Source organism: Staphylococcus rostri, from assembly GCF_002902145.1.
GTDB lineage: Bacteria > Bacillota > Bacilli > Staphylococcales > Staphylococcaceae > Staphylococcus > Staphylococcus rostri.
Genome location: NZ_PPRF01000017.1, coordinates 1 through 57,671, shown reverse-complemented (window position 1 = coordinate 57,671; position 57,671 = coordinate 1). Strand labels below are relative to the sequence as shown.

General features: G+C 39.6%; 49 protein-coding genes (1 of these 49 running past the window's edge). 20 read left to right on the top strand and 29 right to left on the bottom strand.

The features are described 5' to 3' along the window. From CD122_RS02875 to CD122_RS02865, 3 genes are all read right to left on the bottom strand, one after another. A protein-coding gene (locus tag CD122_RS02875; RefSeq protein ID WP_103357496.1) for a YcnI family copper-binding membrane protein crosses the window boundary here: on the bottom strand, nucleotides 1–497 show its 5' portion. It extends 115 nt beyond the left edge of the window; 497 of the gene's 612 nt are visible here — the first part of the coding sequence; the start codon lies at nucleotides 495–497; its stop codon lies off the left edge, out of view. Nucleotides 498–517: 20 nt separating this feature from the next. Beyond that, nucleotides 518–1,765, bottom strand: a complete 1,248-nt coding sequence (locus CD122_RS02870; protein ID WP_103357495.1) for a copper resistance CopC/CopD family protein — start codon at nucleotides 1,763–1,765, stop codon at nucleotides 518–520. 407 nt (nucleotides 1,766–2,172) lie between these two features. Then, entirely contained in the window at nucleotides 2,173–3,828 is a 1,656-nt protein-coding gene (locus tag CD122_RS02865) for a Na/Pi cotransporter family protein (RefSeq protein WP_103357607.1), read from the bottom strand. Between the two features lie 294 nt (nucleotides 3,829–4,122). Between CD122_RS02865 and CD122_RS02860 the strand changes: the two genes are divergently transcribed. After that, the gene (locus CD122_RS02860) at nucleotides 4,123–5,061 is read left to right on the top strand and encodes a magnesium transporter CorA family protein (protein WP_103357494.1); all 939 of its coding nucleotides are present in this window, start codon (nucleotides 4,123–4,125) and stop codon (nucleotides 5,059–5,061) included. 62 nt (nucleotides 5,062–5,123) lie between these two features. Here the strand turns inward: CD122_RS02860 and CD122_RS02855 are convergent, their stop codons facing one another. Then, nucleotides 5,124–6,572 carry a sucrose-specific PTS transporter subunit IIBC gene (locus CD122_RS02855; protein ID WP_103357493.1) on the bottom strand — a complete coding sequence of 483 codons (1,449 nt, stop codon included), beginning with the start codon at nucleotides 6,570–6,572 and terminating at the stop codon, nucleotides 5,124–5,126. A 708-nt stretch (nucleotides 6,573–7,280) separates the two neighbouring features. Between CD122_RS02855 and CD122_RS02850 the strand changes: the two genes are divergently transcribed. Beyond that, nucleotides 7,281–9,404, top strand: coding sequence for a helix-turn-helix transcriptional regulator (locus CD122_RS02850; RefSeq protein WP_103357492.1), 2,124 nt, complete (start codon nucleotides 7,281–7,283; stop codon nucleotides 9,402–9,404). A gap of 34 nt (nucleotides 9,405–9,438) precedes the next feature. Here CD122_RS02850 and CD122_RS02845 read toward each other — a convergent pair whose 3' ends face one another. Continuing rightward, nucleotides 9,439–10,641, bottom strand: a complete 1,203-nt coding sequence (locus CD122_RS02845) for a CynX/NimT family MFS transporter (RefSeq protein ID WP_103357491.1) — start codon at nucleotides 10,639–10,641, stop codon at nucleotides 9,439–9,441. Between the two features lie 285 nt (nucleotides 10,642–10,926). Here CD122_RS02845 and CD122_RS02840 point away from each other — a divergent pair, with 285 nt between their 5' ends. Next, a complete protein-coding gene (locus CD122_RS02840) occupies nucleotides 10,927–11,280 on the top strand; it encodes a DUF4889 domain-containing protein (RefSeq protein ID WP_103357490.1) in 354 nt (117 codons plus the stop codon). Between the two features lie 187 nt (nucleotides 11,281–11,467). Here CD122_RS02840 and CD122_RS02835 read toward each other — a convergent pair whose 3' ends face one another. The 3 genes from CD122_RS02835 to CD122_RS02825 all read right to left on the bottom strand — a co-directional run bounded on the left by CD122_RS02835 (nucleotide 11,468) and on the right by CD122_RS02825 (nucleotide 14,080). Continuing rightward, nucleotides 11,468–12,370: an EamA family transporter gene (locus CD122_RS02835; RefSeq protein WP_103357489.1), complete on the bottom strand. Its 903-nt coding sequence runs from the start codon at nucleotides 12,368–12,370 to the stop codon at nucleotides 11,468–11,470. Between the two features lie 137 nt (nucleotides 12,371–12,507). Continuing rightward, nucleotides 12,508–13,578 (bottom strand): M42 family metallopeptidase, encoded by a 1,071-nt coding sequence (locus tag CD122_RS02830; protein ID WP_103357606.1) that lies wholly within the window; start codon nucleotides 13,576–13,578, stop codon nucleotides 12,508–12,510. Nucleotides 13,579–13,723: 145 nt separating this feature from the next. Continuing rightward, nucleotides 13,724–14,080 carry a DUF3139 domain-containing protein gene (locus tag CD122_RS02825; RefSeq protein WP_103357488.1) on the bottom strand — a complete coding sequence of 119 codons (357 nt, stop codon included), beginning with the start codon at nucleotides 14,078–14,080 and terminating at the stop codon, nucleotides 13,724–13,726. A 184-nt stretch (nucleotides 14,081–14,264) separates the two neighbouring features. On the opposite strand from CD122_RS02825, the gene CD122_RS02820 reads away from it, so the two are divergent. Further along, a complete protein-coding gene (locus CD122_RS02820) occupies nucleotides 14,265–15,860 on the top strand; it encodes a M20/M25/M40 family metallo-hydrolase (RefSeq protein ID WP_103357487.1) in 1,596 nt (531 codons plus the stop codon). 60 nt (nucleotides 15,861–15,920) lie between these two features. On the opposite strand, the gene CD122_RS02815 is transcribed toward CD122_RS02820, so the two are convergent. Beyond that, nucleotides 15,921–17,093, bottom strand: a complete 1,173-nt coding sequence (locus CD122_RS02815) for a nitrate/nitrite transporter (RefSeq protein WP_103357486.1) — start codon at nucleotides 17,091–17,093, stop codon at nucleotides 15,921–15,923. Between the two features lie 519 nt (nucleotides 17,094–17,612). Between CD122_RS02815 and CD122_RS02810 the strand changes: the two genes are divergently transcribed. Further along, entirely contained in the window at nucleotides 17,613–18,188 is a 576-nt protein-coding gene (locus CD122_RS02810; protein WP_103357485.1) for an LPXTG cell wall anchor domain-containing protein, read from the top strand. A gap of 161 nt (nucleotides 18,189–18,349) precedes the next feature. Here the strand turns inward: CD122_RS02810 and nreC are convergent, their stop codons facing one another. The 15 genes from nreC to CD122_RS02730 all read right to left on the bottom strand — a co-directional run bounded on the left by nreC (nucleotide 18,350) and on the right by CD122_RS02730 (nucleotide 36,994). After that, nucleotides 18,350–19,000: a nitrate respiration regulation response regulator NreC gene (gene nreC / locus CD122_RS02805; protein WP_103357484.1), complete on the bottom strand. Its 651-nt coding sequence runs from the start codon at nucleotides 18,998–19,000 to the stop codon at nucleotides 18,350–18,352. 13 nt (nucleotides 19,001–19,013) lie between these two features. After that, nucleotides 19,014–20,057 (bottom strand): sensor histidine kinase, encoded by a 1,044-nt coding sequence (locus CD122_RS02800; protein WP_103357483.1) that lies wholly within the window; start codon nucleotides 20,055–20,057, stop codon nucleotides 19,014–19,016. After that, nucleotides 20,057–20,524: a nitrate respiration regulation accessory nitrate sensor NreA gene (gene nreA, locus CD122_RS02795; RefSeq protein ID WP_420852952.1), complete on the bottom strand. Its 468-nt coding sequence runs from the start codon at nucleotides 20,522–20,524 to the stop codon at nucleotides 20,057–20,059. The genes CD122_RS02800 and nreA overlap by 1 nt, the downstream gene beginning before the upstream one ends. A gap of 9 nt (nucleotides 20,525–20,533) precedes the next feature. Continuing rightward, nucleotides 20,534–21,211, bottom strand: coding sequence for a respiratory nitrate reductase subunit gamma (gene narI / locus CD122_RS02790; RefSeq protein ID WP_103357481.1), 678 nt, complete (start codon nucleotides 21,209–21,211; stop codon nucleotides 20,534–20,536). Then, nucleotides 21,204–21,779, bottom strand: coding sequence for a nitrate reductase molybdenum cofactor assembly chaperone (gene narJ / locus CD122_RS02785; RefSeq protein WP_103357480.1), 576 nt, complete (start codon nucleotides 21,777–21,779; stop codon nucleotides 21,204–21,206). The genes narI and narJ overlap by 8 nt, the downstream gene beginning before the upstream one ends. Next, entirely contained in the window at nucleotides 21,772–23,325 is a 1,554-nt protein-coding gene (narH, locus tag CD122_RS02780) for a nitrate reductase subunit beta (protein ID WP_103357479.1), read from the bottom strand. The genes narJ and narH overlap by 8 nt, the downstream gene beginning before the upstream one ends. Beyond that, nucleotides 23,315–26,986, bottom strand: coding sequence for a nitrate reductase subunit alpha (locus CD122_RS02775; RefSeq protein WP_103357478.1), 3,672 nt, complete (start codon nucleotides 26,984–26,986; stop codon nucleotides 23,315–23,317). The genes narH and CD122_RS02775 overlap by 11 nt, the downstream gene beginning before the upstream one ends. A gap of 1,198 nt (nucleotides 26,987–28,184) precedes the next feature. Continuing rightward, nucleotides 28,185–28,613, bottom strand: coding sequence for a hypothetical protein (locus CD122_RS02765; RefSeq protein WP_103357476.1), 429 nt, complete (start codon nucleotides 28,611–28,613; stop codon nucleotides 28,185–28,187). A 337-nt stretch (nucleotides 28,614–28,950) separates the two neighbouring features. Then, nucleotides 28,951–31,182: a 5'-nucleotidase C-terminal domain-containing protein gene (locus CD122_RS02760; RefSeq protein ID WP_276307401.1), complete on the bottom strand. Its 2,232-nt coding sequence runs from the start codon at nucleotides 31,180–31,182 to the stop codon at nucleotides 28,951–28,953. 263 nt (nucleotides 31,183–31,445) lie between these two features. Then, complete coding sequence (cobA, locus tag CD122_RS02755) at nucleotides 31,446–32,390, bottom strand: uroporphyrinogen-III C-methyltransferase (RefSeq protein ID WP_103357474.1); 945 nt, start codon at nucleotides 32,388–32,390, stop codon at nucleotides 31,446–31,448. After that, nucleotides 32,381–32,695: a nitrite reductase small subunit NirD gene (gene nirD, locus CD122_RS02750; protein ID WP_103357473.1), complete on the bottom strand. Its 315-nt coding sequence runs from the start codon at nucleotides 32,693–32,695 to the stop codon at nucleotides 32,381–32,383. Before nirD ends, cobA begins: the two co-directional genes overlap by 10 nt. After that, nucleotides 32,695–35,100 (bottom strand): nitrite reductase large subunit NirB, encoded by a 2,406-nt coding sequence (gene nirB, locus CD122_RS02745; RefSeq protein ID WP_103357472.1) that lies wholly within the window; start codon nucleotides 35,098–35,100, stop codon nucleotides 32,695–32,697. The genes nirD and nirB overlap by 1 nt, the downstream gene beginning before the upstream one ends. Beyond that, complete coding sequence (locus CD122_RS02740; RefSeq protein ID WP_103357471.1) at nucleotides 35,093–35,554, bottom strand: precorrin-2 dehydrogenase/sirohydrochlorin ferrochelatase family protein; 462 nt, start codon at nucleotides 35,552–35,554, stop codon at nucleotides 35,093–35,095. The genes nirB and CD122_RS02740 overlap by 8 nt, the downstream gene beginning before the upstream one ends. Beyond that, on the bottom strand, nucleotides 35,526–36,275 hold the full coding sequence (locus CD122_RS02735; protein WP_240624109.1) for a sirohydrochlorin chelatase: 750 nt from the start codon (nucleotides 36,273–36,275) through the stop codon (nucleotides 35,526–35,528). Before CD122_RS02735 ends, CD122_RS02740 begins: the two co-directional genes overlap by 29 nt. A 173-nt stretch (nucleotides 36,276–36,448) precedes the next feature. Continuing rightward, the gene (locus CD122_RS02730) at nucleotides 36,449–36,994 is read right to left on the bottom strand and encodes a GNAT family N-acetyltransferase (RefSeq protein ID WP_103357470.1); all 546 of its coding nucleotides are present in this window, start codon (nucleotides 36,992–36,994) and stop codon (nucleotides 36,449–36,451) included. Between the two features lie 161 nt (nucleotides 36,995–37,155). Here CD122_RS02730 and CD122_RS02725 point away from each other — a divergent pair, with 161 nt between their 5' ends. Then, nucleotides 37,156–37,971 (top strand): formate/nitrite transporter family protein, encoded by an 816-nt coding sequence (locus tag CD122_RS02725; protein WP_103357469.1) that lies wholly within the window; start codon nucleotides 37,156–37,158, stop codon nucleotides 37,969–37,971. A gap of 41 nt (nucleotides 37,972–38,012) precedes the next feature. Here the strand turns inward: CD122_RS02725 and CD122_RS02720 are convergent, their stop codons facing one another. Further along, nucleotides 38,013–38,198, bottom strand: coding sequence for a hypothetical protein (locus CD122_RS02720; RefSeq protein WP_103357468.1), 186 nt, complete (start codon nucleotides 38,196–38,198; stop codon nucleotides 38,013–38,015). Nucleotides 38,199–38,677: 479 nt separating this feature from the next. Between CD122_RS02720 and CD122_RS02715 the strand changes: the two genes are divergently transcribed. The 7 genes from CD122_RS02715 to CD122_RS02685 all read left to right on the top strand — a co-directional run bounded on the left by CD122_RS02715 (nucleotide 38,678) and on the right by CD122_RS02685 (nucleotide 45,692). Next, entirely contained in the window at nucleotides 38,678–40,204 is a 1,527-nt protein-coding gene (locus CD122_RS02715) for an SLC13 family permease (protein WP_103357467.1), read from the top strand. Between the two features lie 1,039 nt (nucleotides 40,205–41,243). Continuing rightward, nucleotides 41,244–42,275: a PTS sugar transporter subunit IIC gene (locus CD122_RS02710; protein WP_103357466.1), complete on the top strand. Its 1,032-nt coding sequence runs from the start codon at nucleotides 41,244–41,246 to the stop codon at nucleotides 42,273–42,275. A gap of 14 nt (nucleotides 42,276–42,289) precedes the next feature. After that, nucleotides 42,290–42,967 carry an L-serine ammonia-lyase, iron-sulfur-dependent subunit beta gene (sdaAB, locus tag CD122_RS02705; RefSeq protein WP_103357465.1) on the top strand — a complete coding sequence of 226 codons (678 nt, stop codon included), beginning with the start codon at nucleotides 42,290–42,292 and terminating at the stop codon, nucleotides 42,965–42,967. Nucleotides 42,968–42,984: 17 nt separating this feature from the next. Continuing rightward, a complete protein-coding gene (gene sdaAA / locus CD122_RS02700) occupies nucleotides 42,985–43,884 on the top strand; it encodes an L-serine ammonia-lyase, iron-sulfur-dependent, subunit alpha (RefSeq protein WP_103357464.1) in 900 nt (299 codons plus the stop codon). A gap of 298 nt (nucleotides 43,885–44,182) precedes the next feature. Continuing rightward, entirely contained in the window at nucleotides 44,183–44,440 is a 258-nt protein-coding gene (locus CD122_RS02695) for a hypothetical protein (RefSeq protein WP_103357463.1), read from the top strand. A gap of 300 nt (nucleotides 44,441–44,740) precedes the next feature. After that, nucleotides 44,741–45,460 (top strand): hypothetical protein, encoded by a 720-nt coding sequence (locus CD122_RS02690; RefSeq protein WP_142381175.1) that lies wholly within the window; start codon nucleotides 44,741–44,743, stop codon nucleotides 45,458–45,460. Continuing rightward, the gene (locus CD122_RS02685; RefSeq protein WP_103357461.1) at nucleotides 45,414–45,692 is read left to right on the top strand and encodes a cupin domain-containing protein; all 279 of its coding nucleotides are present in this window, start codon (nucleotides 45,414–45,416) and stop codon (nucleotides 45,690–45,692) included. Before CD122_RS02690 ends, CD122_RS02685 begins: the two co-directional genes overlap by 47 nt. A 71-nt stretch (nucleotides 45,693–45,763) precedes the next feature. Here CD122_RS02685 and CD122_RS02680 read toward each other — a convergent pair whose 3' ends face one another. After that, nucleotides 45,764–46,906, bottom strand: a complete 1,143-nt coding sequence (locus tag CD122_RS02680) for a hypothetical protein (RefSeq protein WP_142381174.1) — start codon at nucleotides 46,904–46,906, stop codon at nucleotides 45,764–45,766. Nucleotides 46,907–47,225: 319 nt separating this feature from the next. Here CD122_RS02680 and pflB point away from each other — a divergent pair, with 319 nt between their 5' ends. After that, the gene (gene pflB, locus CD122_RS02675; RefSeq protein WP_103357459.1) at nucleotides 47,226–49,475 is read left to right on the top strand and encodes a formate C-acetyltransferase; all 2,250 of its coding nucleotides are present in this window, start codon (nucleotides 47,226–47,228) and stop codon (nucleotides 49,473–49,475) included. 118 nt (nucleotides 49,476–49,593) lie between these two features. Continuing rightward, nucleotides 49,594–50,355: a pyruvate formate-lyase-activating protein gene (gene pflA / locus CD122_RS02670; RefSeq protein WP_103357458.1), complete on the top strand. Its 762-nt coding sequence runs from the start codon at nucleotides 49,594–49,596 to the stop codon at nucleotides 50,353–50,355. A gap of 169 nt (nucleotides 50,356–50,524) precedes the next feature. Here pflA and CD122_RS02665 read toward each other — a convergent pair whose 3' ends face one another. After that, entirely contained in the window at nucleotides 50,525–51,595 is a 1,071-nt protein-coding gene (locus CD122_RS02665) for a PTS sugar transporter subunit IIC (RefSeq protein WP_103357457.1), read from the bottom strand. A gap of 179 nt (nucleotides 51,596–51,774) precedes the next feature. Here CD122_RS02665 and CD122_RS02660 point away from each other — a divergent pair, with 179 nt between their 5' ends. The 5 genes from CD122_RS02660 to scdA all read left to right on the top strand — a co-directional run bounded on the left by CD122_RS02660 (nucleotide 51,775) and on the right by scdA (nucleotide 55,568). After that, the gene (locus tag CD122_RS02660; RefSeq protein WP_103357456.1) at nucleotides 51,775–52,524 is read left to right on the top strand and encodes an amino acid ABC transporter ATP-binding protein; all 750 of its coding nucleotides are present in this window, start codon (nucleotides 51,775–51,777) and stop codon (nucleotides 52,522–52,524) included. Beyond that, a complete protein-coding gene (locus CD122_RS02655; RefSeq protein WP_103357455.1) occupies nucleotides 52,521–53,363 on the top strand; it encodes a transporter substrate-binding domain-containing protein in 843 nt (280 codons plus the stop codon). The genes CD122_RS02660 and CD122_RS02655 overlap by 4 nt, the downstream gene beginning before the upstream one ends. Before the next feature lies 1 nt (nucleotide 53,364). Then, nucleotides 53,365–54,045, top strand: a complete 681-nt coding sequence (locus tag CD122_RS02650) for an amino acid ABC transporter permease (RefSeq protein WP_103357454.1) — start codon at nucleotides 53,365–53,367, stop codon at nucleotides 54,043–54,045. Between the two features lie 13 nt (nucleotides 54,046–54,058). After that, the gene (locus tag CD122_RS02645; RefSeq protein WP_103357453.1) at nucleotides 54,059–54,748 is read left to right on the top strand and encodes an amino acid ABC transporter permease; all 690 of its coding nucleotides are present in this window, start codon (nucleotides 54,059–54,061) and stop codon (nucleotides 54,746–54,748) included. 145 nt (nucleotides 54,749–54,893) lie between these two features. Further along, complete coding sequence (gene scdA, locus CD122_RS02640; protein WP_103357452.1) at nucleotides 54,894–55,568, top strand: iron-sulfur cluster repair di-iron protein ScdA; 675 nt, start codon at nucleotides 54,894–54,896, stop codon at nucleotides 55,566–55,568. A 57-nt stretch (nucleotides 55,569–55,625) separates the two neighbouring features. On the opposite strand, the gene CD122_RS02635 is transcribed toward scdA, so the two are convergent. Together CD122_RS02635 and CD122_RS02630 are read right to left on the bottom strand one after the other, a co-directional pair. Continuing rightward, nucleotides 55,626–56,183, bottom strand: a complete 558-nt coding sequence (locus CD122_RS02635) for a hypothetical protein (protein WP_103357451.1) — start codon at nucleotides 56,181–56,183, stop codon at nucleotides 55,626–55,628. A 5-nt stretch (nucleotides 56,184–56,188) separates the two neighbouring features. Next, nucleotides 56,189–57,334, bottom strand: coding sequence for a glycerate kinase family protein (locus CD122_RS02630; RefSeq protein ID WP_103357450.1), 1,146 nt, complete (start codon nucleotides 57,332–57,334; stop codon nucleotides 56,189–56,191). Nucleotides 57,335–57,671: the final 337 nt, after the last annotated feature.

Sequence of the window (57,671 nt, the reverse complement as noted above, 5' to 3'; positions counted from 1 at the left end):
CCCTCAGACTCATGATCATGTGCATGACCTGCCTTCACTTCTGTTACTGGTGCAGGCGTCTCACTATTCTCATCTTCATTCGTCCAACGCACTACTGTACCGTCTTTATATGTCTGTGTCGCTTTCCATTTGAACTTGCCAGTTTCCTCTGGATTTGCAGCAACTATCGGAAAGTCCATATGTTCATTCGGACCTATCCCCCTATCCGTTGCTGTCCATGTAATTTTCTTAATGTTGCCTTTACTATCCTTGTCAAAGGTATGCTTGAATCCTGGCACGGGCTGAACCGTTGATAACGCCACACCTTCTGGCACCTCTAACTCTAGTTTCACCGTTTGGTCATTGCGCTCTACCGGTACGCGTACACTGTATTCTTCATACGAACCTGGCTCGCTCACTTGTGGATTCAATGTCACATGCGCCTCTGCAACACTCGTCGCGCCAACAGATGTCGCAACAACAAATGCTAAACTTGCTAATATTTTATTTAATTTCATCATTCTACCGCCTTTTCTGTTTATAAAGGAATTTCTATTTGACTCATAATGACGCCAGCTAATATAAGAAACAGTCCAATCATCAGTTCAATCAATAATAATGGTTTGCTGATTTTGCGTTGGCGATGCATCGCCCAAAATGATTGAATACCACCTAAAATTAATAAAACCAATGTAAAGAGTAACTTTCCAAACCATAAACCGCTATATGTCGTCTGTTGCGTTAAAATGGCTTGAATCGACGTCGCGTCAATCGTCATCAAAATGCCTGTCAAAACAATCACGATGACTGCGCCTAAGTTAGACTTGAATAAGACGTCCCGCAGTATTAAAACATATGAATGACGTTCACGTGCACGTAAGTAACATATGAGGTATACAAAACTACCTATCCACAAAGCAATAGCAGCTAGATGTAGTGTGCGAATCGTTAACGCATACAACGGCATATCTTGCGCCCAAACGTGCCCTGACATCGCTAAACTGATAAACATAAAAAGTGGCATGATGTGATACCAGATGCGCTCCATATTTTTTAGTGAAAATAAAATGAGCGTCGTTATTAATGCTAAAGTTGATAACACAAATGGAAATGACGTCCAAGTCGATAAGTCTAATTGGAGGATACGTTCAATGACATTTTGAGGCAACGTCATTAAATAGAGCATACCTGTTAACCCTGCTAACATCACTAACATCCAGATAGCACTGCGATGTTTTGGAATGACGTCATAGGTCGGTGCATCCTGTCGTGCCATTAACTGGTTCACCATATAAAGCCCTATTAGTACCAATACGCTTCCTTGCATGAGAAAACGCATAACACCGAGCCACCAAAATGTATCCGCATAAAACGGCTTACTTGTATCAATCTTCGTAGCAGTCGGTTCCCCTATTGAAAATTGATACTGCCCTGATACTTCATGTCCGTCAGGCGACACGGCTTGCCACACAACGGCATATGTTCCCTCATGATGCTGTTTCGTCTGAAAGGTCACCGTATCAGCATACCCCTCTTCCTGTGCTTGTAGCTGTTCCACCTTTTGTCCACGGTCATTATACAGCGCTACATCAGCGTAACGTACATTAACCGGTTCACTAAACTTCAGCGTAATTTCATTAGGTGCTGTCTCTAACACTTCATCTTTTGCAGGCTGTTGACCCTCCAATGAAACATGTGCAGATGCTTCATTGATATGTCCACCTACAACAATTAAACATATAAGCAAAAACGCCCATATCGGGACAATGCGTTTTGCGATACCCATAACTAACCTCCGCATATGTAAAAATCATTCCACTCAAGTGAGAGAATTAACTAGAAATCAATAGCTGACTGGCGTGAAAATACGTCTTTTCGCACCTGTTCAACCTTGCCGAAGTGAGACTACAAAATCATTTTTAAAATATAAGATCCCCATCTCACTTCCTATACGATTCTACCAAAGTCCGCCATAATTACAATGAAAGCGGTTCGAAATCGACTAAAATAGTAGGTTGGGACATTAATACAAACATTCAAATTAAGCCTGAGATTTTATGTATATCGCAGTAGCTGACTGGGTGGGACAACGGAATCTTTTTAGAAAAATGAGATCCTGTCGCACTCCCAACCCAAAAACACCTTCTATAACGGACACAAGTCCGCCATAAAAGGTGTTAGTTGCTCAATACATTAAGTTGTTACTGGTTCTTCGTCATGTGTCACGTCGTCATTCAAACCAACCATCGACTCCGAAATATTACGTGAATTATAGCCAATACGTTCTAACACAGCAATCATATCTACATATAACAGACCGCCATCTGTTGAACATTCGCCACGATTTAAGCGTTTAATATGCCCTTTACGTAATTTATGTTCAATCGTGAACGCCTCTTGACTACGTTGCGCCACTTCATCTTTTTTCGTAGTATCGTACACATCTAACGTTTCCAACGATTTATCGAATGATTCTGTTACAAAGTTGAACAACTTCTCAATACCATGTTGTGCATCGTCTGTAATCACAATTTCTTTACGCGTTTGACGTTCAATCAAATCAATGTACTCCTTAACACGATTCGATACTTTCAAAATATTACGATTGACATCTAGCATTACCGCCAAGCGTTCGGCATCTTTCTTGTTCACATCTTTAGTTGAAATACGTACTAAATAGCTTCTAATGCTGTCATTAATCGTTTCAACCGCTTGATGTTTCTGATCAATTTTCTTTAAAAACTTTTTGTCGAACTGTTCAGCGTCACGCACATCTTCCAACATAGATTGGACGATTTGCCCAACGTTTTGTAATTCTTTTTGCGTTTCTTGTAATGCAACACTCGGTGCATGATATACAAGATCTTGGTTTAAATGTTGTGGTTTATAGTCTTCTGTAACGTCTTTACCTGGTACAATTTTCGTTACAAGCCATGCAAGTGCACCAACAAATGGTAATTGAATGATTGTATTCGTTACGTTAAACGCACCGTGTGCAAAGGCAATTGCCATCTCTGGTTTTAAGTGCCATGTTTCTTGTAACATACCTACTAAATGCACAACTACTGGTAAGAAGATAGCAAAAATAATCACACCAATAACATTGAAAATAACGTGTACAAATGCGGCACGTTTTGCAGCCAGTGAACCGGCTAAACTTGCTAATACAGCTGTAATTGTCGTCCCAATGTTGTCACCTAATAATACAGGAATTGCACCGTGTAATTCGATTAAACCTTGGCCGTAGAATTCTTGTAAAATCCCGATTGTCGCACTTGAACTTTGTACTACTGCTGTTAAGCCAACACCGGCTAAGATACCATAAATTGGATTAGACGACATATCTAACATTAATTGTCTAAAACTGTCCAATTCAGCGAGTGGTTTCACGGCACCACCCATAAATTCTAAACCGAAGAACAGCGAACCAAATCCAAATAAAATACGACCGATATTATTAATTTTAGACTTTTTGAAGAAGAAGATTAAAAATGCACCAATGGCTAAAATCGGCATCGCATATTCACCTAAATCAATACCGATGATGAACGCTGTCACTGTTGTCCCGATGTTTGCGCCCATAATAACACCGATTGCTTGTTTCAATGTCATGAATCCTGCTGTAACAAGGCCAATTGTAATAACCGTTGTTCCCGAACTACTTTGAATGAGAATCGTTACAATCATCCCGGCTAATACACCGAGAAATGGGTTTGATGTAAACTTGTTTAAAATGTCACGCAGACGTTCACCAGCTGATGCTTGTAATCCGTCCCCCATGACTTTCAATCCGTATAGGAAAATACCAAGTCCACCTAAGAACGAGAAGATGACTTGTGTAATCGACATTTCCATGACTTCACCTCTAACAATTATTTGTATGATTTATTCTGTATTTCACTCACTCCAAAGTATGACGGATAATTGTAAATTTAATGTTAAGATGATGTGAAGTTTACCTTAATTTCGTTTTTATTCATTTTTTATACGAATCTATTATCCCCCTCGGATGAAAATAGTACAGGAATCTCACTTATCTAAAAAGATTCCGTTATCCCAGCCCCTAAAAAATGACGTTGTTTCAGAAAAACGGGTATGATATAACTATAAAATATGAACTCTATGAACTAAAGGAGCCGTCACATGATTACTGCATATAAAAATAATGACGCACTTCATGTCGAAACAACTGATAACTGGGAAGATGCACAATGGTTAAACGTTGTGAAGCCGACACAAGAAGAGATACAAACTTTGATACAGACATATGGTTTTCCAAAAGACTTTTTAGAAGATGCACTTGATAGCGAAGAAAGTTCACGTATTGAATATGATGACGATAGTGGTTATTCGTTGATTATTAGTGACTTACCCATTACAAAATCTGGTAAATACAAACTCAAAAGCTTCACAACCTTACCACTTGGGATTATACTCGGCAAAAACATAATCGTAACGGTATGTGCCAAGCCTTTCCCTTACTTAGAACACTTAACGACTAAGCCTGTGAATCTCAATTATAAAAGTCAATTTGCGCTAAAGCTTATGTACGATATGGCTGCACAATACAATAGAAGTTTGCGTTTATTAAATAAAGAACGTCGCCAAGTTGAACATAACTTGCAACAACGCGTGACAAATACACACCTTTATTTATTAAGTGAAATTGAAAAAAGTTTAGTCTATTTCTTAGCATCACTTAAAACGAATTCATCTACCATTCGTCATTTATTCCGCTTGCCTGCTATTAAGCGTTTTGATGAAGATGAAGAGTTGCTGGAAGATTTACAGAACGAACATCAACAAGCTGTAGAGACGACAGAATTATATTTGCGTATCATTGAAAGTATGTCTAATTCATACGCTTCTTTACTATCAAACCAGCTGAACACGACAATGAAAACATTGACGATCTTCACTGTATTGCTGACTTTACCAACACTTGTCTTCAGCTTTTTCGGTATGAACGTACCACTGCCAATTGATACGAACAGTGCTTTGTCATGGGTCATTATTATTGTAATTTCCTTTGCGCTTGTTGTTGTGATGTTTACCGTCTTATGGCGTAGTAACAAGTTATGACCGCATAAACTTAAAAAAGTGAGCCGTGCTTCTCAACATGGAAGACGACTCACTTTTTATATTTATAATTCTTCAGCGTTGCGATATTTTTTACGTTTTGATAATACGAATGTCACAACGATACTTGTTACGAATGCGATACACATACCGATAATGTAATGTGTCAAAGAACCAGCTGCGATAGAGATAACACCAGGAATACCTGCTGCACCTAATGCTGTAGCTTTTACTTTGAAGAATGATACATACGCTGCACCAAGACCTGAACCGATCATTGCACCGATAAATGGGTAACGTAACTTCAAGTTAACCCCGAACATTGCTGGCTCAGTAATACCTAATACGGCAGATACACCCGCTGCAGACGCGACACCTTTAAGTTTTTTGTTTTGTTTAATTAACATAAATGCTGCAAGTGCTGCCCCACCTTGAGCCATGTTAGACATTGCTGCGATAGGGAAGATGAATGAACCACCTGTTGATGCTTGTTCCGCAATTAAAGATGTTTCAATAGCGATAAAGCTGTGGTGCATACCTGTAATAACGATTGGTGCATAGAAGAGTCCAAAGATGAGACCACCGATTGCGCCACCCGCTTCGTATAAGAATGTTAAACCATCTGTTAACCAGTAACCCATTGTACGTGTTAATGGTCCTACGAATAAGAATGTTAAGAATGATGTAATAAAGATTGCAAATAATGGTGTTAATAAGTTATCCAATACTGTTGGAATAATGCGACGTAAGCCACGTTCTAACATTGCCAAAATATATGATGACACTAAAATTGGTAATACTTGTCCTTGGTAACCTACTTGGGCAATTGACAGACCTAAAAACTCCCATTTAGGAATCGGATCGCCATTTGCAAGTGCTTCAGGATATGCATAGCCGTTCATAAGGTCTGGATGCACCATGATCGCACCCAATGCTGCACCTAAGAATGCATTACCGCCAAAGCGTTTCGCTGCACTAAAACCGATTAAAATTGGTAATAACGCAAATGGCGCACTGGCAAAAATGTTAATCATATTGGCAAACTGTGCGAAGTGTGGGTACATATCTACTAAAGATTGTCCCTTAGCAAAAATGTCTTTTGCCGTGAAAATGTTGTTAAGTCCCATTAATAAACCGCCAGCTACGATTGCTGGAATAATAGGTACAAAGATATCCGATAACATCTTCACAAAGCGTTGTAATGGATTACCTTTTTTCTTCACTTTCTTTTCAGTCTTCTCTTCTTGTGATTCTGATTGTGACACACCGCCAATTAGCTGGTCGATTTGTGCGTACACTTGGTTGACCGTACCTGAACCGATAATAATTTGATACTGATCTGCTGTTGAGAAAGTTCCCTTTACAACATCCAAGTCGTTTAAAGCTTTCTCATCTACAATACTTTCATCTTTTAAAGATAATCTTAAACGCGTGGCACAATGCCCCATCTCATCAATATTTTCTTTACCACCAATAGCATCCAAGATTACTTTTGATTCTTTTTCAAACGCCATACAATCCCTCCTCAAATATCATGCTGCTCTATATACCAACAGTTAATTAACGCCTTTGTTACGCAAATGGAACCGGTACCAAAAACTTCTTGCTTATATTTTACTCACTTTACATCGCATAATCAATCCTTATTTTTTAAATTTCTAAAAATTTTTTATATAACTTCATTTGAACGTCACTAAAAAAACATATTCTTGTTTGACTATACGAACATATGTGCTATATTATTAACACACTTATTCTATATGCCCTCCAATTTTCTAGGACCGAAACATTAATACAAGGTAAAATGGCATTAGCCGACCATTGCGACACTTCTACAAGTTTTTCACGCTTACTCAATCTTCCCGAGGCTGGACAAAGTAATCTTTTTAGAGCACTGAGATACCTATCCCACTAGCTCTCGATTGGCATTCACAAACTTTTTAATGTCACACACCTCACTTCATTCAACATATCTCTATATTTTAGTTTTATATGTCATATTTTTACCTTGTCGTTATTTCTCTCGCACTATTTTTTACTCTTTTACATCATTTCTTAACCTACTTGCAATTTTTTTAGTTCTTTTAATCTCACAAGCATGTCAAAATTTTTCAATTTAAGACAGAAATACACAATTGTCTTTAACGCATTGTTACGACTATTTCGTCAACTATATAATTAATCATATTTATTACGTATTTTGAGAATGGAAGAGGTTAGTTATGCGAGGAATTACAATTGAATTGTCGACACAGTGTCAGTCCGAAACGTATCGCGTTCTTGACGAGATACAATTACTAGTGTCATTAGATGGCATTCTTGATATACAACACAACGGCAGAAGTCGTCATTGCTACAACCATATCGCTATTATTAACAACCTAGATATCATCAAAATTACGCATGCACAATCATTGATTAAAGTATGTATTCCAATGCATTTTTTCTCAAAATATCACACGACTTATAATACTGGTTATTTTAACCAAGACCGCTTCATTTCGCATACAAAGGTCACATCATTATTAAAACGTATCATTAAAGACAACAAAGATAAGCAATGCCAGACACTTATGTTCGATATATTGAAGATACTATTTGAAGAGGCATATGTTCCGATAGAAGGGTTTTACTTACCTGAAGTATGTGTGAATAACAAGTTACTCAATAACATTCTGCAATATATTTATGATCATCTTGATACAAAGATTTCACTCAAAGTTTTAAGCGATTATTTCTATGTTTCACAATCGTATATTTCCATATTGTTTAGTAAATACTTAGACTTTAGCTTTAAAATATTCTTCATCACATTAAAGCTCGGTTATTCATTGCAATCACTCTTAACAACGAATGATACAATCCAGAGCGTTGCAATACAACATGGTTTTTCAAACTACAGTAATTACTCCAAAATATTTAAATCCTATATCGGTGTCAGTCCAGCAGATTATCGCACACAAGCAGAGAATACAGATGATATGTTATACGTATTGCCTTTTGACTCAGACCATTTCACCGATTATCTCGTGCCAGACAGTATGTCGATGTCATCGATGAACATTACGATTGATTTGAATGATTTGAAACAACCGAGCTATACGCATGAACGGCAGCTTTTTCTTGAAGTTTCAAATATGCACGTTTATGATGCTGTACAACAAATGACGACACGCATTAGCGACCTCTCAGACACGCCTAACTTAACACTATACTTTCAAGATTTAGGTACTAAAGATATGCGATTTGCGCAAACAGCTGAACTCGATCGTTTCTGCAAACTTATCAAAAAGGCACAGCTATCATATGCTTTTTGTTTTCATCATATTAAACAATTTGAAGCGTTTGATAAGTTGTTCTTGCAGCCTATTTTGCGCGCCATGACTATCAACCCTTATATACTGACACCTGAAGATTTACAGTTCTCTGTTGTCCTAATGTCGCAGCATCTATCTGTACATGAAATGAAATATATTCAACAGCGTATGGTTAAATATCTGCCACATAGCCAAGTGGCACTCTGTGTGGAAGACCCATTCACGAAAAAGCATCAAAAGGCTATTCTCAGTATGCACAACCAAGGGGTTCATTTCGACTTTTACTGTATGGCTTTTGAGTCACTTATAAAGTCGTCTGAAACGTATACAACAATGGCTGATATTGCACATGTCCTTAGTCACTTCAAAGCATCGATAAATGCGAGTGACACACCGATTGTTTTGACGCAGTTAGGTGAATCGACAATGGCGCAGTTAGGTTATACATCAACACCGGCATATCCAAGTATGTTCTTGACGTTATTATTACAACTGCCGAGTGATGTTTCGGGTATCGGTCTTGCACTGGCATCTACACCCAAACAGTCGATTGCTTATTATAATCAATACGGACATCAGTTGCCCTATGGCTACATCAACCAGTTGTACCATCATTTTGCAGGTCAGCTGAATAGCCAAACAGAAAACTATCTGCTACATGACACAGATGACGCCTACCTATTATTGTTGTCGGAGCCTTGTTATACTGCTAACAATATGGAGACCTATGTACCACAAACGTATAACTATCAAATTTTGAGTGCCTATACGCTCTCAACTCAACTTGTTGTCACTTACACGTATGATGATATGCGCTCAAATGTCACGAACGGCATTGCACGTGATATGGAATTGTATTACTTACCGTACAAAGATGTTGAACTGATTCATCAAACTTTCCAATTACAACCGCATATTACCGTTCACAACTTTTTCAACAAAATTTTACACATCACGTTGCCGCCTCATCAGATCAAGTTGATTAAAATATACAAGCATAAAGCAACAAAGAAAGTGCATATGTTATAAAAGTGTGGATTGCCCGCTCGCAATCCACACTTTTTTATTCGATATATTCATTTTTCGTCGCATACCAACCGAATAGTAAGACCATCGCATTCATCATTAACATAATGACGATAACGATAGACCACGTATGAGACATATCATAAACAATGCCGATTAGAAACGGCCCGATAGCTGCTACCCAATAACCGACAGATTGACCAAATCCAGAGAGTGCCATGCTGACACGTGTTGTTTTTGCACGGATAGAAAATAACGTCATGCAGACACTAAAACACGCACCGATACCCATGCCGGTAAAAATCATCGCCAAGATTAATAGCCAATAATTGTCTGTGAAGAGTAAACCAAATCCTACACCCATCAATGTGACAATAATATATACGAGTACACGTTGACTTTGCATTCTCGCTGCAATAATTGGAAATGTAAATGTCATCGGCAACTGTGCGAATTGATTCAGCATTAAGAAGTACCCTGCCGATTCAGGGGCAATCCCTTTACTGATTAATATGGATGGATACCATGCAACAATACTGTAAAACATCATCGACTGGAACGCCATCATCAGCGCAACCGCCCATGCCATTTTTGAACGATATATTTTCACTGGTTTCTGATTTGCGTTCGCCTCTGTATCGAGTGACTCCATACTGTCATCTGTTTTTTTGAGTTGTGGCAGCCAGATAACAATCGCACACACGGCAATCAATACCCAAAATACAAGCGATAAGCGATATGATAACGGTGATAATGTAGAAAGTGGATAGCTTAAACCACCACCGAGTCCTGCGGTAAAGTTCATCGTGGCACTGTAAATACCCGTGATTAAGCCAATTTGTAACGGAAAGCGCCACTTCGCATAGGCAGGTAATGTGACGTTGCCAAATGCGATTGCAATACCTAAGACAACCGTTCCAATAAAGAATGTTGTTACACCTCCACTCACACGTAACACGAGGCCAACAATCGTCAACAGCACTGCATAGAACAAGACGTGTGGCATCGCATAACGTTCTAATACTTTAGAAGCGAGTGGGGAAAAAATCCCAAAGATAATCAATGGAATCGTGGTGATTAAACCAGCGACACCATTATTAATATGTAAGTCCGCTTTAATATCATTGATAACGGGGCCGACAGCTGTCAAAGGTGCCCGTAGTGTTCCAGCAATTAAGACGATACCGATTACTAACAGCCATTGGTCTTGCACACGTCTTCCGTACAATTGGTTGGTCATTCGCAAATCCTCCAGTCATTATTTGTCTTTATCTTATCATAACTCATGATGACTTTTGTGCATGAATTGTACACAATGTATCTGGAAGTAGATGATTCTCTTCTTTGATTGTTCCGGTTCCATGCACTTCCGAAACATTCCTGCCACATACACTTTGCCCTTTAAGTACTATCTGCCAAAATGAGCCGTCACAATTTTGTCACGTAATATGTTCGGTTATTACTTTCTGTATCCGTTTTCTTCGTATACAATAAAGCTATCTTTACATAAAGGAGTCTATACCAGATGAAACAAAAACAAACACTTGGTATTGTTATGATTGTTGCAATGCTTGTTGTAACAGCCGGCATTATTATCGCCATTATGATGTCTAGCCAAAAAGAAACATACTATGGCTACATGATGGATGATACAACTGCAGAAAAGATCGTCAACGCTTCAACAAATGAAGTGGAAGAACATGTCACATTGACGCCAGACGATCAGTTCAAACCACATAAAGGCGATTTCGTGAAACTAACTGCGAAAAAAGATGGTGAGCACGAATTCGTGAAACAAGAAGTTGTGAGTCACGATGATATTCCGCATGGTCTTATGATGAAAATTCATGACATGCACATGGATCATTCACATCACTAAACATAATGAATTAACACTGTAAGGAGTGGGACAGCAATCTCATTTAAACAGATGCCATTGTCCTACCCCAGCAAGGCTGAGTAGGCATGAAAACACATTACAAAAGTGGATTTCCATGCCTGCTCAGATATTGCTATCTACATAAATCCTCAAACTCAAATTGAACGTTTTATTAATGCCCCTTTTTCTATTTCTTCACAACAGAAAGTACGATAACCATTAAGATAATTAGTACAATTCCTAGCAGCTGCCACACACCAAACGACACGTTCAACCATACGACTGATGTTAATAAGGCTGTGAGTGGCTCAATCGTTCCTAATAAGCCCGCTTCATGTGGAAACAAATAATGCAAACTATCAATATAAAACCAGAAAGCTAGCATCGTTCCGAAGATAATCGCAAACCAAAAGAGTAGATGTGTCTGCATCGACCAATCTGACAATGCGACTTGCCAAGGTGGATGCACAAAACTCAACGCGATACCACCAATCAACATCCCCCAACCTACAACATTCAATGAACCCCAACGCGCGAGTAAACGTACTGGATAAACGGTATAAAAGGCCAATGCAACTGCCGATAACAATCCCCAAATTATCGCACGTTTTGGCACTTGAAGATTTTCAAAGTGTCCGTTCGTTAATAATAAATAAGTACCAGATAATGCGAGCACGATAGCCAGTGCCTCTTTCACACCGAACTTCGTTACTTTTGTCAGCACTAAGTAAAAGATAATAAAAATAGGTCCTAAATATTGGAGTAATGTTGCAACTGCCGCATTCCCATAATTAATGGCTGACATAAACGTATATTGGACGGCCAGCATACCGAAAATACCATAAATAATCATTTGTGTTGCTGCACGTTTATCCCACCAAACAACAAACACCTTTACGCCTTGTGTCATAAAGGCAATCACGATTAACAACAAACCTGAAATGACGAGTCTGACAGCTACGAACCACGATACATCAAGATTCTCATGTTGAAATAGCCATTGCGAGACCGTGCCACCAATTCCCCAAAAAGTAGCTCCGATAATCACGAGCACATAACCTAACCAGCGTTTTTGATGTTGTTGTGTCATATGTCTCCCCCTATTCAACGCTATTTTTACCAATCTAACACGTTTCTTCTATACGACACAATCCCTATTTTCTTCTATATAAATAAAAAAACCTCGCTATGCACTTCGCGTAACACAACAAGGTTGATTTTCATGCTTTACCAAATAATCTCTTCTACGACATCATCCGTTAAGGCTTTAACGACTTCAGCTACAAGTTTGACTGCTTGTTGATAGTCTGATTGACTCATGACTGAAACGTTTGAGTGCATATAACGAAGTGGCACGGATAATGCGACAGATGGGACGCCGTCTAGTGATTTATGGATATTTCCGGCATCTGTGCCTCCGCCTGGTAATGAATCCCATTGCAGTTGAATGCCATGTGCTTTGGCAACTTTTTTAATATGACGAATTAAGCCAACGTGACCGATGTTACTTGCGTCCATGTTCAATACTAATGGTCCTTCGCCTAACTTCACGTCACCGTCAGTCATACCTGGTGTGTCATATGCAACACCCACATCCACCGCAATCGCTAAGTCTGGTTTAATTTTATGTGTAGCAACTTGTGCACCACGCAAACCAACTTCTTCTTGAACATTGGCACCTGCCACTAAGTTGACATCTAATGCTTCGTCTTTTAATGCAGCCATAACATCTACTGCAAGTGCACAGCCAAAACGATTATCGAATGCTTTCGCTGTCATATAGTCATCATTTAAAAGTGTTTCAAATTCAGAGTATGGCGTAATCATATTACCAATTTCAATGCCGGCTGCTTCTACTTCTGCTTTGTCACGTGCACCTACATCGATAAACATTTTCTTAATATCGACTGGCTTATTACGCTCATCCGCTTCTAGCACGTGTGGTGGTTTTGAACCGATGATACCACGAATTTTTTTGCCTTCATCTGTTGTAATCGTTACTTTTTGTGAAAGCATCACTTGGTTCCACCAGCCACCAATTGGCGTAAACTGAATAAAACCATTATCATCAATCTTCGTTACCATAAAGCCGATTTCATCTAAATGACCAGCAATCATAATCGTGCGTTGTCCTTTTTGAGAAGCCTTCTTGCCAAAGACACCGCCTAGATTGTCATAAATCATTTCATCACTATTTGGCTCGAGTAGCGCAACCATTGCCTTTTTGACATCATACTCATGCCCAGCAATGCCATCCAAATCTGTTAAGTGTTTTAATAATTTTTTTGTTTCTGTCATCATTCATACACCCCTTTATTCTCTCTATCTTCAATCATACCAAAAAGACATAATATTTTGTGTTTTCTATGCTCAAGCGCTAATAAAATAAAAATCCTGACAAAGTTGTGATGCACACAGTCTCTGCCAAGATTTGTTAAGTGGCTTATTTCATTTTATAGTTCTCATCAAAGAAGTTGTACTTCGCTTTCTTATCATGCTTTTTCGTTTTTGTATCAAAGCCTTGTAAGAAAAGTCCACGTTTCAAATGTATCGGTTGCGCAATGTATGTATTTTTCTCATCGCCTTCTAGTGTAAGCTCTTTAAAGAAAATACCTTTACGCGGATCATACTCTTCTTTTTCCTTAATAATCTTCTTATCTAAATGTTGTTCTGTTAAATATTGGTCGATTAACTTCAAGTTTTGACTCTTTTGATAGCCTTTATAACCAAAAAATCCCGCTCCAACGAGCACAAACAATACAACAGCTGCTAATATAAAGCCCATAATTTTTTTGAACATGATGCGCGCCTCCAACTTGATATATATGATACATCTTACCACAATTCAAGCGTTTTCAGTATCAACTCTTCTCCACGTCACATAATCGTCAGAACTCAGCGCCTTATCAAAAGATTTGAACACGCGATATGAAAACCATTACAATAAAATCAGTGACAAATTTATTTATGGAAGGAGCATTGCAATGCACACACTATGGCAAACACCTGAAAGCCGCGCTGCATTACTCAAACAGCTCGTGGCACATTCAAGTGTGACACACTCTCAAGGTGAAAAGACTTTTCCAACGATGATTCGTGACTTATTGATGCAACTCCCATATTTTCAACAACATCCAGAATACATATCACTTGTGCCAACAGATGACCAACGTCACGCTGTTGTCGCGTTATATCACGCACCTCAAGCAACAGAAACTATTACATTGATTAGTCATTTTGATACAGTTGGTATTGAAGATTATGGTCCGTTTCAACCATACGCATTTGACATGGACAAGCTGACTGCTCAGTTCCAACAAGATGCACGTTATTTAGATACGATGAGTCATGATGATTTACGCTCTGGAGACTACTTGTTCGGACGCGGATCCATGGATATGAAACCCGGCTTAATGCTCCATATGTCATTAATTGAACAAGCAATATTAGAAGAATGGCATGTCAATCTTGTATTAATGACCGTTCCTGACGAAGAAGTCACTTCAAAAGGGATGCACGCCGCCGTTGCGCATGTCGCACAACTTTGCGAGCAGTATGATCTATCCATCTTCTTGCATCTCAATAGTGAACCGACATTTCAACAAGCACATCACGATACAAACCATTATCACTACACGGGCTCGATTGGTAAGATTATGCCGAGTGTCCTTGTCTATGGACGTGAAACACATGTTGGTACACCTGCCAATGGGCTAAGTTCTAACTTTATTTTAAGTTATATTCTACAAGAGATAGAGTATCAGGCGCGATTTCAAGAGCAATTTGAAATAGAAGAAACACCTTTACCAGTTAGTTTGCGAGTTATGGATATTAAGCAACACTATGATGTGCAAACACCTTTCCGTTCGGTAGCACTGTTCAATATATTCTTATTCAAGCGTAATGCGAATGAACTATTTACTAAATTTAATGAGGCTGTAGCTGAAGGTATGCGTAAAGGGCTGTCTCACTATCAACAGCGCATCGCACCGACAAGTGTGACACCACTCGATATGCAGTTGATGCCTTACGATGACCTGTTACAATATGCGGTTGAACATTATGGTCATGATAAAGTGGATGCGGTAATTGATACACATATCCAGACCGAAACAGAACCACATCTACAGTCTATTGCGATTGTAGATGCGTTGATGAACTTGTGTCGCGAACTAGGACCTACCGTGGTTACTTTCTTCGCACCGCCGTATTATCCAGCAACGAATGCATCTTATCATCCATTAACGGAAGCGATTAGTAAGACGATTGACGCTACATCACAGACCCAGTTTCACCGTACATCGAAACGCATTCACTATTTTAATGGTATTAGTGATTTGAGCTATGTAGCACCTTCACCTAATGGATCGGGCTTTGAAGCATATGAAGACAACACACCCGTTTTCAATAAAACTTATGCGATTCCTTTCAAAGCAATTGAAGCAATCCAAGCACCAATGATAAACTGCGGTCCGATTGGTAAAGACGCACACAAAGTGACAGAACGTATCCATACGAAAAGTGCTTTTGAAGAGCTCCCTGTCATTTTGACAACCATTGTAAAACAACACTTTTTATAGGTATAACAAAAGACACCGTATTGACTACATGTTTCAATACGATGTCTTTTTTACGTTCTATTATTTTACACGTGCAACTGCTGCTTTTTCGCGTTTTGATAAGTTAAACATTGTGAATAATGCAACGACACCGAACACAGCAAGTAAGATAAATGCTAAGTTACTGCTACCTGTCATTGATGTTACTGCTGAGATAACAAGTGGTGGGAAGAATCCGCCAAGACCACCCATCATTGAAACGATACCGTTCGCAACACCTGCTTCTTTAGCAAAGTAGTGTGGCACAAGTTTGAAGATTAAACCATTTCCGATACCTGCACAGATACTTACTGTTAAACAGCCGACTGTGAATAATACCATACCGTCAGATAAACCGATGATTAAAGCACCCACAATCATTAATGAGAAGAATACTTTTAACATTGTCACAGCATCGAATTTGTCCCCAAGCATACCGCCTACTGGACGTAAGAATGTTGCTAATGCGATGAAGACACCTGTACGAATACCTGCATCTACTTTGTCTACGCCGAAGTGTTCTACTAAGAAGTTTGGTAAGAACAGACCGAATGCTACGAATGCACCGAATGTGATGAAGTACCAGAAACTTGTGTAGTACAACTTGTAGTTACCTAATAATTTACGTGATTGTTCTACTAAAGGTACTTTGACTTTTGGTTCGTTACCGTCACCAAGTAAGAACATAATGATTGCAAAGACTACCATTACCGCTAAATAGCTCATAACAGTATTTTGCCAACCAATAATACCTGCGATTGGTGGTGCTAAGAATGCTGATACAGCAGTCCCTAAGTTACCCATACCGTAAATACCATTTGCAAGACCTACTTTGTCTTTCGCAAAATATTTAGGAATAGATGTAACACCTACTGAGAAAATCGCACCGCCGACTCCTAGGAAGAACCCGGCAAACATCAAGTTACCTGGTGTTGATGCTTGGCTTAATAAGAAAATTGGCACAAGTAATACGATAAAACTTGTGAAAAATACCCATTTTGCACCAACGATATTTGTTAAATAACCAAACGGCACACGTAATACTGAACCTAAAATAACAGGAATTGCTAAAATAATTGATAATTGACCACTTGTTATGTCAATGTCCTGGGAAATAAACGGCATTAATGGCGCAATAATTGTCCATGCCATGAATCCAGCAACTAAGCTGAGCGTTTGAAGTCCCAACTGTAAACCAGCTTTTGACTTATCCATAATTGATTCACCTTTTTCTTTAATAGATCTCTTGTATCAAAAAGGGTTGTTCTGTTTTTTACTTTTGATACGCTTGTTCATTCTCAGTGTAACGTTATTGTGAAATACATAACATAAGGACTTACCCTATACCGACAAAGGGGTATCCCCTAACACAAAACAGACACAAATAGAACGGTTTTAGGCTGTTTCAAAAACGGAGAAGTTTATTAAATAGACAGTGATATATTTCGCTTGTGCAAGTGCATGAAAACGATTACAAACACAACGCAATATGACGCATTGAACAAACTTGAAAATTTAAAGCGTTATACTCTAAAGTCAAGAATCACAAGGGATAGCGGACGATACATTTTTCATTGTCACATCAATTTTTATCACAATTTCCCAAAGACTGATTTAACATTAAAAAATTGTTCTTTAAAAAAAATGTACCTTTTAGATAAATGGTGCTATTTTATTGTTAACAACTCAATGATGTAGAGAGATGAGTAATATTAAAGAAAGGAGGAAGAACCTATGTTAAAAAAATCAATTGCTGTCTCTTTATTGGCAACAGCTACTTTTGCTGGAATAGCAAGTAATACTTTTGCTGATACTTTTGATCCTTTATCAAATCTACCTACAGACGCTAATGGCGCTTGTATTATTGAAGGCGAGGATGAATTACAAACAGATAATATAGCAAACACGCAATTACCTTCTTCTACACCAAATGACACTACAACTGTTCAAGGTGTTCCATTCGATCATTGTAATGGATTTGTTTTTAAAATAACTCCTAGAAAATGGTCTATGAATCCACCAACAGATTTTATCGATTCTAATAGCCCACAAAATTCAACAACCAATCATGTTGCACCAAAGACACCCGTTCAGACACCTGCACAACAAGAGACACCTGCAACAGATAATAATATATCTCAACAAGAACCTGCTCAAACACCTTCGTCATCACATACAAAGTTAAAAGAATTACCAAATACAGGGGTGGATGCACAGACATTACCACTTGCTATCTTTGGTGTCATTCTATTGGGCGGTGCACTTTTAGCTTATCGTCCAATTACATCTTTATCAAAATCAAATCAATAAACAGCCATAATTAAACACCCCAACACTCAAGTCGATACATTCCACTTGTTGTGTTGGGGTGTTTTACGTAAATAAAAACCAATCTCGAGGATGAGATATTATAGAAATATTCAATTTAGCTTTAGGATTTTGTATAGGTGGCAGTATCTGCCTGAATTAAGTTAAAAATCCAGTAATTTCTTTTTCAACGCATATTCAACAAGCTCTGGTTTAGACTTCAAATCAAGCTTATCCATAATACGTGTTTTATGCGCTTCGACAGTCTTAACGGATACAAAGAGTTTTTCGGCAATATCCTTATTGCCATAGCCTTTCGCAATCAGTGGCAGAATCTCCAACTCTCTTTTGGATAGTATCTTAAAGGGGTCATTTGAGTAAGCATCATCATTAGAAGACTGTACAAATTCTTTCACCAATGATGTCGTCATTTTTGGATCAATATACGTTTGACCTTTATAGACAGTTCTAATTGCTAATAATAACTGTTCATCCGGTGCATTTTTTAAAATATAGCCGCTCGCACCGCTTCTCAATACATGAAACAGATATTCTTCATCGTCAAACATCGTGAGAATCAAAATCTTGGTATTTGGAAAACTATCTCGTATTTTACTCGTTGCAATCAATCCCGATTCACCCGGCGGCATACTTAAGTCCATGATAAGCACGTCTGGTTCATGCTCCATCACTTTCTGATACGCCTCCACCCCATCTGCTGCAGTTCCAACGACTTCCATATCCTCTTGGAAGTTCAAAATCATCGAAAACCCAGTGCGCACAACCGCGTGATCATCTGCAATTACGATTTTCATGCTCTTATTCCCCTCACTTTTGGTTAATCGGTACATCAAGTGACACAATCGTACCTTTGCCTTTTTGTGTTTCGATATCTAGGTGTCCATTAACCAGTTCAGCACGTTCATTCATGCCATAAAGGCCCAGTCCAGAACCTTTTGGCGAATCACTTGGCTCAAAGCCTCGTCCCTGATCAGATACTTCGGCATACAACGTGTCTTCTGTTCGTCTGATTGACACATCTACAGAATCTACACCTGCATATTTCATAGCGTTGAATACCGCTTCTTGCACGACACGGTAGACGACTGTTTCAATCTCACTGTCAAAACGTTGCGGTAACATATCAAAATGATAATTCACCACTAACCCGTAGTTCAACTCAAGTTGCTTAAAGTAAGACTTGAATGCCGCATCTAAACCGAGATCATCTAGTGAAGACGGTCTGAGTTCTAATGACAGGTTACGAATATCATCAATGAGCTTGGTCATCAAGCCTTCAATGTTTTTCGCACCGTCTAGCAATGTGCCCATCTCTTGTTGATATTTTAAAAGACGCAACTCGACATTCACGTTGATTAACTCTTGCACGACGCCATCGTGTAATTCGCGTGAAATGCGTTTGCGTTCATTCTCTTGTGCTGCAATTGTCTTTTGTATCATATTTCGTTGATACAGCTTTTCTTGACGTTGAATCTGTGGTGTGACATTTTGTAGTGTGAAAGCTTTAATTTGGTTCTCTTCATCAATGGTTTGATACGTCGCAGTGAATGGTTCTACCTTATTCTCTGTTGTTTTCATAAAGACTTGGAAAGCCGTATTGCCTACTTCTTCAGAGTGAAGGAAACAGTTATAGCATGTCTTTAATGCATGATCATTCGTATAGCCTTCGCAACGCCCACAGATCGTATTCGAAATACCACTCAAATCATTCTCTGGTGATATTACACGCTCTGCCGCTTCATTCATATAGATAACCTTCCCATCGGCATCTATAAAAATAATCATTTCAGTCGTTTGATGGTAATATGCATTTAAAAATGTTGAAAGTTCACCAAGTTGTTGTTGTGTCATTATTGCATCACCTTATCCTCACTCGTCAAACTGCCTATCCCTTGAATTTCTGATACATCTCCGGCGATTTTAGGCAACGGTGTATTATCACGTTGACCAAATAACAACACCCCTTTGACACGATGATTGTGCCAAAGCGGTATTGCGATCATCGAAGTGAGCTGTTCACTAATCAGAATTGGATAGTTGAACAGCGCGCTTTGAATTTGCTCTTCGTTCGCATCATGAATAATCATAGGCTTACCTGTTTTCATAACATTGCCGGCTACACCACGTCCATAACGTAATTCGATGCGTCGATATCTTTCATTCAAGTTGCCTGACACGTATCTCCACTTGATCTTCGTGCCAACATGATCTTCGGTAGGTAATGCGATACCAGCAAAGTCAAATTGATATTTGCGACGTAATCTGTCTAACTCATTTTGATAATCATGTTGAGAAAAATCAATCTGGTTCACGGTCATCACTCCATATTAAATTTTGTGTTTACGATAAATAATATAACTACGGCTCGCATAAGTCAATGGTACACTCCACACGTGAACTAAACGTGTAAATGGCCAACAAGCCATAATCGTAAAGCCAAGTAAGATATGCATTTTAAATGCAAGTGGTACATTCATCATTAAACTTGCATCTGGACTCAGCATGAATAACCCACGGAACCAGATAGAAATCGTTTGACGGTAATCAAATTCTGGTACTGTTGCGTTCGTTACTAATGTTGCGTAACAACCTACGAACACGATTGCTAATAATAAGAAGTTCACAAAAATATCTGATGCTGAACTTAGACGGCGAACATTTTGTTTTGTCACACGTCTCGCTGTTAATAGAAACATCCCTATCAATGTGATTATACCAAAAATACTACCGATATACACTGCACCGATATGATAGAGGTGATTATTAACCCCTATACTTTCCATCCAATGTGCCGGGATTAATAATCCAACGACATGTCCGAAAAACACTGGAATAATCCCTAAGTGGAATAGGAGACTACCCCATTTAAGCTGCTTTTTTTCAATAAACTCACTCGACTTTGCCGTCCACGAAAATTGATCAAACTTATAACGTGCAATGTGACCAATGATAAAGATTGCAAGGCAGAGATATGGGAAAATTACCCACAAAAACTGATTAAACATGTTGTTTCACCTCATCATCTTCTACTATACAGCGCTTTAACGTTTCACGAAGACCGCGAATTAAATGGCTGTATGGATTACCTTTTTCTTCTAAATATTTCATGATTGGGTATGTGCCATCTTCAATAATCATAATGAGCAACTGCATGTTTTCTTGCGCACGATCATCACCATCAATATTTGCCGCGTATAAAAACTCTAGCATTAATGGTAAATAATCCGATAACTCATTAGATGGCATCTCAAGGCCAAACATTTCGTATAAGACCTTGAGTTTTGCCAACATTTGACCACGCTCTTTTTGCGTATCAAACTTATTGAACGTCATATAAAGCGTTGTTTTTTTGTTGAAGTCAAATGTATCAGTATACAATGCTTGAATGTCTGACAAGCTTCTTTCATACATCAATTCACGATAAGTCGTCACATGAGGATACGCTGGGTGATCCTCAGTGAAGACTTCTTCAAATGTCTTTGGGTGGAACGTTAACTTCTCCGGGAAACTTAATTGCTGACTCATAAATCCTAATGTGTCTTTATAATATTTCAGCATTTCAAGATTAATCACGGAAAATCCCTCCATAGAAACTTTCGTTGTAAATCTCTTGTCCTGATTTACCTGCGCCTACTGGTACGCCACAGCCATCACAGTTAGAACCGAAGTACTCGCCGCCGTAACCTTGGCTACCTTGTGCTGCATACGTATCCATGTATTGTTCTTTGTGAGATGTTGGAATAACGAAACGATCTTCGTGTTTTGCGATGGCAAGTAGACGATACATATCTTTCGCTTGACGTTCAGTTAAACCAACACGTTCTAAGCGTGATACATCAAACTCACGACCTGTATTTTGTGCACGCATATAACTTCTCATCATAGCCATACGTTGTAATGAGCCTTTAACTGCTGTTGTGTCACCTGCTGTAAATAATTCAGCCAAGTATTGTACTGGTAAACGCATTTCTTCAATTGCTGGGAAGATCGCGTCTGGATTATTCGCAGAGTTTTTACCTTCAAAGTAGTTCATGATTGGGCTAAGTGGCGGGCAGTACCATACCATTGGCATTGTGCGATATTCAGGGTGTAATGGGAATGCCAATTTGTATTCGATTGCCAATTTATAGATTGGAGAGTTTTGTGCTGCTTCAATCCATTCTTGTGCAATGCCATCTTTTTCAGCTTGTTCAATCACTGCTTCATCAAATGGGTTCAAGAATAAGTCTAATTGTTTTTCGTATAAATCTTGTTCGTTTTCAGCTGATGCTGCTTCTTGTACGCGGTCTGCGTCGTAAAGCAATACGCCTAAGTAACGCATACGACCTGTACATGTTTCAGAACATACTGTTGGAAGACCCGCTTCAACACGTGGGAAACAGAACGTACATTTTTCAGCTTTGTTTGTTTTCCAGTTGAAGTATACTTTTTTGTATGGGCAACCTGTCATACAGTAGCGCCATCCACGACACGCATCTTGGTCTACAAGTACGATACCGTCTTCATCACGTTTGTACATTGCACCTGATGGACATGATGCGACACAGCTTGGGTTTAAGCAGTGTTCACATAAACGTGGTAAATACATCATGAATGTTTGGTCGAAGTTGAATTTGATTTCTTCTTCAATTTTTTGAATGTTAGGGTCTTGCGGTCCTGTAATGTGACCACCGGCTAAGTCATCTTCCCAGTTTGGACCCCAGTCGATGTCCATACGTTGACCTGTCATGACTGAGTGCGCTTTCGCAACTGGCGTATGTTTAGAATCTTTCGCTGTTGTTAAGTGCTCATAGTTGTATGTCCATGGCTCATAGTAGTCCTTGATTACTGGCATATCTGGGTTGTAGAAGATTTTACCTAACGCAATCTTGTTAATACGTGTACCAGATTTTAATTCTAACTTACCGTTCTTATTGAGTGTCCAACCACCCTTGTATTGCTCTTGGTCTTCCCAACGTTTTGGATAACCAATACCTGGTTTTGTTTCTACGTTGTTGAACCACATATATTCAGCACCAGGTCTGTTCGTCCATGTGCTTTTACATGTCACACTACATGTATGACATCCGATACATTTATCTAGGTTTAATACCATTGCTACTTGTGCTTTAATCTTCAAGCCAATCCACCTCTTTCATCTTTCTCACGGCAACGTATACGTCACGTTGGTTACCGATTGGTCCGTAGTAGTTAAATGAATAACTGATTTGTGCATAACCACCCATAAGTTGTGTTGGTTTTAGGTGAATACGTGTTGGTGCGTTGTGTGAACCACCGCGTGTACCAGAGATTTCTGATCCTGGTGTTTCAATGTGTTTATCTTGTGCATGGTACATAAACATTGTGCCACGTGGCATACGGTGTGAGACAACGGCACGCGCTGTTACAACACCATTTCGGTTATAAACTTCTAACCAGTCGTTGTCGTTAATATCATGTTGTTCTGCATCTTCATTAGAGATCCACACTGTTGGACCACCACGGAATAATGTCAACATGTGTTGGTTATCTTGGTAAGTTGAGTGAATGTTCCACTTACCGTGTGGTGTTAAGTAACGTAATACAAGCGCATCTACGCCACCTTTAACTTCTTTATCTTTCGTACCGAATACCATTGGCGGTAACGTTGGTTTGTAGACTGGTAAAGCTTCACCAAACTGTTGGAATACCTCATGGTCGATGTAGTAACTTTGACGACCTGTCAATGTTCTAAATGGTACGAGACGTTCAATGTTTGTTGTAAATGGTGAGTAACGACGACCTTGTTTGTTAGAACCTGGGAATACTGCTGTTGGGATTACTTCACGTGGTTGTGATGTAATGTTCAAGAACGTAATCTTTTCAGATGCGCGTTCTGCAGAAATATCTTTCAGTTCCATACCTGTTTGTTGTTCTAGGTCTTCGTATGATTTTTGAGAAACGCGACCGTTTGATGCAGATGATACGTTTAAGATAACGTCTGCTACTTTACGTGCTGTATCGATACGTGGTTTGTCGTTCTTCACTGTATCGTCTTCCCATTTACCAACTATACTACGTAATTCATCATATTCTTCTTTAACTGAGAAGCTAACGCCGTGTGCGCCAACTTTACCATTTTCTAATAATGGTCCTACAGAAATGAATTTATCGTGTACATCTGTGTACGTACGATCTACCACAGCAAATCCTGGCATTGTTTTACCTGGGATTGCTTCGATTTCACCTTTTGTCCAGTCATGAATCTTACCGTAAGACAATGAAATTTCTTGTTTTGAGTCATGTGCTAATGGTGCTGTCACAACGTCTTTGTATGTGCCAGTCAAGTGAACACGTGACATCTCAGAGAATGTCTTACTCAATGTTTTAAAGATATCCCAGTCAGAGCGTGATTCCCATAGCGGATCGATTGCCGGATTGAATGGGTGAATGAATGGGTGCATATCTGTTGATGAAATATCGTGTTTTTCATACCAAGTTGCTGCTGGTAACACGATGTCTGAGTACAACGGTGTTGCCGTCATACGGAAGTCTAACGATACGAGTAAGTCTAACTTACCAACTGTATCCTCGCCCCATTCAATTTCTTCTGGTTTTACGCGTTCGTTCGGTTCAGCCATTAATGCAGACTTCGTACCTAATAAGTGTTTCATAAAGTACTCTTGTCCTTTAGCAGAACTTGAGATTAAGTTTGAACGCCATACGAATAATGATTTCGGATGGTTTCTGCGTAAATCAGGGTTTTCAACTGCAAATTTTGTTTTACGTGATTTTACATCTTCCAATGCACGTGCTAATACCGCTTCGTTAGTGAATTCGCCAGCATCACGTGCTTCTTCACCCCATAACAAGCTGTTACGGTCAAATTGTGGATATGATGGTAACCAACCATTACGCGCTGCAAGAACGTTGTAGTCTGCAGGGTGTTGTAATTTAATATTTTCAGCGAGTGGTGACGCAAGACGATCTACGCCAGACTCTTCGTATTTCCATTGATCTGTTGCAAAGTAGAACCAGCTTGTACCGTTTTGTAAACGTGGTGGACCTTGCCAGTCTTTCGCGAATGCAATTGTGCTCCACCCTTCAATTGGACGACATTTTTCTTGACCTACATAGTGTGCCCAACCGCCGCCGTTCACACCTTGACAGCCACATAATACAACAAGGTTTAAGATTGAACGGTAGATAGTATCAGAGTTGAACCAGTGGTTGATACCCGCACCCATGATAATCATTGAGCGACCGCCTGTATCAATCGCATTTTGTGCAAACTCGCGTGCAACTTGTGTTACAACGTTCGCTTTCACACCTGTTACTTTTTCTTGCCATGCAGGTGTGTAGAATGATGATGCATCTTCAAAACCTTTTGCTTCTAATTCATGACCGAAACGTTTCACACCGTATTGTGATGCCATTAAGTCATAAATTGTTGTCACAAGTGTTTCTTCGCCGTTCGCCAATGTCATTTTACGCACTGGAATTGGACGTTCGAATACACCGTTACCTGCGTTGTCAAAGTATGGGAATTGGATTGTCGCAAGGGCATATTCGCCAGTTGCTACTGTCATTGCTGGATCAATTTTTTCACCTTGTTCGTTTTCCAACTTAAGGTTCCATTGCTTGCCTTCTTCCCAACGTTGACCCATTGTGCCGTTTGGTACTTGAATCGTATCTGTTAACGTATCGAATACGACTGGTTTCCATTCGCTGTTTTCTGATGTGCTACCGAAATCACTTGAACGTAAGAAGCGACCGGCTTTATAACCATTTGCGTCTTTGTCTAAACGAATCACGAAAGGCATATCAGAGTATTGTTTTGCATAGTTGATGAACATTTCAGACGGTTCATCTTCATAGAATTCTTGTAAAATCACGTGCGTCATCGCTTGTGCAATCGCAGCATCCGTACCAGGGTTTGGTGCTAACCAGTTATCCGCAAACTTAACGTTCTCTGCGTAGTCTGGCGCAACAGAAACAACTTTTGCCCCTTTATAACGTACTTCTGTCATAAAGTGTGCATCTGGTGTACGTGTTAATGGCACGTTAGAACCCCACATCATGATGTAAGACGCATTGTACCAGTCACTTGACTCAGGTACATCTGTTTGTTCACCCCAGATTTGTGGTGATGCTGGTGGTAAATCCGCATACCAGTCGTAGAAACTTAACATTTCGCCACCAAGTAATGAAATGAAACGCGCACCCGCTGCGTAACTGATCATAGACATCGCTGGGATTGGTGTGAAACCTGCGATACGGTCTGGACCATCTTTTTTGATTGTGTAGATTAATTGTGCTGAGATTAATTGCGCAACATCTTTCCAGTTCGCACGCACATGGCCACCTTTACCACGTGCTGATTTGTAAATACGTGCTTTTTCGTCATCTTCAACGATAGACGCCCACGCTTTGATTGGATCTTGATGTTCTGCTAAAGCTTGTGTCCAAAGATCCCACAGTTTTCCTCTAATGTATGGGTATTTAATACGTAATGGACTGTATTCATACCAAGAAAATGACGCACCACGTGGACAACCACGAGGTTCGAATTCTGGCATATCTGGCCCACAGCTTGGATAGTCTATTTGTTGGTTTTCCCAAGTAATTACACCATTCTTAACAAATACTTTCCATGAGCATGATCCCGTACAGTTTACACCGTGTGTTGTACGTACGACTTTGTCATGACTCCATCTTTCTCTGTACATTTTTTCCCATTCACGGCTTTTGTGTTCCAAAACTGACCAGTTGCCGTTAAACTTTTCAGTCGGTTTAAAGAAGTTTAATCCAAATTTTGCCATATTCATCCTCCTCAATAGACATAGACTTTCCGTATTATCTTCATTGTACTTTTGTTCACTTTTTCACGATACTAGGGAATTGCCTATTTATATTGGCATATTCCCTAGTTGTTCAGAAAATCACAAACTGCTGTAACCCGCGCCCCGTCTAGTTGATAACCCTTCTCACTGCCATCAAATTAGAACGCAAAAAAGTGGACAGCTTTCCTCATTTTATGGAAATACTGTCCACTTTTTATGTTACTCCTTCAAAATAAGAACCTCTAAAAAGGCGTTCTTATTTCAGAGGTTTCCCGGCTAAAAACCAAAGTATAAGAACAGATAAAATAGCAACACTTAAAGAAAAAACAAACGAGCCAAAAAGACTCTCTGGAGACGGAAGTAAATATTGCAGAGTAGAAGTTACTAAAATAACTATCAAACCAAATTTACACCAATATAAAAATCTATCCATAAAATCACCCTTATTGATAACCCCCAATGAGTACTGGAGATTAATAGTGATGAAATTTTTTACATCCCCTAACAAACTTCCCATACAAACAGCTTATCACAAAATCATAATTAGTCGAAATATTATAAATTTAATATCACTCATAATAAGCGACCCACTTACTTTCATTACATCAAAAGCTAGAATTCCATTGCCAAATGCGTGAATCGAGTAGGAGCATAGCCATTAGTTGACTATTCGTTCTCACACGTCACGGCATCATTTACTATATAGAACTCGGGTAGTATCGGACTTTATCTTGTGTTGCAGATTCGTCCATTCTACATAGCCTTGTATGATATTTCTGTTCGTCAGTGCGAGTGTTTGCGTCCGACTTCCTTCAGATTCAACTTCACAATGGACTTGTCTTTCGCTAACAGTTCCTACTACCAAGCCTGTAACGAACTTTCACCGTCAAGTTATTACCCATGCCGGGCGCAACACGAAAAAAGTGGGCAGCTTTCCTCATTTTAAGGAATTACTGTCCACTTATTATGTTACGCCCTAAAAAGGCGTTCTTATTTCGGAGGTTTTCCTACTAAAAACCAAAGTATAAGAAAGGATAAAATTGTTGCACTTAAAGAAAAAATAAACGAACCAAAAATACTCTCTGGAGACGGAAGTAAATAACGTAAAGTAGAAAATACTAACATGACTATCAAGCCAAATTTACACCAATATATAAATCTATCCATAAAATCACCCTTATTGGTAGCCCCAGCCAGTACTAGTCAAAACGTACTCGCCTGCTGCATCTTTTTGTGATTTAAAGTTAATATATGTTCCTTTATCAGTTTGAAGGTTCTCTGAAATCATACCACTTAACATAGCAGCCAAACCAGCAGGAACCGCTCCTCCAGCTAATGCAGCGATGGTTGTAGCAGCACTTCCACCTAAAATAGATATGGTTTTAGTATAAGCTGATGATAAATACAATGTAGATGTACCATCACCATGATCCACAAATTGAGTTTTACCAGCTCTCATTCGATCTTCGGCTTTGTAAAATTCTATTTCTTCTTTAGTGAAAACATCTTCAATTTGATATCCATTTTTTTCAAGCTCATCAAATAATTGTTGATTGGTAAAAGACTGAATTTTTGCTTGACCTGACTCAATAGAAGCTTCCGCCATACTAGACCCAGTAGCAAATGTGACAGGAACTATAACTAAAGTGCTTGCTATTAATAACGTTGAAAATTTTTGTACAGTTTTATTCGTGTTAATTCTCCTTTAAAGAGAAATTTAACATTCCTCTAATAAACTTCCCACACATACATCTTACCACAAAATATTAAATAATCAAAATATTGAAAATTTAATATTAATCATAATAATCTAATCTTGTTTGAAATCACACTCATTTTTAGTACATCAAAATCTAGAACGCCATTGCCAAATGACGAAAATAGCCCAAATAGAATGTCATTAGCATTCTATTTGAGCTTTTAATTAAATCGATTCGTCACGCTTACGCCGCACGTCTACGTCGCATCACATACAGACCTGCGCCGACGCATACGTAACCAAGTGCAACCGCCCCTGCCGGCGTTCCACCAGTCGCAGGTAACATCCCTGATTCGTGTCTATCTGCCACGTATCCATTCATCGTTGCAGATGTCCCTTGCGTTGCCACCGTTGACATAGCTGCAGTCGTTGGCATTGTTGTCACATGACTTCCTGCCATCGTACCCGCATGTCCACCTGTCATGGCACCGTTGTTACCCGTTGCAGCCGGTTGTTGCGGCACTGGGAATGGCACGACCTTGCCTGGTGTCGCTGGCTGTGGTGTTGGCTGTTGACCATGTGGTTTTGTTGCAGGTGGTACTGTTGTTGTATCCTCACCTTTCGCCGGTTGCCCCATGATCATACGTTGTGGTTCCGTTGTGTCATACTGCGTTAAGTCAGCCGTTTTCAAGTAATCCGCCATGACTTTATCGAGTGACACACCTTCTTCACGTGGACCGCCAAACATATCAAAACCATCGCCGCCTGATGCTGTGAAATCATTCGTCGCTACGTTATAAATACGTGTTAAGTCAAGCGGTTCATATTGACCTGTTTTCTTATTCAATACTTGTACTTCGTTTACACGTTGTCCTGGTGCTTTGTTGATGTCATAGTATACACGCACACCGTTAGAAATTTGTAGCAAACCACCATTCGCTGTGAATTGTGTTTTGCCGTCAACCATTTGTGTTGGGGCACTCAAGCTATGTTCGAATGCTTTTAACACATTTTCGCCTGATACTTTGATTTGTGCAATCGTGTTACCAAATGGCAATACCGTGATCACATCGCTTAATTTCACTGTACCTGGTGTGATTGATGCACGAATACCACCAGAGTTAGTTACCGCGAAGTCTGATGGTGTACTGAAACCATGTTGACCGTATGCTTCCATCGCATCAGCAATGGCATCGCCTAGGTTTGTTTCTTGTGTACGTACATCATCGCGTTCGCCTTTGAAGTGAACTGTGTTGTTCGGAATAATCACTTCAGATGTTGCATCTAAGTATGCTTCGTTTGCCTTGTCTAGTTGCGCTTTTAAAGCAGCATTCGGTGTTAAATCTGCAACGTCTTTTACATTGATTAATGACGCTTTCGCATTGCTTAACTTACCGTCTTGCTTTTCAAACGTTATCTTACCTACGTTCGCTAACGCAGTACCTGTTTGTGCTAAAACATCCGTGCCAAACGTTTGACCTTGTTCTAACACTGTGTGCGAATGACCGTCAATCACGATAATTGGGTGTTGATATGCTGTCATCGCACTCAATTGTTGTGTTAAATAATCGCCACGCCATTTTTGTTGTGTTGACGGGTCGATACCGAGATGAGAAAGAATGACAAATGCATCGACTTGACCATTTAACTTTGTCATCTCACGTGTCACTGTTTCCAGAGGGTCTGCAAAAGTAACACCAACGATACCTTCTGGGCTTGTTTTTGTTTGTGTTTCAGGTGTTGTCACGCCGATAATGCCGTAGTTCACACCGTTTTTATTGACGATAGTTGAAGGTAAAAATGCTAGCTTGCCATCTTTGTACACATTGGCACTTAGTAACGGGAAGTTTAAAATACCTTCTAACTTTTTCAGTTGGTCATAACCAAAGTCAAACTCGTGGTTACCAATCGCCATCGCGTCATAACCGACTTCGTTCATTGCTTTTGCCATTTCTTCCCCTTTTGATAAGTTAGAAACAGGCAAACCTTGGAAAGCATCTCCAGCGTCCACCATTAAATCAGGTTGTTGCTGTTCTTTTAATGTTTTCAACTTCGCCATACCAATCACACGACCATTTTCTTCAATCATACGCCCATGAATATCGTTCGTATGTAAAATCGTATGTGTTGTTGACGCAGTTGCCTTTGGTGACTCACTCACTGTTGCCTCATCTTGCTCAGCAGCTGGCTCAGATACCGCTTCTGGCTGTGCCTCTGCAGTTGCTACTTCATCCGTATTGTCTCCCGGCTGTTCTGTAGCAACATCTGTTTCTGACGCTACAACATCTGCTGGTGCACTTTGATCATTCACAGTTGGTGCTGGTTCTGTTGTCGCTGTCGCCATTTCCATTGCTTGACTCGGCTCAGTTGATGACACATCGGTTGTTTCCGCTTGAACAGTGCCAAAACCGACCATGCCACAAAAGCCCAAAATCAATGCAAATACTGCGACCCATCGAAAAACTGTCTGCTTCATTTGAAACCTCCTTTTTAATGCGTGTTTGAAAAGCCGGATTCTCATTCAATTACAGCGATCTCAAATCCTCAACGCCTTTCTCACAACGTTTTGAATAAGCCTAACACTTATATCGTAGCACAAATAAAGCGTGCATTTTATCAATTTTTTCAATAATTTTATTAACAAATCACAAAAATTGTAAGCGTTATGATAATACGCAAAATAAAACATCGTACAATGACAGATTTTCTAAATAAATCCTTGTACGATGTTTTTTCACATTATTCAATTGTTTGTTGTTCTGTGAATGTATATTGTTCTAGCCATGCTGTTAAAATTTCGTGCTGGCTTTGATGCAATTCAGAGGTTGCACGATCATCAATCAATGCCGCACCACCTTGCTCGAAAATATCATAAGCGACATCAATACAGCGTGTACGATTTCCCGTTAGCAACACCATTTGTGGCTCCATATTCATCGCCGGCTTGATTGCTTCCACATTACGCACAACTTCTCCAACGATTGTCACACCCGGGCCTGGTCGTTCTGGCAGTTGTGCTATCTTCTCAGCAATCGTCATCACACTACCACCGATAATTTGTTGGTTCGGACGTGTCGCATTAAAAATCACCGCAACTGGATAGTCAATGCCCACTTTCGTCATAATTTCATCCATTAAGAATGGCAGACGTTTTACACCCATGTAGATTGCTAGCGTGCCACCATTTTCCAGCGTCGTAATATCAATTTCATTTTCAACACCGTCTTTAAAATGACCTGTTGTAAACGTAATGTTCGTTGAGACTTGGCGCTCTGTCAAACCGCGCCCAAGCTGACTAATCGCCGCACTTGCCGCTGTAATACCTGGTACGATTTCAAAATCAATCCCATGTTCACGCAACGTATCAACTTCTTCAGCTACTCTTCCGAAAATTGCAGGGTCGCCGCCTTTTAGACGTACGACTCGACGATACGTTTGCGACTTTTCGACAAGCAATTCATTAATACGTTCTTGTCTAATGTACTTTGTATAAGGTGTTTTGCCAACATGTACCCATTCAGCATCCGGTCGTGACAACTGTAAAATAAACGGGTGTACGAGTTGGTCATACAAAATAACGTCCGCCTGTTGAATACAGCGTTCTGCTTTTTTAGAGAGCAGGCACGGATTACCCGGACCTGCTCCAACTAAATACACTTTTGTCGTGCTGTCTATTACAGACATACATAAACCTCATCATCAATGACTTCCACTTCGTACGTTTCAACACAACCTTCATCAGGTTCTTGAACGATACCTGTGTTTAAGTCGATTTTTTGATCGTGTAGCGGGCAGTATACATAATGACCACTAACAGTGCCTTCTGATAAAGGACCTTGCTTGTGTGGACAAACATTGTTGACCGCTTTAATTGCGCCGTCTTCCATTAAGAAAAGACCAATTTGTTTATCTTCTACAATTACCTTTTTACCAATTAATGGTTCTAACTCTGACATATGTGCCACTTTTACTTTTTGTGCCATGTGCATTACACCTTCTCCACTTCGAAAATTTTACGTTTATGATCATCACTTAAGATATCGTTCCATGGTTCTTCAGCAATTGCTGCTTTAGCGTCCATGAGACGTGCATAAAGTTCTTCTTGTTTTTCAGGGTCTAACACAACTGACTTCACTTGATCAAAGCCCATGCGTTTCAACCATGGTGCTGTACGTTCCGCATAAATCCCTGTTTCACGGTAGTATTGCATATACGCACCACATAATTTCACTACGTCATCTTCAGTTGGAACAGTTGTTAAGAATTCTGCTTTCACAACATCTGTACCACCGTTACCACCAACGTAGATTTGGAAACCATTTTCTACACCGATAACACCAAAGTCTTTCACACCTGATTCTACACAGCTACGTGGACAACCTGAAACACCCATTTTGAATTTGTGTGGTGTGTCAATGTATTCAAATGTTTTTTCAAGACGAATACCGAGTTTCGTTGTAAATTGTGTACCGAAACGACAGAACTCTTTACCTACACAGCTCTTAACTGAACGTGTTTTCTTCGCATAAGCTGATGCTGAACGCATGCCTAAGTCGTCCCATACTTTTGGTAATTCTTCTTTTTTCACGCCGTATAAACCGATACGTTGTGAACCTGTTACTTTTACAAGCGGTACATCGTATTTCTTAGCTACTTCACCAAGACGGATTAATTGATCTGCATCTGTTACACCGCCACGCATTTGTGGGATAACAGAGAATGTACCGTCGTTTTGGATATTCGCATGGTAACGTTCGTTGGCAAAACGTGATGCTCTTTCATCTTCATGGTCATGTGGATATACCATGTTTAAATAGTAGTTGATTGCCGGACGACACTTCGGACAACCGCCTTTGTCTTTGAAATCTAAGACGTGACGTACTTCTTTAGATGTTTTAAGGCCTTTCGCACGGATTTGCGTTACGATTTGATCACGTGATAAGTCCGTACAAGCACAAATACCTGTTGGCGCACTTTCAACAAAGTCATCACCTAATGTGTACTCTAATAATTCACCAATTTGTCCTTTACATTTACCACAAGAGTTCCCTGCTTTTGTCACTCTCGTTACATCTGCCACAGACGTTAAGCCTTGTTCTTTAATCGCTTTAACGATGACACCTTTAGAGATACCGTTACAACCACAGATTGTTTCGTCATCATCCATGTCTGCCACACTAATCGCATCTACTTCTCCTGCTTTATGCAAGATAGACACTAATGTATACTCATCAATTGTGTCGCCTTTTTTCATCATATTGTAGAAACGGTTACCTTCTTCTGTATCACCATAAAGTACTGCACCGACAATTTTCTTATCTTGTACGAAGATTTTTTTGTAAATATTGTCGACACCGTTAAATGTTTCAATACCACGTACATCTTCATTTTCAGTAATACGACCTGCGCTGAATAGGTCACAACCTGATACTTTTAATGATGTGAATGTTGTAGAACCTTGATAGCCATCAGTTGGACGACCTGTAATATGGTCTGCCAATACTTTACCTTGATCATAAAGTGGTGCGACAAGACCGTATACTTTAGAACGGTGTTCCGCACATTCACCAACTGCATAGATGTTTGGATCACTTGTTTTCATAAAGTCATCAACAACGATACCGCGACCGATTTCTAAGCCTGCTGCACGCGCTTCTTTAGTGACTGGACGGATACCTACCGCCATAACAACCATATCTGCATCTAAGACACGACCGTCAGATAAACGGATACCTTCTACATGATCTTCACCTAAAATTTCTTGCGTGTTTGCTTGTAATTCAAATTTAATACCTTGTTTTTCTAAGTCAGCTTTCAGTAAGCCACCTGCTTTGCGGTCAAGTTGTACTTCCATTAACCATTCAGCTAAGTGTACAACTGTTACGTCCATACCTTGATCGACAAGACCACGTGCACATTCAAGACCGAGTAAGCCCCCACCAATAACGATGGCTTTCTTCTTCGTTTTGGCTGTTTCAAGCATTTTTTCAGTATCATCAATTGTACGGAAACCTACCACGCCGTCTAAACGTGAGCCATTAATTGGTAAGATAAATGAATCCGAACCTGTCGCAATAATCATTTGATCGTACTCAACGACACGACCACTTTCTGTTTCAACGTTTTGTGCGTCGCGATTGATTGTCACAACTTTGTCGCCTGTAATTAACTGAATACCGTTTTCTTCATACCACTCGTACGGATTCATAATTGTTTCATCAACCGTCATTTTGTTTTGTAAGATGTTCGATAACATAATACGGTTGTAGTTCGGATATGGTTCTTTACCGATAATCGTAATCTCAAATTTATCTAGATCACGTTCTAAGATTTCTTCGATTGTACGGACCCCTGCCATACCATTACCAATCATTAATAATCTTGTTTTACTCATGGATATCCTCCTCTAACGTTTCTAAATATGCCTTGATTTTTTTCGCGTATGCTTGGGTTTTACGAATAGATTGACCTGATGATCCTACGCTAATCATCATATCGTCGTGTTTAATCGTTAACATGTTAAAAAAGTCGGACTGTTCTCTGTCTCCCGTATGGTTCACCCACTGTGTCTCACGGGCATCACGTGCCACACGATCATTGACGTCTGCATCATCCGTTGCCACAATCACTAGCGCTGCCGCTTCAATATCTGTTGCTTCATATACTTTTTGTAACAAGCGCACTGTTGCTGGCCATGCCGTCTTACTAAAGCCTTCATGAAATGTTGGGCTGACAACATCAATCGTGCATCCTTCATGTATAAGTGCTTGAAACTTTCGCCAAGCAATCTTACCCCCACCAACAATCACCACGTGTTTATCACACAAGTTCAACTGTATCGGATACATGATGTGCCTCCTCGCATGCTGCAATACGCGCTAAGATAATACTTTTTAATACTGGGTCAAAGTTGATTGCTGTCGTATACGTAATCTCGGTTGGTAAGTTAAGTTCTCCAATTTGTCGCTTCGTCTTATTAACTAAGTAACCATCATAAAAGAAGAACGGAATGATTAGTAACTTTTGATATTTTGCAGCAAGTGGTGGTAATGTTTCTTGGAATTTCAACTTGCCATATACCATGCTTGGATAGCACTGTAACTGTTCGTTTGTATGTTGCTGTGCCAAACGCGTCAACGCAATGTCAGGTTCATCAAAACGCGCATTACCATGTGCTAAAATGACAACACCTGTTGTGTCATCAATGTCATCGTTATAACGTGCAATTTGATGTGACACCCAATCGCCCATTGCCGAATGCGTGCCAAGCGGTTCCGCTAATTCAAAATGTACCTGTGGATACTGTGTCGTCCACGTCTGTACTTGATCCGCAATATCTTCATAATAATGTGAAGCTGTAAATAGTAATAATGGGACAAGATTTAACGCTCGATAACCTTGTTGCACTGTCGCATCAATCACTGTCTCTAAGGAACGTTCTTCCGACTCTAAAAACGCGACATCATAGTCTATCTCCGTGCCATCGAACAACGTATGAACAAAGTGTTCCAACGTTTCATTCAACTTACCTTTTCGCATACCATGTACAATTAAAATCGTCTTTTGCAATCCGCTCACCCCTCACTATACATTGTAATCTAATTCACATAGTTTTTGTGATTCTATTCACAACTTCAAATAAAATTAGGGAACCCCCTATGCAATTCGCAAGGGGATTCCCTAGTGTGTTATCTATTCATAATGATAAGGTTTGTTCAGACGCAAAACATTCGCATACCCAATTATGCTTCCGACCATGGTGGTGGCGTTAATAGCGCATCATTGTATCGCTCTGGAATCAAAACTTTTACCATCATGACACCTTTGTCGCCTTCTGGATCATCCATTTCATAAAATGTCTCATAACCACGACGCGCATAGACACCTTCCAGCCAACCCATTTTACGTGCAGACGTGCCGAGTACGACTGCTGGTGCTTTCAAAGTATCTCGCAAAATATCTTCTTCAACGTAGCGTATCATTTGGCTACCGTATCCTTGACCATTGTAGTCTGGATCTGTCGCTAACCACCAAATAAATGGATATTTGGATACTGGTTTTTCACTCTCCCATGGAAAACGAATGGATAAGGTCGAAACGATTTTACCGTCTACTTCTAAAACGTAACAGGCGTTATCGCGAATATTATCTTCTATCATCTCTGGCGTTGCATTGACTGAGGGCCAATCAATGCCTACTTCACGTAAAGGGGTAAAGGAACGATACATCAATTCGTGAAGTGCAGATACATCATCTAATGTCGCCATTCGGAACTGTTGTGCCATCATGACACATCCTTTCTGTCTTTTCATAAAAGTTATTTTACCAAATGATCTAATGGAACAAATAGCAGTCTGCTCAAAAGTGACACAAAATAAACCTATATAACAGCTACAGAATCAAGTACAATATAGGTGTTAAATAAAATGCGCTAGTGGAGGGATTAGAAATGTCGATTGAAAAACCGACTAAAACGATTGAAGACACGTATGCATCACGTGGGATTGTTGAAGGCATTATCAGTAGCGTTGCGATGAAAGAAGTTATGCTCGATCGCACGATGCCACGCTACATTTTAAAATCTATGATGTCAGGATTTTTACTTGCGATTGTTACAATTTTCATGTTAGCGATGAAAACACAAATGGCAGGCGCTTTACCTGGTGTTGTCAACTTAATGGGCGCTTTAGCATTCAGTATCGCCTTAGTATTAATTGTACTTACACATTCAGAACTATTAACAAGTAACTTCATGTTCTTAACGATTGGTATGTACTATCGCACAATTAGTATCGCAAAATCAATGTGGCTATTTGCTGTATGTTTCCTGGGAAATATTCTAGGCGCTTTTGTCTTATTTGGTCTCTTATACTTCACACAAGTTATGACACCAGAAATGATTGAAGCATTGACAAAAACTGTCGCAGCTAAAACCGTAGAACCAACATGGTATGCGATTTTAGTTAAAGCCATCTTTGCGAACTTCTTTATCAACATTGGTATTTATGTTTCATTAATGTTTAAAGAAGGCATGACAAAAACATTCTTTATTGCAGCTGGCGTTGTTATCTTCGTATTCATGGGCTATGAACACGTTGTTTACAATGCAGGTCTCTTTGTTGGTATGTTATTCAACAATGTAGATGCCGTTAGCTGGTTAGGCGTACTTAAAAACATCGTCTTTGCCTTTATTGGTAACTACATCGGTGGCGGTATTATGATTGGCTTACTATATGCTTATCTCAATGGTTCACCAAGAAAATAGTTAAACAAAAAAATCCGCCTAATCAGCGGATTTTTTATTATCTATTGTTGAGCTGCTTTCTTACGGCGTGTCATCACTTTCAAGCCATACGCGAAAATACCGTAACCTAATCCTGTTTGTACCGCCCACTTCAAAAAGCCTTCTGACTTACAGCATTTATTTAAAAGTGCTGGTAACGCTGTACTCGCAACATATAATCCTAATACTTTAACATAACGTTGATTCATCATAATCTCTCCCTGTTATTAAGTTAAAACCTTAGATACATCATTTCAATTGTAGCACTTATGTTACCATTCATACGCAATCAAATTCTGACAATTTATTGAATGGCGGTCGTCAACTTTGTGTCACACAAATTTAAGATGACACTGCCAAGAGGTTGGGACAAAAGCGTTTAGGATTTGAGCAGAACCGAACGATGAGCAAAATTGCTTTTTGATTTTGCCGAAATCGTGGCAGTTCTGTCGGAAATCCTGCTTTTGGACACCGTTTATCGATTTCCCAGTGCTTAAATTTATTGTATCCCAGCCTTTCCTACCCGTTTGCTATCCTCAAGCAAATGACGTGCTTTTAATGATTTAACACTTTAAATTTATATTTGTGAATAAATTGTGACCATTTTATGAACATTATAAAATATTATTATTTTTGTATTTATTGGCTGATACAATGAAACCACTTACAACAAGAAGGGGCGTTAAATATGGGAACAACACAGAAGAAACAATCCGGAATTACATTTAAGCCGGTCTGGTTTATCCTTGCATTTGTTGCGTTAATCGCAATCTTACTCATACCAACACCGGCAAGTTTACCAGTGATGGGGAAATGTGCGCTTGCTATTCTGGCATTCGCTGTCATCTTGTGGGTCACTGAAGCTGTGAGCTATCCCGTCTCAGCGGCGATTATCATTGGACTCATTATTCTGCTACTCGGTTTCAGTCCAGTGCAAGATTTAGCCGAATCACTTGGCAATCCAAAAGCTGGTGGTGAACCGATTACAGGTGCTACAGCATTAGGTACAAGCAATGCGCTGAAGCTTGCTTTTAGTGGTTTTTCATCAAGTGCCGTTGCATTAGTAGCTGCTGCCTTATTCTTAGCAACAGCCATGCAAATCACAAACTTACACAAGCGTTTGGCACTATGGGTATTATCACTTGTAGGTAATAAAACAAAACGTATCGTTATCGGTGCAATTATCGTTGCGATTATTTTAGCATTCTTCGTACCATCAGCGACTGCACGTACAGGTGCCGTTGTACCAATCTTACTCGGTATGGTTGCTGCATTTGGCGCAAGTAAAAACAGTCGTCTTGCGGCATTACTCGTTATTACAGCTGTTCAAGCAGTCTCACTCTGGAACGTGGGTATTAAAACAGCCGCTGCACAAAACATCGTAGCCATTAACTTTATCAACAACCAACTCGGCCATGATGTCTCATGGGGCGAATGGTTCTTATACGCTGCACCATGGTCAATCATCATGTCAGTTGTACTATATTTTGTTGTATTAAAAGTCATTCCACCTGAACAAGATCAAATTGAAGGCGGTAGCGACCTTGTAAAACAACAACTCGCTGAATTAGGACCAATCACACCTAAAGAATGGCGTTTAATCGCGATTTCTGTCGCATTACTCGTTCTTTGGTCAACTGAAAAAGTATTGCACCCTATCGACTCATCATCTATTACATTATTGGCATTAGCAATTATGTTAACGCCAAAAATCGGTATTATGAGTTGGAAAGAAGCAGAAAGTAAAATTCCTTGGGGGACAATCATCGTATTCGGTGTCGGTATCTCACTAGGTAACGTATTATTACAAACAACAGCAGCACAATGGTTAAGTGATAAAACATTTGGCTTAATGGGCTTAGAGCACTTACCACTCATTGCGACAATCGCATTGATTTCAATCTTCAACATCCTAATTCACTTAGGATTCGCAAGTGCAACAAGCTTATCATCTGCCTTGATACCAGTGTTTATTTCATTGGCATCAACGTTAAGCCTTGGCGATCACGCCATCGGTTTCGTATTAATTCAACAATTCGTCATCAGCTTTGGTTTCTTACTCCCTGTAAGTTCACCACAAGGTATGTTGGCATACGGAACAGAAACATTCACTGCCAAAGACTACTTAAAAATCGGCTTGCCATTAACAGTCATTGGTTATATCTTAGTCATTATCTTTAGTATGACTTACTGGCAATGGCTTGGTCTTTTATAAAATAAGACATATTGAAAGAGCACGAGAATGGGGGAAACATTCTCGTGCTCTTTTCGTTTAACATCTCGGTAACATCACGTTACCAACTAAGGAGGTGTTTTTGGGTATAAGGTTTAGGGATTGTTATATCTGCTTTCACTTGATCCATATGGGAATCGTATAACGTTCTAGTCTGTAACAAATAGGTTTTTATCTCTAACAAGATAACCACATTTTAAGAAAGTGTCTATTTCTCTAATCATTTGTTACAGCTAAAATGCCATTATACTTGAGGAAGAACATCTCAATGTCTCAACCTCTGTATCTATCATAACGTGATTTCTCCTCTTTCACATCGGACATGAGTTTGAACTTTAACTCCGACTTACGCATGAGATATATTTGATACTTACATACGCGCCATTGTTTCCGTTCGACTCTCGTAACATCGTTTCATGACACAATCAGTTTGACACTTGAATGGGTACAGAAAAAGATTGCGTAGACGTCAAAAGGTGCGAAAAAAACGATAAACAGTCCCTCAACCTCCAGTCACCTATTGTAAATCTGAAAATCAACACCCTATCACCACACTTGCTCTTTTCATCTCTTTCTACACTTTAAGTATCAACTTCCAAATTATAAAACTTACTATATAAGCTATTAAAAGCATAAACTGACATTCTTTTTATGATTAAGTAGCGAAAGTTCTTTACTAATCGACGTGTACATATTAAACAAAGATTACAAAAGTTTATGTCTGAAAATTATCAATCTTAGAACTTTATGCCGTTCACAATTAAGACAAAAACGCTTATTTGCTTAAACGCTTTTATCCTTTAATGCGAAACAGCGTCAACGCGGTGCGTCATATCAGCTTTTTGGAATGCACATTTTTTCACAATATAAATAAATATTTTATATAATAATTTATTTGATTTACCATTGAGATTTGTTCTCACTAAAACCCTATTGCATACGCTTTCAAAAGCCCTTATGATGAGAATGCATTCGAGAGAGATTAAAAAAATAAAATAGATTTAGAGAGAAGGAAATGTTTATGGATTTCATTTTAGGTATTGGTACTTTACTCGTAGTTTTACTCGCAATGACTTTATTCTTAAAGTTTGCACCAAACGGTAAGGTCAGCTTACAAGCCCTTTCAGGTGCGGCTTGTGCGACATTCTTACCAGAAGCGTTCTTGAAATACGCAATCGGGGGCGTTTTCCACATTGACTACTTCGTCAAAATCGGGGAAATCGCAGGAAGCTTGAGCGGGGTTGCTGTTGGTATCCTAACTTGCTTAAAGTTCGGTGTTAACCCTGTATTCGCAGTTTTAACAGGTCTTGTATTATTCGACTTCAAATTATTACCAGCATTTATCGCAGCTTACTTCGTTGCATTCGGTTTAAAACAAGTCGAAAAACGTGTACCTGAAGGCTTAGACTTAATCGTTGTTATCTTAGTTTCACCAGCTGTCGCATACGGTATTGCATCAATTGTATCACCAAGTGTTATCGCAGTATTAAAACAAATCGGTACAGCCGTAACAGCTGTTGGTGACAACAACCCTTACGCATTAGCATTAGTAATCGGCGCTATCGTACCAGTTGTAGGTATGACACCACTTAGCTCAATGGTATTCACAAGCTTACTTGGCTTAACAGGTATTCCAATGGCAATCGGTGCATTCGGTTGTATGGGTAGCTCATTCGTCAACTTCGTGTTATTTAGAAAACTTAAAATCGGTAACCCAGGTAAAGCCTTCGCGGTTGCTATCGAGCCATTAACACAAATTGACATCATCGCAAAATACCCTATCCAATTGTACGGTACAAACGCAATTGTAGGTGCAATCAATGGTTTATTCATCACTTATATGGGTATCGTAGTAAACCAACCAGGTATGGCAACACCAATTGCTGGTCCAATCGTAGCACTTGGCTTTAACGAAGTCGTACCAACAGTGATCACAATCGTTGTTGTTGCAGTAATCAGCATTATCTTAAGCTACATCATCGGTACATTTATGAGCAAACGTAATCTTAACTTTAATTTCAAATCAAATAAATTAAACAATCAAACAAACTAAGGAGCGAATTTATTATGGCACGTACGAAAGACTTTCAAAGTGCATTCGATATTATCGGTCCAGTTATGATGGGCCCTTCCAGTTCACATACAGCAGGTGCTGTGAAAATCGCTAAGGCTGCGCGTGCAGTCTTAGGCGGTACACCTGAATCTATCGAAGTTCACTACTATGAATCATTTGCTGAAACACACAAAGGACATGGTACAGATTTAGCAATCGTCGGTGGGTTACTTGGTTTTAGTACATTTGATGAGCGTATCAAATCATCTACTAAAATCGCAAAAGAGCAAGGTATTCCTTATGAATTTATTGAAGAAAAAGGCACAAGCTTAGGCGAACACCCAAACTGTGCACTGATCATTCTTGAAAAAGACGGACGTCACGTTGAGTTAAACGGTATCTCAATCGGTGGCGGTGCTTTCAAAGTAAAAAGCATTCACGTAAATGGTATGTGTATCTTATTATCACACACGCCTAACCTACTCGTAATCGATGGAGAATGTGGTATTTCAGAAGTCAACCACTTAATCAACGAGCTTGTCGAACACGGTGTAGATATTAACGAAGAAATCAAAACAATGAGCGGCGAACGTTGCCTACTCGCATTACATTTAAATAAAGCTATGAACGCATCATTATTAGAAACATTAAGAGAGAAATATTCGAGCCTTAATTTCTCTTACATCGAATAATCAGGGGGAGAACAATCATGTTTGATTCAATGAAAGAATTAATAGAATATGCAGAGCAAAACGACACAACTTTTTCCGAAATTATGATTGCACATGAGATGGAAACACGCGGTATGACACGTGAAGAAGTCTACGGTTTAATGCAACAAAACTTAGATACAATGCGCGACGCTGTTGAGAAAGGTTCAACAGGTGAAGGCGTTAAAAGCGTAACAGGCTACACAGGCCAAGACGCGATTAAAGTACGTAAATACAATGAAACACATAAAGCCCTTTCTGGTAGCGACATGATTACTGCCGTACAAGGTGCGATTGCTACAAACGAAGTCAACGCAGCAATGGGTATTATCTGTGCAACACCAACAGCAGGGTCATCAGGTACAATCCCAGGCGTATTATTCAAATTAGAACAATCACACGACTTAGATAACGATCAAATGATCAAATTCTTATTCTCAGCATCTATGTGCGGTATGATTATCGCAAACAACGCATCAGTTGCGGGTGCTATCGGTGGTTGCCAAGCAGAAGTTGGTACAGCATCTGCCATCGCAGCAGCTGCAGCCGTTGAAACATTCGGTGGTACACCTACACAAGCTGGTCACGCGATTGCAATCAGCTTAGCAAACTTACTTGGTCTTGTATGTGACCCAGTTGCCGGATTAGTAGAAATCCCTTGTGTTATGCGTAACGCAATCGGTTCAGGTAACGGCTTAATTTCAGCTGACCTTGCCCTTGCAGGTGTTGAAAGCCGTATCCCAGTAGATGAAGTTATTATGGCAATGGACACTGTAGGTCGTAACTTACCTGCGTCATTACGTGAAACAGGTATCGGTGGGCTTGCAGGTACACCAACAGGTCAAGCGATTAAAGAAAAAATCTTTGGTACTTCTAACAAAGACGAAGTATTCTCATAAACAACACAAGTTATATATATTGAAGTTTGAGATATCGAGCCTATCTCAAACTTCTTTTTTATGTCGAAGCACCTTTCTCTTCCCTATCTCACAAGATTAAAATCCTACAATTTATTTTGCCCAAAACCTACATTTTTAATTGCCGATAACATCTTCTCCTTTCCTTCTATATACATATGTAAAATAAATTTATCGCAGAATTTTCTGAAAAAAGCTATCTTTTTAATTTAAAAAATGTTATAACTGATTTAAGACTTTTCAATCAATTCAAAACATCGATAAAAAGGAGCTGAGAAAGATGCTTAAAAAGTTGGCGTTATTATTTTTAGCACTCGTCATTACAACGACCATCGCTGAGACGTATTTAATTGCAGGCACATGGCAATATCTGCTCATGCAATCATTTTCACTCAGTATCATTGGTTTTTTCATTTATAACTATGTCGTATTTCGTCTGGAAGAGAACAAGGCATCTTCGTCAGCTCCCGTACAACAAGAAGTCGATGAAGAACCTTTCCACAAAGGCATACTTGAAAAAAATAAAACCATTCAATAGATGATATATTCATTAAGCATGAGACTGGCCATTAAGTCGCCAATCCTCATGCTTTTTTGTTTGATATGAACCGTTGAAGGGAGGCGTATCGCTATGCGTCTGAAATATATTAAATGGTTATATTTGTTGACGATATTGTCCTCGAGCTTATTTTACGCATTTTGCACAACAAAAATTATTGCCGATACACAACTATCACCATTCACAGTCATTCTGCTAAGTACACTGATCGAACTCTTTATATATGTTGATCTTAACTACCTGAAAAAGCTAACACAACTCAGTACGAGATACGTCAGCATGATTGGCATTGGAGTATTTTTCCTTGCCCAATTACTCTTTATATTAGAACTGAATGTCTATGTGATTTTACTGTTAACTTATGTAGCTTGTAGTCTACTCTTCAATATGTATTTACTGTGTCTGGAGAATCAAATTATCGGATTAGATGGCAATACACGAAACGGTCTGATCAGTATTACGTTATTAAGAAACTTATCAAAAATTATTGGTTTTGGACTAGGTGCATGTTTTCAGGCTATTTCTATATGGCATTATACATTCATTTTATTATTTACTTTTTTAATTTTGTCCAACGTAAATATTAAAAATTCCGAATGCCATTTAGCACCTTTCCTCCCCTTCAAAAATTTAAATGGCAAAGCACTGATTGGGTTATTACTATGCTTAGGCAGTGTATCTGTTTTTACCATTCCAACACTTATACAAGATTTAGACGAACGTAATCTGACAGCATATAGTACTTTACCATTTGTGTTACCCGGTATGGTTTCAGTACTTTATTTGCGCTATTTCAAACATACACACTTTAATAACAATGTGTTCTTGAAAAGCATGACATATGTAGGATTGATTGTGCTATATCTGGTATTCCGATACTATGATGTTTTAATCTTTACAAGAATGATCATCATTGCGGTCATCATAACATTAAGTATCGCAATCACAATCGATGTACGTACACAATTCATACGTCGAAACACACAAGTCGCACTCTAAAACAGGGGTATTTCCAGCGCATTCTACAGGCGTTAAGGAATATATTTATATTTTAAAAGGGCATGTAACGATCGAATTGACAGAAAATAGGAACCAACAACGATATCATCTACAAGCAGGCGACTCATTTTATTTTGAAGCACACAAAGATCATCAATTTATCAATGATGCAGATGAACTTTGTGAATATATGCTAGTCATTGATTCTAATAAATCTATCAATAGACACTAAACTTATGACACCATAAAAATAGGTCAACAACACTTCTCTCAAGTATTGTTGACCTATTTTTATATATATTATTAACTTCTGTGATCGTTAATGTCGATAATTTTCGAACTATCGTATTTATATTCTTTGTCTAGAATTTCCATATATTCATCAAATGTATGACCATGGAAGACCCAGTTACGCATTTTCATAAAGATTGGTTTCACTTTGTTTTGATGTGTCGCTGTCACACGTTTGCGTAAAATACCGTCATTGACAAGTGACAACATGACATCCGCAACCATATCATATGAAATCGCATGTTTCATCATCGTTAACAATTCAATGTTTAATTGGTCTGGTGTGGCACCAAAGTTGTTATCCTTAATCACACTGCGGTCTAACCAAGATAAGAAGTCAATCATATCTTCATCTGGTAAGTTGAAAACGTTCTTTTCAAAATACAACATATCTTCTACTGTTTCAGGCATATAGTAATGCGCTTCTTTTAAGAAATGTGCAAATTCATCTTCTTCTAGTTGTAAGCCTAAAGAAACAATTGCACCGTTAACCAAACGATAGTTTACATTTTCAGGGGCAATACGTTCACAACGCTTCACAAAACGTTGAATGTCCATCAATGTATTGTCTTCATCTAAATATGTTTTAAAGACATTTTGAAGTTGTGTATAAGAATATAAGCCGTATAAGTTTGTTGCCGCTTCAAACACACGATATTTACGAATTAATGCCTGTAACGTTGCGTCTTCTTGTTCAATATACGCCTCTACTCGCTCGGCAATCTCTGCAGGAATTTCTAATACAGATAACCCGTTGTCTTCTTCATCTACATTAAATACCAAGTAACAATCTGGGAATGTGATTGGCGAAATAAATGGTAACATCTCTTTACTATAATGATGTGTCAACGCAAATGCTAAGCGTTGATCGTTGCTCATTTTATCAATTTCTTCCTTAATATATGCATCAGTCACAAGTTCATCGATAAAGTGAACGAGCATTTCATCTTTTTTCATGCCAGAGTAACCTTTGATGCCATGTGCTTTACACAGCGCCTTAATCTCTTCAACAGTTGTCGCTGACATCAGTTCAATAATCGAGTTGGGCTGTTCAGGTAAAATCCCTCTCTCCATCATTGCCTTTTCAAATTCTGCTCTTTCTTCATCAGTTAAACCCTCTAGTAAACCTGATAAAAAGTCATTCTCTTGATTCATATCCTCACCCATTCATTCATCATGATACTTTCATTGTACAGAGTAACCGACACTTTGTGAAACCCTTTTTCCTGAATTCCATACAGTCTACCAGTATTTGTTCAAAACCTATACATATTCATCCAATGTATTTCTGAAATTTTATCATTTGTCAAATAAATCTATGTTAATTAACGATTAATTTATGTCCGAATTATATCCAAATAAAAGCCAAAATTTGACAACTATAAAGCGTTTTCAAAAATTGCGTGATTTTGTTCACATGGATTGTTATACTGATTGTGAAATGATGAACATAACCTAATTGGAGGTAGAACATATGATTAAAGAACCGAAAAAACAAAACAATGCATGGTCCGGATTCAAAACTGGTCGTTGGACACGTACGGTTGATGTACGCGAATTCATCCAACTGAACTTCACAGGTTACCAAGGTGATGATAGTTTTTTAGCAGGTCCTACTGAAGCAACAACAAAATTATGGGATCAAGTGATGCAACTATCGAAAGAAGAACGTGAACGTGGCGGCATGTGGGACATGGATACAAAAGTACCTTCTACAATCCTTTCTCACGATGCAGGTTATCTTAACCAAGAATTAGAACAAATCGTCGGCGTTCAAACAGACAAACCATTCAAACGCTCGATGCAACCATTCGGTGGTATCCGTATGGCAAAAGCTGCATGTGAAGCATATGGTTACGAATTAGACAAAGAAACAGAACGCATTTTCACAGAATATCGTAAAACACATAACCAAGGTGTATTCGATGCTTACTCTAAAGAAATGTTAGCTTGCCGTAAAGCTGGTATCATCACAGGTCTTCCTGATGCATACGGTCGTGGTCGTATTATCGGTGACTATCGTCGTGTTGCATTATACGGTGTAGACTTCTTAATGGCAGAAAAACAACGTGACTTTAACGCTATTTCTTCTACAATGTCTGAAGATGTGATTCGTCTACGTGAAGAAGTTTCTGAGCAATACCGTTCATTAAAAGAATTAAAAGAACTAGGTGAACGCTACGGATTCGATTTAAGCCGTCCAGCTGAAAACTTTAAAGAAGCTGTTCAATGGTTGTACTTAGCATACCTTGCAGCTATCAAAGAACAAAACGGTGCTGCAATGAGTTTAGGTCGTACTTCTACATTCTTAGACATCTATGCTGAACGTGATTTACAATCAGGTACAATTACTGAGTCTGAAGTACAAGAAATTATTGACCACTTTATTATGAAGTTACGTCTTGTAAAATTCGCACGTACTCCTGATTACAACGCATTATTCTCTGGTGACCCTACTTGGGTAACAGAATCTATCGGTGGTGTAGGTATCGACGGCCGTCCAATGGTAACGAAAAACTCATTCCGTTTCTTACACTCTTTAGATAACTTAGGTCCAGCACCAGAACCAAACTTAACAGTATTATGGTCTACACGCTTACCTGAAAACTTCAAACGTTATTGTACGAAGATGAGTATCCAAACAAGCTCTATTCAATACGAAAACGATGATTTAATGCGTGAAAGCTATGGCGACGACTACGGTATCGCATGTTGTGTATCTGCAATGAAGATTGGTAAACAAATGCAATTCTTCGGCGCACGTGCGAACTTAGCGAAAACATTATTATACGCGATTAACGGTGGTAAAGATGAAAAATCTGGCGACCAAATCGCACCAACATTTGCACCAATCGAATCTGACGTATTAGATTACGATGAAGTATATGCACAATTTGATGAAATGATGGAATGGCTTGCTGGTGTATACGTTAACTCATTAAACGTTATCCACTACATGCATGACAAATACAGCTATGAACGCATTGAAATGGCGTTACATGACACAGATGTTCACCGTACTATGGCGACTGGTATCGCTGGTCTATCTGTTGCAGCTGACTCATTATCTGCAATCAAATATGCAGAAGTACGCCCAATCCGTGACGAAAATGGTCTTGTAGTAGACTTCGAAACAACTGGCGACTTCCCTAAATACGGTAACAACGATCCACGTGTAGATGACATCGCTGTTCAATTAGTAGAAAGCTTCATGAGAAAATTACGTAAACACAAAACATACCGTGATTCTGAACATACAATGAGTGTATTAACAATCACTTCTAACGTTGTATACGGTAATAAAACTGGTAACACTCCAGACGGACGTAAAGCAGGCGAACCATTCGCACCAGGTGCTAACCCAATGCACGGTCGCGATGCCAACGGTGCATTAGCATCATTATCATCTGTTGCTAAATTACCTTACGACTGCTGTAAAGATGGTATCTCAAATACATTCAGTATCGTACCAAAATCATTAGGTAAAGAAGCACATACACAAGAACAAAACTTAGTAAGTATTTTAGATGGTTATGCGTTACAACATGGTCACCACCTAAACATTAACGTATTCAACCGTGAAACATTATTAGATGCGATGGAACACCCAGAAGAATATCCACAGTTAACAGTTCGTGTATCTGGTTATGCTGTAAACTTCATCAAGTTAACACGCGAACAACAACTGGACGTTATTTCTCGTACATTCCACGAAACAATGTAATAACGAGGTTGTGAGAGGAGTGGTTTGGGCTTAAGCAGAGCAAAAACAGTGTTCTGCTTGAGCACCACCCTTTCTCAACACTAATGATAATTAATGACAGGAAATAGAGGGATTTACTATGCTGAAAGGTCACATTCATTCAATAGAAAGCTTAGGTACTGTAGACGGCCCTGGTCTACGTTACATTATCTTTACACAAGGCTGCTTATTACGTTGCTTATATTGTCATAACCCCGACACATGGAAAGTGAATGAGCCGTCAAGAACTGCAACATCTGATGAACTTGTGGCTGAAATCACACCGTATCTCCCTTATTTCCAAGCATCTGGAGGCGGTGTCACAGTAAGTGGTGGCGAGCCGCTGCTTCAAATGCCATTTATTGAAGAGTTGTTCCAGAAGTTGCAAAGTCATGGGATTCATACGTGCATTGATACATCTCTTGGCTGTGCAAACGACACGGAAGCTTTTAGAAAGCATTTCGACCAATTGCTCCCCTTCACTGATTTATTAATGGTCGATATTAAACATATTGATAATGAAAAGCATAAACGATTAACAGGAAGACCTAACACCCATATTTTAAAATATATTCAGTACTTAGCCGATAAGAAGCAACCAATTTGGATACGCCACGTCCTTGTGCCAGGCCTAACTGATGCCCCAGAGGACCTGCGTGCACTTGGCGAATTTATTAACCAGCTTGGTAATGTAGAGAAGTTTGAACTACTTCCTTACCATCAGCTTGGCGTTCATAAATGGGAAGCACTTGGCATTCCGTATGAACTTAACGATGTTGACCCTCCAACAGATGAAGATGTAGAAGCGGCGTATCGCTTGGTAAACTTTAACGGTGTTACCCCCTTAACATCAATTGGCTAAAGGTATACGAAACAGACATACTCCTACCTATATAATAAATAGAATGAAAGAGCTACACGCAAACCCCTGTGCGTGTAGCTCTTTTGATTATGAGATAGGAAACCCGACAAAGCTGATTTTCACACCGGTCACTACTGCCATCTACAAATCAATTGGCATATAGCTTCAATTAAACTTCGTCATTCGCTGTGAAGCGGTAAATCTCTGGTTTGTACAGCTTAAGTACTTTGCAGAATAATGTGTTCACGATAAAACCAAGTACTAATGGAATGATAATAAATACGAATGTTACAAGAAGTACATTCACAAATGTGTCGTGTGTTAGAAACTCTAACGCTTTAATCGGTCCAACGAGTCCAACGATACCGAACCCTGCTGTTTCTTTTGTTCCTTGGATGCCAACAATAGCGCCTACTGCTCCTGTCACACCTGCCGTTAAGCCGATTGGCAGTAACATCACTGGATAACGAATAATATTCGGTACCATCATCTTCATACCACCAAGGATAATAGCAATTGGCACACCTAACTTATTCACACGTAATGTACCGACAAATAATACCGCAGCTGCCGCAGCAACGCCAATTGCTGCTGCACCGGCTGCCAACCCTGAAATACCAATCGCAAGACCAACCGCAATTGTTGATATTGGAGATACGATAATAAATGAAAAGAGAATGGCGATTAAAATACACATTAACACAGGTTGTAATGTTGTTAACGTATTGACGAGACTACCGATGGCTAATGTAATTTTGCTGACATAGGGTAATGTCAAAGTCCCTATTAGTCCTGGAATGCCACCGACAAGAATCGGCAGTAAAATAATCGTCAAACTACCTAAGCGGCCTTTTAATAGTAAGACCATCAACACGGCTATTGAAGCTGTAAGCATCGTATTGATCAAGTCACCAATACCGGCAATTTGCCAACCCGCTTCTGTGGCTTTGGCTGCCCCCGAACCAACGTATGACGCCGCACCAACGACAGCTGTTTCCATTGGATTCAACTTAAACTGCAACGCGATTAACACACCGACCATTAACGGCAAGGCAAACTGAATGCCTAAAACCACATGATGCAATGTCCCAAAAAACGCAATATCCTTACTTAAATACTGAAATAAGCCGCCTAACACTGCATTGGGAATTAGACCTGCAACGATCGCAACGGCTAAACCATTTAATACGTTAAACGTAAACTTTTTAAACGTCATTTTTTCATTTGTGCTTGTTTCCATAGATGCGCCTCCTATATTTGAATTCAATTCTTATCGTTATTATACGCTATTACACGGTATTTTTTAGGATTATTTTGAGATAGTTTCAAGTTATTTTAAATTTCAGTCAATAACTTTCTAATTCCGACTTTACTTATAAGATTTATCATGGTATTTTATTCATCAAGGAGGCGTTCAGCATGTTAGAAGTCAAAAACTTACACCAACAATATCATGATAAACCTGTATTAAACGGGGTTTCATTCTCTCAAGCACAAGGCACAGTTACTGCCATTATCGGTCCAAGTGGCTCGGGTAAAACAACGCTATTACGTACGTTAAATGCACTCGTTCAACCACAACAAGGAACGATTTCCATCGATGATATATCTGTTGATTTTGGACATTCGACCAAACAAGATATTAAACAACTGCGCAGTCAATCTGCTATGGTCTTTCAAAATTACAACCTATTCAGCAATAAAACTGCGCTAGAAAATATAACGGAAGGCCTTATTTATGGTCAAAAGTACAGCAAGCAAGAAGCAGAACAAATTGCTTACGACCTGCTAGACGAAGTCAACCTACGTCAACACGCACACCACTATCCGATTCAACTCTCTGGCGGTCAAAGTCAGCGTATTGGCATCGTCCGTGCACTTGCGTTAAATCCAAAATTATTGCTATTAGATGAACCGACATCCGCGCTCGACCCTGAGTCTGTATCCGGTATCCTAGCATTGATTCAAAAAATTGCACAACGCGGCATGACGATGACTTTAGTAACGCATGAGATTCAATTTGCCGAGGCTGTTGCCGATCAAATTATCTTTATCGACAATGGCGAAATCATTGCGCAAGGTTCACCACAACAAGTTTTACACGAACGAGAACATCCGCGACTCAAGCAATTCTTAGATCGTGTTAGCACAAAGCAGGTGGTCGTATGAAGCGTTGGTTCCATATATTACTCATCGCCAGCTTAGCCATCTTACTCGCAAGCTGCCAACAACAGACAACATCGAATGGCCAACATAAAAAAGTCGTTAAAGTGGCCGTCTCTGCGGAAGTCAATCCGCCCTATTTATATACAGATGAAAATAATAAGTTTATTGGCTTAGATATGGATTACATGCATTTATTGGAGAAAAAGTTGCCGCAGTATGACTTCCAATATGAGATTGGGGAAGAAGAAGCGAACTTAGTCGGCCTAGGTGCAGGTAAGTTCGACATGGCCATCAATTGGTTCTTTAAAACGCCTGAACGCGAAAAGAAATTCCTTTATCAGGATGAACCGTACAGCTACTCATTAACAATGTTGGCGGTTCATAAAGATAACAACTCGATTCATGGACTTGATGATATGACAACACACCGCTTAACGCCTATGGCACCGAGTGGTGGTCTGTATTCTATCTTGTCACGCTACAACGAATCACACGATGAACAAATTGACATCGACACGATCCATTCACCATCTAACGGCGATAACTTAAAAATGATTTCGCAAGGTCGTCGAGATGCGATGTTTATCAACTGGAATACGTATACGGCTATTCAATCAGTACTCGAACAAGACGTCAAAATCGGTGGCATCGTGACGAAAGAGCCTTTACATATCGTATACAACAAGAAGCATCAACAACTTCATGACGATATTGATCGTGCAACAAAAGAATTAAAAGAAGAAGGTAAGTTACAAGAATTATCACATCGCTATTTTGATATTGATATTTATCAAGACTTAGACGTTATTAACAGCAAAAAAGACGCATTGGAGGTGCAATAACATGAACGTTGAATGGCTCAAATTATTTGAACAAGTTTTACAGCAACTGCCTTTAACTCTCGTGATGATTGCCTTTGCGTTAGTTTTTGCGCTTATTTTAGGACTGATACTTGCGGTAATACGCATTCGTCGCACACCGATACTCAATCCTGCTGTGCGCGTATTTTTATCGTTTAGTCGTAGTACACCGCTTGTATTACAATTATTTCTCGTGTATTTTGCATTGCCACAAGTATTGCTATTTGTCGGTATCGATATTAACCAGTTCAGCCGACTCTTTTTCGCAATTCTGGCATTCACTTTGCATTCAGGGGCTTATCTGTCAGAAGTAATACGTGCGGGATACCAATCCGTCCCTTACGCACAAGTAGAAGCCGGTCTAACGGTGGGATTATCTTATCCGCAAGTCATTCGTCGCATTATCGTGCCACAAGCATTACGCAATAGTTTACCAAACTTGACGACGCAAATTATCGAACTCATCAAAGATACATCTCTGGCATTTACGATTGGGATTATCGATATGATGGGACAAGTCCAACTCATCATCGGCAATAACTATGGACTCGGCATGTTAGAAGTCTACATTGTCATATCTATTATTTACTGGGCACTGGCACTCATCGTTCAAGGTGCATTGACACTTGTCTCTCATCGTACAAGTCGCCCATATCAAGTATAAGGAGGAAACCACTATGTCATTTATGATTGAAGCATTTCTAGAAGTTTTAAAAGGGGTTCCTTATACACTTGCAATTTCTATTGTCGCAATGATCGTTGGGTTGCTTGTAGGAAGTCTTTTTGCGTTGATTCAGTATCGACGTGTCCCTGTATTATCACAAATTATCACTGTGTACAATTCATTTATGCGCAGCACACCGCTTATTGTGCAGTTATTTATTTTTTATTATGGCTTACCGGCACTTATTTTAGCGCTTAATGCACAGTTCAACTGGCAGCTCAATCCAGATATGTTCCACCCACTGGCAATCGCATTCGTCGCCTTTTCACTTCATGCCGTGGCGTACTTGTCCGAGAGTATTAAAGGCGGGTTGTTGGCCGTATCACATGACCAGTATGAAGCGGCTCAAACAGTGGGTCTCAGCAGATGGCATGTGTATACTCGTATCGTCTTACCACAAGCATACGGTTATGCGTTACCAAATATTGCGAACCAATTCATTATGCTTATCAAAGGGACCTCACTCGCCTTTGCCATTCAAATCCCTGAAATTATGGGAGTTAGCACAGTCATCGCCAACGAAGGCTATCGCTTTGTTGAAGTGTATACGATTGCGGTTATTTTCTATTGGGCAGTCGCAATCGTCTTAGAATATATCTTTCATCGTTTGGAATTTAGAACAACACGTTATTTACATGTATAATAGCCTTTCATTCTCACTGGATTTTATGAGAATGAGAATCAATTAGTCACTTTTTCTTAACAAAATTAGCCTTTTCCCTAATGTTCAATTTATCACAAAGGGCGTATACTTGTGATATAACTCATATAGAGAAAGGATGTTCGAAATGATACAATCAACAGAAAAAGTGGCAGACGTCGTTACAAAATATCCAAAAACAGCTGATGTGTTCCGTAAGTATGGCATCGACTTTTGTTGTGGTGGTCAAATCTCAATTGATGAAGCGGCTGCAGACAACAAACGCGTAGATATAGATTCATTATTACCTGAGCTAGAAGAGGCAAGTAAAATCCAAGGAGAAGGTATTAATCCTAGCTATTTAGATGTCCCTTCACTCATCCAATATATTGAAGCACGTTATCATGAAACATTACGTGAAGAGTTCAAACAACTGACACCTTACGTAACAAAGTTAGCACGTGTACACGGTCCAAACCATCCGTACTTGGTTGAATTGAAAGAGTTATATGACACATACAAATCAGGCATGTTAACACATACTGAAGAAGAAGATAACGAAACATTCCCTAAATTAATTCAAGCACATAATGGTGAAACAGTACCTGACCTTGATGAAGCGATTCAATCATTAGTAGATGATCATACAGGTACAGGGGAATTACTCGAAAAAATGCGTAAGTTAACAAACGACTACCAACCACCAATGGAAGCTTGTGGTACTTGGCGCCTTGTTTACAACCGTTTAGAAGCATTAGAAGCAGAAACACACGCGCATGTTCACCTTGAAAACCACGTGCTCTTTCCAAAAGTAAGTGCATAATAACGACATAAAAAAGCTGGCATAGCGCCAGCTTTTTTGTTTGTATATAGGATTCAATTACGTCGCTGCACCTGAAGAAGCCGCACTTTGTGTCATTTCATGATATTCAAATGCGACATGAAAAAGCAATACGAGTAACAATGGCGAATACTGCTCTGTATCATGTACTGTAACGTTGTGTTCCGTTCTAATTTTGAAGTAACTTGATTTCGACTTAAGTATTTCCACATCACGCGCATCGGTTACAGTGATACTATGTGATAAGGCACCCAGCTTCCACGCTAGTCTTTCCCCTTGTAATGGTACATAGACTAATTTTTGACGTAAAAAGCTCATCGTCACTTTAAATTCACCAATTAATTGATGATTATGGTAAACATGCCAACTCGGGACGAACCATGAGCGAAATGACTTTTGACGTTGAACATAATAAATATCTTTGCCATCTGTAATTTCATATTCCTGATTCAACGCACTGACCCATCTCGAGAATTTACCGCGCTTCTTTTTATGCAATACACGTAACATCATCACGTGTTCATCTTGTTCCGTATACACCGGCATTTCTTTCGTTGATGCATCCCAAAAATTATCCTTATAATGATATGTTTCCATACCACTCACCCCTTATTCATAATTTTATAAAAACGTGCCATATTTTCCGCCCATCTCGTTAGCGCATCCTGTCCTTGTTCGAGCGCTTCTGCCAATGTCATCGGTCCGGAAGACAAACTGTATACCGCATCAATACCGTGATCGTACACCGCTTCATACCCGTCACCGATCGTTCCTGCAACCGCAATGACCGGCTTGTGATAACGTTTCGCCGCCTGTGCGACTCCCACAGGCGTCTTACCGAATGCCGTCTGCCCGTCAATGCGCCCTTCACCTGTCACGACTAAGTCACTGTTCAACGCATAGTGTCGAAAGTTCGTGACATCTAACACAATATCGACGCCGCTACGTAACGTGACAGGTAAGCATGCCAATAGCGCTGTTCCCAAACCTCCCGCAGCACCTGCGCCCGGTATCATTGCCACATCTTTCCCTACATCTCGTTGGATGATGTCATGATAATGTGTCAGTGCTTGCTCAAGGATTGGGAACGTCTCCTGCGTCACCCCTTTTTGTGCACCGTACACCGCCGTTGCTCCTGATGGCCCAAGCAATGGATTCGTTACATCGCATGCAACCTCAATGTCAACGTGCGCCAAACGGGGATCGAGTTGCGTCGTATCGATGTGTGCAAGCTGTTGCAACGCTGCACCACCGAACGCCAACGCACGTCCTTGCGCATCACATAACTGCACGCCCAATGCTTGCAAAAAGCCTGCACCGCCATCGTTCGTTGCACTGCCACCAATACCGATAATCATACGCGTCACGCCACGGTCCAACGCATCACGTACAAGTTCACCCGTGCCATACGTCGTTGCCTCAAGTGGATTTAACGTTTCAGGCGTGAGTAAGTCTAATCCAGATGCTGCCGCCATTTCAATAATGGCCGTCGTACCATCAAATGCCAAGCTGTACGATGCATCGACAGGTTCGCCTAATGGCCCTGTAACTGTTTGCGTGACCCATGTTCCATTTAACGCATCATGCAGTGATTGGGTTGTCCCTTCACCGCCATCTGCCATTGGCACTTTGTAGTAAGCCCATGTATCGCCCATGACCGAACGCCAACCACGCTCAATCGCTGCTGCCGCCTCCATCGCAGTCATACAACCTTTGAATGAATCTGGTGCAATTAATAGTCGTTTCATAAGCCGACACCTCTTCGTTGATTGTTACTTATATTATATCGCTAAAAATTGTAAATTTCAGTTAATAGGGAGCACTACAGAAATCTCATGCGTCAGCAAAGATTTCGTTGTAGTGCCCCGGCAAGGCTGACTAGTTGGCTGACAAGCTAAAAGCGCAGTCAGACATCAGTCAGCTACTGCCACTAAATATAAATAATCCAGTAAATGCAATAGGTAAAGTATCAAGATAATCTCTGTTAAAGAGCAGAAATCTCATGCGTCAGCAAAGATTTCGTTGTAGTGCCCCGGCAAGGCTGACTAGTTGGAGGACAAGCTAAAAGCGCAGTCAGACATCAGT

Coding starts and splice junctions, on each gene's coding strand:
- CD122_RS02870 (WP_103357495.1), bottom strand. CDS start 1,765: ATGGGTATCGCAAAACGCATTGTCCCGATATGGGCGTTTTTGCTTATA.
- CD122_RS02865 (WP_103357607.1), bottom strand. CDS start 3,828: ATGTCGATTACACAAGTCATCTTCTCGTTCTTAGGTGGACTTGGTATT.
- CD122_RS02860 (WP_103357494.1), top strand. CDS start 4,123: ATGATTACTGCATATAAAAATAATGACGCACTTCATGTCGAAACAACT.
- CD122_RS02855 (WP_103357493.1), bottom strand. CDS start 6,572: ATGGCGTTTGAAAAAGAATCAAAAGTAATCTTGGATGCTATTGGTGGT.
- CD122_RS02850 (WP_103357492.1), top strand. CDS start 7,281: ATGCGAGGAATTACAATTGAATTGTCGACACAGTGTCAGTCCGAAACG.
- CD122_RS02845 (WP_103357491.1), bottom strand. CDS start 10,641: ATGACCAACCAATTGTACGGAAGACGTGTGCAAGACCAATGGCTGTTA.
- CD122_RS02840 (WP_103357490.1), top strand. CDS start 10,927: ATGAAACAAAAACAAACACTTGGTATTGTTATGATTGTTGCAATGCTT.
- CD122_RS02835 (WP_103357489.1), bottom strand. CDS start 12,370: ATGACACAACAACATCAAAAACGCTGGTTAGGTTATGTGCTCGTGATT.
- CD122_RS02830 (WP_103357606.1), bottom strand. CDS start 13,578: ATGACAGAAACAAAAAAATTATTAAAACACTTAACAGATTTGGATGGC.
- CD122_RS02825 (WP_103357488.1), bottom strand. CDS start 14,080: ATGTTCAAAAAAATTATGGGCTTTATATTAGCAGCTGTTGTATTGTTT.
- CD122_RS02820 (WP_103357487.1), top strand. CDS start 14,265: ATGCACACACTATGGCAAACACCTGAAAGCCGCGCTGCATTACTCAAA.
- CD122_RS02815 (WP_103357486.1), bottom strand. CDS start 17,093: ATGGATAAGTCAAAAGCTGGTTTACAGTTGGGACTTCAAACGCTCAGC.
- CD122_RS02810 (WP_103357485.1), top strand. CDS start 17,613: ATGTTAAAAAAATCAATTGCTGTCTCTTTATTGGCAACAGCTACTTTT.
- nreC (WP_103357484.1), bottom strand. CDS start 19,000: ATGAAAATCGTAATTGCAGATGATCACGCGGTTGTGCGCACTGGGTTT.
- CD122_RS02800 (WP_103357483.1), bottom strand. CDS start 20,057: ATGACACAACAACAACTTGGTGAACTTTCAACATTTTTAAATGCATAT.
- nreA (WP_420852952.1), bottom strand. CDS start 20,524: ATGACCGTGAACCAGATTGATTTTTCTCAACATGATTATCAAAATGAG.
- narI (WP_103357481.1), bottom strand. CDS start 21,211: ATGTTTAATCAGTTTTTGTGGGTAATTTTCCCATATCTCTGCCTTGCA.
- CD122_RS02775 (WP_103357478.1), bottom strand. CDS start 26,986: ATGGCAAAATTTGGATTAAACTTCTTTAAACCGACTGAAAAGTTTAAC.
- CD122_RS02765 (WP_103357476.1), bottom strand. CDS start 28,613: ATGGCGGAAGCTTCTATTGAGTCAGGTCAAGCAAAAATTCAGTCTTTT.
- CD122_RS02760 (WP_276307401.1), bottom strand. CDS start 31,182: ATGAAGCAGACAGTTTTTCGATGGGTCGCAGTATTTGCATTGATTTTG.
- cobA (WP_103357474.1), bottom strand. CDS start 32,390: ATGTCTGTAATAGACAGCACGACAAAAGTGTATTTAGTTGGAGCAGGT.
- nirD (WP_103357473.1), bottom strand. CDS start 32,695: ATGCACATGGCACAAAAAGTAAAAGTGGCACATATGTCAGAGTTAGAA.
- nirB (WP_103357472.1), bottom strand. CDS start 35,100: ATGAGTAAAACAAGATTATTAATGATTGGTAATGGTATGGCAGGGGTC.
- CD122_RS02740 (WP_103357471.1), bottom strand. CDS start 35,554: ATGTATCCGATACAGTTGAACTTGTGTGATAAACACGTGGTGATTGTT.
- CD122_RS02730 (WP_103357470.1), bottom strand. CDS start 36,994: ATGATGGCACAACAGTTCCGAATGGCGACATTAGATGATGTATCTGCA.
- CD122_RS02725 (WP_103357469.1), top strand. CDS start 37,156: ATGTCGATTGAAAAACCGACTAAAACGATTGAAGACACGTATGCATCA.
- CD122_RS02720 (WP_103357468.1), bottom strand. CDS start 38,198: ATGAATCAACGTTATGTTAAAGTATTAGGATTATATGTTGCGAGTACA.
- CD122_RS02715 (WP_103357467.1), top strand. CDS start 38,678: ATGGGAACAACACAGAAGAAACAATCCGGAATTACATTTAAGCCGGTC.
- CD122_RS02710 (WP_103357466.1), top strand. CDS start 41,244: ATGGATTTCATTTTAGGTATTGGTACTTTACTCGTAGTTTTACTCGCA.
- sdaAB (WP_103357465.1), top strand. CDS start 42,290: ATGGCACGTACGAAAGACTTTCAAAGTGCATTCGATATTATCGGTCCA.
- sdaAA (WP_103357464.1), top strand. CDS start 42,985: ATGTTTGATTCAATGAAAGAATTAATAGAATATGCAGAGCAAAACGAC.
- CD122_RS02695 (WP_103357463.1), top strand. CDS start 44,183: ATGCTTAAAAAGTTGGCGTTATTATTTTTAGCACTCGTCATTACAACG.
- CD122_RS02690 (WP_142381175.1), top strand. CDS start 44,741: ATGATTGGCATTGGAGTATTTTTCCTTGCCCAATTACTCTTTATATTA.
- CD122_RS02685 (WP_103357461.1), top strand. CDS start 45,414: ATGTACGTACACAATTCATACGTCGAAACACACAAGTCGCACTCTAAA.
- CD122_RS02680 (WP_142381174.1), bottom strand. CDS start 46,906: ATGAATCAAGAGAATGACTTTTTATCAGGTTTACTAGAGGGTTTAACT.
- pflB (WP_103357459.1), top strand. CDS start 47,226: ATGATTAAAGAACCGAAAAAACAAAACAATGCATGGTCCGGATTCAAA.
- pflA (WP_103357458.1), top strand. CDS start 49,594: ATGCTGAAAGGTCACATTCATTCAATAGAAAGCTTAGGTACTGTAGAC.
- CD122_RS02665 (WP_103357457.1), bottom strand. CDS start 51,595: ATGGAAACAAGCACAAATGAAAAAATGACGTTTAAAAAGTTTACGTTT.
- CD122_RS02660 (WP_103357456.1), top strand. CDS start 51,775: ATGTTAGAAGTCAAAAACTTACACCAACAATATCATGATAAACCTGTA.
- CD122_RS02655 (WP_103357455.1), top strand. CDS start 52,521: ATGAAGCGTTGGTTCCATATATTACTCATCGCCAGCTTAGCCATCTTA.
- CD122_RS02650 (WP_103357454.1), top strand. CDS start 53,365: ATGAACGTTGAATGGCTCAAATTATTTGAACAAGTTTTACAGCAACTG.
- CD122_RS02645 (WP_103357453.1), top strand. CDS start 54,059: ATGTCATTTATGATTGAAGCATTTCTAGAAGTTTTAAAAGGGGTTCCT.
- scdA (WP_103357452.1), top strand. CDS start 54,894: ATGATACAATCAACAGAAAAAGTGGCAGACGTCGTTACAAAATATCCA.
- CD122_RS02635 (WP_103357451.1), bottom strand. CDS start 56,183: ATGGAAACATATCATTATAAGGATAATTTTTGGGATGCATCAACGAAA.
- CD122_RS02630 (WP_103357450.1), bottom strand. CDS start 57,334: ATGAAACGACTATTAATTGCACCAGATTCATTCAAAGGTTGTATGACT.